This window comes from Xanthomonas sp. LMG 12460 (assembly GCF_009192895.1).
Classification (GTDB): Bacteria; Pseudomonadota; Gammaproteobacteria; order Xanthomonadales; family Xanthomonadaceae; genus Xanthomonas_A; species Xanthomonas_A sontii.
The window spans coordinates 56983-98783 of record NZ_NKUH01000024.1; the positions used below are offsets into that span (position 1 = coordinate 56983).

Genomic DNA, 41801 nt, shown 5'->3' on the forward strand with positions numbered 1-41801 from the left:
CGACTTGAAGATCGACAGGGACACGCTGGACGAACGACCAGCGGCCGGTGGAAGACCGGCTCAAATGATGGGGGATACGCATGCGAGTGTTCCCTCTGCATGCTTCCTGCTTTCCAAGCCACCCAAACCGATGATTTCAAATAAAAATCAACGAGTTAAGATCGATTGGCGGAGAGAGTGGGATTCGAACCCACGGAAGGTTTGACCCTTCGCCGGTTTTCAAGACCGGTGCCTTAAACCGCTCGGCCATCTCTCCGTTTGCGAACGCGGCGGTAACCAAGAACCGTCGGTAAGGGCTGGCATTTTCGCACGCCCGCGGCGGTTTTGCTCGACCGATGTGCTCGGCCGGCGTCGCGATCAACCCGCCTCGACCGCCATCGCGCCCAGGGTCGAGTGCCGGGCCTTGGTGCGTTCGGGGCAGTTGCCGCCGCAGTCCAGGCGCGAGGCTTCGATCTGGCGCGGCAGGTGTTCGGCGAGGAAGTCGATGAACACGCGCACCGCCGGCAGCAGGCCGCGGCGCGAGGCGAACACGGCGTGGCAGATGCCCTGCGGCAGCGACCATTCCGGCAGCACCACTTCCAGTTCGCCGTTGCGCACCGCTTCGGCGCAGACGGTCTCGGGCAGCAGGGTGATGCCGAAGCCGTCCTTGACCATGGACTGCAGCAGGGGGAAGTCGAAGCCGGCCACGCGCGGCTGCAGGTCGACGCGGCGCACTTCGCCGGCCGGGCCGTGCAGTTCCCAACGCTGCCGGGCTTCGTCCTCGCTGATGCTGAGGGTGACGTGCGAGGTCAGCTCCTCGGGATCCTTGGGGCGGCCGGCGCGGTCCAGGTACTTGGGGCTGGCGACCAGCAGTTCCTGCACCTGGCCGAAGCTGCGCATCACCAGGCTGCCGTCGTCGTCAAGGCGCGAACGCACGCGCAGGGCGACGTCGTAGCCTTCGTTGATGATGTCGACGCGGCGGTTGCTGATGTTCAGTTGCAGCCGCACCTTGGGGTACTGGTCCAGGAACATCGGCAGCAGCTTGGGCAACTGCATCTGCGCCAGCGACACCGGCACGCTCACCCGCACCAGCCCGCGCGGTTCGGCGCTGAGCCGGTCGACCACTTCGCGTGCGGCCTGCGCCTCGGCCAGCATGGTCTGGGCGTGGCGGTGCACGCTCATGCCCAGGTCGGTGACGGCGAAACGGCGCGTGGAGCGCTGCAGCAGGCGCACGCCCAGGTCGCTCTCCAACTGGCTGATGCGGCGGCTCAGGCGCGACTTGGGGATGCCCAGGGCGCGCTCGGCGGCGGCGAACCCGCCGTGGTCGACCACCATGGCGAAGTAGTACAGATCGTTGAGGTCGTGCATGTTCTTTCGATATTTAGAACGATGGGGACAATCGGATCCGGTTCATTCTACTCCTACAACGATTTGCGCTGCAGGGACGCCGGTCGCGCTCGCGCGGTGGCTCAGGCACGGATGGAGGCGGTCGCAGGGTAACCCCGGCCGGGCTAGCGCGAAGTGACGGGACGGGAGTTCGGCGCACGCGGAACGCCGCTGCGGCGAGTCCTGCAGTGAGCGATGCATGCGAACGCCCTGCCCCGTCCGGGTCGAAGCCCCAATTGGCGCAAGGCGGTGCACTGCCCGCATCAGGACACGTTGCCTGAACGCAGGGACGGACAGGAGGGCGTCGCCGCAGCAACGGCGACGCGAGGCGCGCCCGGGGCCGACGCCCCGGGCCCGAGCGATCAGCCGATCCGCTCGGCCCCGCCCATGTACGGGCGCAGCGCGTCGGGCACGGTGATCGAGCCGTCGGCGTTCTGGTAGTTCTCCATCACCGCGATCATGGCGCGGCCGACCGCGGTGCCGGAGCCGTTGAGCGTGTGCAGCAGCTCGGGCTTGCCGGTGGCGGGGTTGCGCCAGCGCGCCTGCATGCGCCGCGCCTGGAAGTCGCCGCAGTTGGAGCAGGAGGAGATCTCGCGATAGGTCTGCTGCGACGGCAGCCAGACTTCCAGGTCGTAGGTCTTGCTGGCCGAGAAGCCCATGTCGCCGGTGCACAGCAGCATCTTGCGGTACGGCAGGCCCAGCGTCTCCAGCACCACTTCGGCGCAGCGGGTCATGCGCTCGTGTTCGGCGGCGCTGTCTTCCGGGCGGCACACGCTGACGAGTTCCACTTTCTCGAACTGGTGCTGGCGGATCATGCCGCGGGTGTCGCGGCCGCCGCTGCCGGCCTCGGAGCGGAAGCACAGCGAGTGCGCGGTCATGCGCAGCGGCAGGCGCTCGGCCTCGACGATCTCGTCGCGCACCAGGTTGGTCAGCGAGATTTCCGAGGTGGAGATCAGGTAGCGCTTCTGTTCGCCCAGCGCGGTGGCGAACATGTCTTCCTCGAACTTCGGCAACTGGCCGGTGCCGTACAGGCTGTCGGCGTTGACGATCACCGGCACGTTGGTTTCCTGGTAGGCATGTGGGCCGGTGTGCAGGTCCAGCATGAACTGCGCCAGGGCGCGGTGCAGACGCGCGATTGGCCCGCGCAGCACGGTGAAGCGCGCGCCCGACAGCTTGGCCGCCGCCTCGCCGTCCAGCCAGCCGTGGCGCGCGCCGAGTTCGACGTGGTCCTTGACCTCGAAATCGAAGCTGCGCGGGCTGCCCCAGCGCTGCAGTTCGACGTTGTCGGCTTCGTCCTTGCCCACCGGCACGTCGGCCTGCGGCAGGTTGGGAATCTCCAGCGCCAGCGTCTCCAGCTGCGCGCGGATCTCGTCCAGGCGCTGCTCGGAGGCCTTTAGCTCGTCGCCGAAGCCGGCCACTTCGGCCATCAGCGCGCTCGCGTCCTCGCCCTTGGCCTTGGCCTGGCCGATCGCCTTGGAACGGCTGTTGCGCAAGCTCTGCAGTTCCTGGGTCCGCACCTGGATGCGCTTGCGGTCGGCCTCCAGGGCCTCCAGGGCGGCCACGTCCAGCGCATAGCCGCGACTGGTGCGCAGGCGCTCGGCGAGGTCGGCGGGCTGTTGGCGAAGCAGAGCGGGATCGAGCATGGGCGCGGGGTGCCAGGGGAACGAACCCGGGATTATCGCCTGTCCGTCGCGGTTTTGCCGACTCGCGCCCGCCGCGGCGCGCGATTCACCGCGGCTATGCCAGAATCGAACGGTTCCCTACGGTGAGTCCCATGTCCACGTCGCCCTCGTCCTCCAAGTCCGGCATCGTGCTGCATCTGCCGCGGCGCCTGCTCGCGATCGTCGGCATCGCCTTCGCCGCCGGCCTGCTGCTGTTCCTGGTGGTGTGGCTGGTCGGACGCAAGGACAACGATTTCTACAAGCCGCAGCCGGCGCAGGTGCAGCAGGAGACCGAACAGGTGAAGCCGCTGCCCGAACCGCTGCCCGCCGGCAGCGCCGCCAGCAGCATGCCGCAGGCCAAGCCCGCGCCCGCCGGCGACGCGCCGAAGCTGGTGGAGACCGCACCGGCGCCGCCGCCGACCACCGAAGCGCCGGCGCCGGCCGCAGGCGGCGATGTCGCCGGCAACACGGCCACCGCGCTGGCACCGGGCAACCGCCCTGTGCCGCTGGAAGGGCAGACCCCGCCGCCGCGCTATCCCCCGGCGGCGCTGCGCCGTGGCGATGCCGGCACGGTGGTGGTGCGGGTCGAGGTCGATGCCAGCGGTGCGCCCGCCGGCGTGGCCCTGCTCCGGCGCAGCGGCTCGCGCGATCTGGACCGCGCGGCGATGGAAACCGTGCGCCGCTGGAAGTTCCGCCCGGCGCAGCAGAACGGTCGTGCAGTGCCGGCCAGCATCGAGATTCCGTTCGACTTCAAGCCGGGGCCGTAACTGAACCGCCGCCCGGACGCGCGGGCGGCGTTCACATGGGGGTGACACCCCTGAGGCGGGTCCTGGGTGACACTGGATCCGTCCCACGGCACCGGAGTTGCCGCCATGCCCACCCCGTACAAGTCGACACAGCCGCTGGACGCGTGGAAGCGCCCCGCCCGCCCGTCGTCTGCGCGCGGGGAAGCGCATGCGCGGGCCGATCGCGGGTCGCCCTGGGCCTGGATGATCGTGATTGCACTGGCTCTGGCGGTGGCCGGCTGGTGGCTGGCGGTGGACCGCGACGACGACGGCAGCGGCTACCGCGCTACCCAGTCCACACCGTCGACACCGGCCAACGATCCGCCGCGTCCGCAGCCGACGCACTGACGTTTCGAAAACCCGAGTTGCCTCTTCCCCCGGCCGCGCTTGCACGCGGCCGGTGCTGCGCAGGCGGTCAGGCGGTGCGCAACGCGAAGCCGGCGCCGCGCGCCAGCGTGTCGAAACCCGGGAACGACGTCGCCACGTTCGCCACGTCCTGGATCCGCACCTCGCCCTGCGCCAACTGTCCGGCGATAGCGAAGGCCATGGCGATGCGATGGTCGCCGTGGCTTTCGATGGTCCCGGCACCCAGCGTGCCGCCGTGGATGGTGGCGCCGTCCGGGGTCTCATCGACGACGATGCCGAGGCTGCGCAGCCCGGTGGCCATCGCCGCCAGGCGATCCGATTCCTTGACCCGCAGCTCCGCCGCACCGCTGACCACGGTCTGGCCGTCGGCGGCGGCGGCGGCGACGAACAATGCCGGGAACTCGTCGATCATGTCCGGCACCACGTCCTCCGGAATCCGCGCACCGCGCAGCGGCGCGTAGCGCACGCGCAGGTCGGCGACCGGCTCGCCGCCGTGCTCGCTGTGGTTGTGCTCGACGATGTCCGCGCCCATCAAGCGCAGCGCGGCCAGCAGACCCGTTCGGCGCGGATTGAGCCCGACCGCCTTCAGGGTGATGTCCGAGCCGGGAATGATGCTGGCGGCGACGATGAAGAACGCCGCAGAGGAGAAGTCCGCCGGCACCGCGATATCGGTGGCGCGCAGACGCTGGCCGCCGCGCAGCCGCGCCTGGCCGGGCGCGAACGCGATGTCCACGCCGAACGCGGACAGCATGCGTTCGGTGTAGTCGCGGGTGGGATGCGGCTCCTGCACCGTGGTGACACCGTCGGCATACAGACCGGCCAGCAGCACCGCCGACTTGACCTGGGCGCTGGCCACCGGCGAGACGAAGTCGATGCCGCGCAGCGGCTGGCCACCATGGATGCGCAGCGGCGGCACGCCATTGGCCTCGGTGTCGATGCGCGCGCCCATCAGCGCCAGCGGCTCGGTGACCCGGCGCATCGGCCGCTTGGACAGCGATGCATCGCCGACCAGCACGCTGTCGAAGGGCTGCGCCGCGAGCAGCCCGGCGAGCAGACGCATGCCGGTGCCGGCGTTCCCGCAATCCAGCTCGCCCTGCGGAGCCTGCAACCCATCCACGCCCACGCCATGCACGATGCGCTGCGACGGTGACGGCGTCTCGATCCGTACCCCGAGCCGCGCGAAGATCGCCGCCGTCGAACGCGTGTCCTCGCCCTCGAGAAACCCCTCGATCCGCGACGTGCCATCGGCCAACGCCGCGAACATCACCGCCCGGTGCGACACCGACTTGTCCCCCGGCACCGTCAGCGTGCCCTGCAGCGCAGTGCCGCACGTTGCGATCCAGCCTTGCTCGTTGCTCATCATCGTTCCTGAAAGTCCAACCACCCGAAGATTCACCACCACCCGGCGACATCGGCGCCGCTACCGCGCGCTTGCGCTGCTGCCACGACGCCTACACCAAGTCAGCCACCGCCGTTGCCGTTGCTGTTGTTCCTGCTGTTGCCGTTGTTCTTGCTGTCGCTGTTGCTCTCAATCCCCCCGTGAGGGCTGGCGGACACGGCGGGTAAAACCCCGTGAGGGGCGACGCGCAGGATGCGCGTCGTTTTCGGCAGGCACATGGATGTGCCTTCCGAAAATTCCCGTCGTGTCCGCGGACCCCGCGCGCAGCGCGGGGCAGCCCGCCCGGGGGTGTGTTTCTTTTGGTTACTTTTCTTTGCACAAGCAAAGAAAAGTGACTCGCGCGTCAGCGCGAAAGCTGTTGCCGTTGCCGTACCGCTTTTCTGCAGCCAACCACTCAGAACACTTGACTGTTAATCAGAGGGTCTTTGATTTGCGACGTGATGTCGCAAAGGCCGACCGGCTCGATCAAGGCACCGCCACCGGATACGACCCCAACACCTTGATCTGCGCCGAATGCGCCTTCAACTCCGCCAACGCCAACTTCATCGCCTCATCCTCCACATGCCCCGCCAGATCGATGAAGAACCCGTACTCCCACTTCGCCTGATGCGACGGCCGCGACTCGATCCGATTCATGCTGATCCCATGCCGCGCGAACGGACTGAGCACATCGAACAACGCACCCGGCTTGTCGTGGATGAACACCAGCACCGACGTACGATCGTGCCCCGACGGCGGGAAGATCTGCCGCCCGATCACCAGGAAGCGCGTGGTGTTGTCCGCGTCGTCCTCGATCGACTTCATGATGACCTTCTTCAGCGCATACACATGCGCCGCACTCTCCCCGCCGATCGCCGCCGCATCGTCGGCATTGCGCGCCCGGCGCGCGCCTTCGGCGTTGCTGGAGACCGGAATCTTCTCCACCTTGGGCAGGTTCGCGCGCAGCCAACCGGCGGTCTGCGCGAACGACTGCGGATGCGCGTAGATCCTCTCGATCGCGTCCAGCCGCCCGCTGCGCGAGAGCAGGAACTGGTGCACGCGCAGCTCGGTCTCGCCGCAGATCTTCAGGTTGGAGGTCAGAAACATGTCCAGGGTGACCTGGATCGTGCCCTGCCCCGAGTTCTCCACCGGCACCACGCCAAAGTCGGCGTTGCCGCTTTCCACTTCCTGGAACACTTCCTCGATGGTGGCCATCGGCAGGCCCACCGCCGAGCGGCCGAAGTGCTTGAGCACCGCCTGCTGGCTGAAGGTGCCTTCCGGCCCCAGGTAGCCGATCTTCAGCGGCTCCTGCTGCGCCAGGCACGCGGACATGATCTCGCGGAACACGTGCACCAGCACTTCGTCGCTGAGCGGGCCCTGGTTGCGGTCCACCACCATGCGCAGCACCTGCGCCTCGCGCTCGGGCCGGTAATAGTCCACCGCCGCGGCAAGCTTGCCCTTGGCCTTGCCGACCTGGTGCGCGAACTGCGCGCGCTCGGCGATCAGCGCCTGGATGGTGCGGTCGATCTCGTCGATCTTGGCGCGCACGTCGGCCAGGGCCGGCGTGGCGGCGGGTTTCGCAGGCTTGGCCGGCTTGGCGTCGGCGGCGGGAGATTTCTTCGGCTTTGCGGCCATGGATCGGGGGTTCCTCGGTGGTCCGGATCGCCGGCGCGATCCGGTCGCGGCTGAAGCCGCTCCTACAAAAATCGGCGACTCAGCCGTGGCGCTGCTGGAAGTCGTGCATGAACGCGACCAGCGCCTGCGCGCCGGCCAGGGGCATGGCGTTGTACAGCGACGCGCGGATGCCGCCGACCGCCTTGTGGCCCTTCAGCGCCAGCAGGCCGGCCGCCTTGGATTCGGCGACGAAGCGCGTGGTGAGAGTCTCGTCCGGCAGGAAGAACGGGATGTTCATCCGCGAGCGCACCGCCGCCGCGACCTCGTTGCGGTAGAAGCCGCCGGAGGCGTCGATCGCCGCGTACACCAGCGCCGACTTGGCCTGGTTGCGCGCGGCGAACGCCTCCACGCCGCCCTCGGCCAGCATCCATTTGAACACCAGCCCGGCCAGGTACCAGTTCCAGGTCGGCGGCGTGTTGAGCATGGAGTCGCGCGCCACATGCGAGCGGTAATCGAAGATGTCCGCGCGCGGCTGGCCGGCGCGTTCGAGCAGGTCGCGGCGGATGATCACCACGGTGACGCCGACCGGGCCGAGGTTCTTCTGCGCGCCGGCGTAGATCAGCGCGTACCTGGAGACGTCGATCGGCTCGGAGGCGATGCTGGAGCTGAAGTCGGCGAACAGCGGCACGTCGCCAACGTCGGGCGTGTCGCGGAACTCCACGCCGTGGATGGTCTCGTTGGCGGTGATGTGCACGTAGGCGGCATCCTCGCGCAGCTGCCAGGCCGCGCGCGGCGGGATGTCGCGGAAGCCGTCGGCCTCGCTGCTGGCGGCCACGTGCACGTCGACGTACGGCCCGACCTGCTTGATCGCGGTCTTGCCCCAGTGCCCGGTCACCACGTAGTCCACGGTCTGCCCGGGCGCGGCGAAGTTCAGCGCCAGCAGCGCCTGCTGGGTGGTGGCGCCACCGGCCAGGAACAGCACGGCATAGTCGTCGGGAATGCCGATCAGCCGGCGCAGGTCGGCGTCGGCCTGCGCCGCGACCTCCATGAACTCGGCGCCGCGGTGGCTCAGCTCCACGATCGAGGCGCCCACGCCGTTCCACTCCAACATCTCCGCCTGCGCCTGGCGCAGGACCGATTCCGGCAAGGCAGCGGGGCCGGCACTGAAATTGAACGCGCGCGTCATGGGGCACCTATCGGACAGGACCCCTAGTATGCCGCAGCGCAACAGCTTGCGGCCCGGGCAATTTAGGTTGCATTTGCATCCATTCGCCCTGCGCATGCGTAGTCTGTGGTGAAGTCCCCGCCACCGCTCGCCCCCTTCGCTCCAGGAGTCCGCCATGTCGTTGCGCGATGCCCTCACCGTCCCCAGCCGCGAGATCACCGACGAGGCGGTCTACCGCGACCGGCGGCGCCTGCTGCAGGCCCTGGCGCTGACCCCGGTGGCCGGCCTGGTCGGCTGCGCCGACGCCGAGCCGCCGGCCCCGCCCAAGACCGTGGTGACGCCGGAGCAGGCGCGCAGCGGGTTCCGCACCAACGAGGAGCTGACCCGCTACGAGGACGTGACCAGCTACAACAACTTTTACGAATTCGGCACCGACAAGACCGATCCGTCGAAGGCGGCCAAGACCCTGCGCACCTCGCCATGGTCGGTGAAGGTGTCCGGCGAATGCGAGAAGCCCGGCACGCTGTCCCTGGACGACCTGCTCAAGGGCCATACGCCCGAGGAGCGGATCTACCGGCTGCGCTGCGTGGAAGGCTGGTCGATGGTGATCCCGTGGCTGGGCGTGCCGCTGGGCGACGTGCTCAAGCGCTTCGCGCCGACCTCCAAGGCCAAGTATGTCGCCTTCACCACCCTGGCCGATCCCAAGCAGATGCCCGGCATCCGCTACAGCTCGATCGACTGGCCGTACAAGGAAGGCCTGCGCATCGACGAGGCCATGCACCCGCTGACCCTGCTCGCCACCGGCCTGTACGGCAAGCCGCTGCCGCAGCAGAACGGCGCGCCGCTGCGGCTGGTGGTGCCGTGGAAGTACGGCTTCAAGAGCATCAAGTCGATCGTCGAGATCCGCTTCGTCGAGCGCATGCCGGAAACCGCCTGGCACGAGCTGCAACCCTCCGAGTACGGCTTCTTCTCCAACGTCAATCCGGCGGTGGACCATCCGCGCTGGAGCCAGAAGACCGAGCGCCGTATCGCCGGCAAGGCCAGCAAGCTGTTCGCCGAGCGCATTCCCACCCGCCCGTTCAACGGCTATGCCGATCAGGTGGCGTCGCTGTATGCGGGGATGGATCTGAAGAAATGGTATTGAGGAGAGGCTGGGAATGGGGAACTGGGAATCGGGAATGGGAAAAGCGCGGCGCCTGGTGGTTGCCTCGCGCGACGGCTGGAATCGCAGTCGGCGTGCCGCGTGGCACCTGTGCCGACACGGCGCGATGACGGCGCATGGCTAAGACCTCCGCTTCGTTGATCGCTGCCAAGGCGGTGGTGCATGCGCTGGCGCTGGCGCCGATGGCGTACCTGGGCTGGCAGTTCTGGCAGGTGTGGCAGACCGGCAGCGATGCGCTCGGTGCCGATCCGGTGGCCGAGGTCGAGCACCGCACCGGGTTGTGGGCGCTGCGGCTGCTGCTGTTGACCCTGGCCATCACCCCGCTGCGGCAGCTGACCGGGCAATCGGTGCTGCTGCGTTTCCGGCGCATGCTCGGGCTGTACGCGTTCTTCTACGCGACCGTGCATCTGGCGGCCTATCTGGGGTTGGACCTGCGCGGCTACTGGACGCAGATCTTCGAGGAGATCGTCAAACGCCCGTACATCACCGTCGGCTTCCTGGCCTGGTTGCTGCTGGTGCCGCTGGCGATCACCTCCACCCAGGGCTGGATGCGCCGGCTCAAGCGCAACTGGGGCAAGTTGCACAAGGCGATCTATGCGATCGGCGTACTCGCCGTGCTGCACTTCTGGTGGCTGGTGAAGTCGGACATCCGCGAACCGCTGCTGTACGCGGCGATCCTGGCGGTGCTGCTGGGCTGGCGCGGCTGGCGGGCGCTCAGCGCGCGCCGAACCACAGCAGGCCGCTGAGCGCGGCGGCCAGCAACAAGGCGCTGAGCAGCAGCCACGGCCAGCGCCGCGCGGTGGCCGGACGTGGCGCCACCGCCGGGGTCAGCGCGAGCGCGGCCAGGGCCGGGTCGTCGCGCAGCGGCTCGGCACCGACGACCTGCGGGACCTCCAGCACGAAGCGGTGCTGGGCATCGAACACCACTTGGTCGCCGGGCTGCAGCCAGCAGCTGCGCACGGCCACGCCGTTGACCTGGGTCTGCGCATCGCCGAAGCCGCGCAGCAGCACCCGCTCGCCATGCCGTTCCAGGCGCGCGTGCTGTTCGGCGCAGGCCGGATCGTCGATGCGGATGTCGCACTCGCGCAGGCGGCCGATGCTGCGCACCCGGTCCACGGTGAAACTGCGGCCATGGTGCGGACCGCCGACGCCGCGCAGCACCAGGCGCGGATCGTCGTACTCGGCCTCGCTGACCTCAGGCAGGCGCTGCAGCGGCTCGCACTTGCCCTGCACCACCATCTCCACGCCGTCGGCGTAGACCGCGTCGCCGGCGCGCAGCAGGGCCATGCGCCGCACCGGGCGGCCGTTGACGTGGATGCCGCGGCTGCCGTTGGCGACCTGCAGCCACAGGCCGCGCCGGTCCAGACAGAACTGCGCCAGCAGCAACGCGCCCTGGGTGTCGTCGACCACGCTGACCTGGCCGGAGGCCAGCCGCACGATGCGATGCACGCCCGCGCGCAGGGGCCGGTCGGGATGTTGGCGGTTGCTGAAATGGACTTGCAGATCGTGCACGGCAGGCAGCCTAGCAGGTTGCCTGCAAGTGCAGAAGCGCGCGCTGGACAATGCACCGCGCATACGCACAATGCCTGATCGTTCACGCGGGCACCCGCCCGCACAGGAGCCAGCATGTCCAGCATCGACATCCGCCACGACCACGACAAGACCCCCGCGCAGGCCCGCAAGGCCATCGAAACCGCCGCCAAGAAGCTGGCCGAGCGCTTCGACCTGGAATCGCACTGGGATGGCGATTCCCTGCTGTTCTCGCGCTCGGGCGTGGACGGACGCATCGAACTGCTGCCCAAGCAGGTGCACGTGACTGCCGAACTGGGCTTCCTGCTGTCGGCGATGAAGGGCACGGTGGAAAGCGAGATTCGTCGCGTGCTGGCGGAAAAGCTGGGCTGATCAGTGCATCGAGCCCCTCTCCCCTCGGGAGAGGGGTTGGGGTGAGGGTGCGGCGCGTGCAGCGACTGCGACGAACTGGCGATGCGAGGCTTCGCTCGCACCCTCATCCGCCCCTTCGGGGCACCTTCTCCCGAGGGGAGAAGGAACAGCTCAAAGCCCCTCTCCCGTCGGGAGAGGGGTTGGGGTGAGGGTCCGACCGCTGACTCACTCCAACGCAAACGGATCCGGATCGCCCGCGAACAATCGTTCCGACACGGCGCGCTCGGTGGTCTCGATATCGCCGATGAACCCCTCGGCATCGCCCAGCTTGGAGAACGCGTCGAAACCCCGCTCCAGGAATCCCTGCAGTTCCGACAGCCCCGCGGCCTTGGCCGGGCCGCGGGCGAAGCGCAGCAGCATGCGCACGCCCGGCGTATGCACCGCCTTGGCCAGGCCCAGGCCGACGCGGGCGATCAGGTCGATCTGGCGCTGGCGCAGCCGGGGTAGCCCGGTCTGCCGATAGGCTTCGGCATACAACGCTTCGTCCAGGCGCTTGCGCCGCGGCGCCAGGTCCTGCAGCGCCTCGGCCATGCGCAGGTCCAGGGCGTGGGTCAGCGCACCCAGCTCGATGCCGTCGGCGACCGTGTCCAGCAACGACGCCGGCATCAGCCGCTGCATCATCGGCAACACCTTGACGATGTCGGCGTCGCGACGGCTGAAGTCGCGATCGCCATAGACGTCGGTGAGAAAGAACATCGCCGCCGGACGCCGCTGCGGATCCTCCAGGAAATGCTCGAAGCTGTGCTCCAGCCGCTCCGATTGCCAGCGCCGCAGTTCCTGCAGCCAGCGTAGCGCGTTGCGCGGTTCGCGCACGGGGTCGTGCAGCGCCTGGTGCCATGCCAGGCGGCGGCCGAGTCGTTCCAGGACGGGAGTGCTGCGCGCCATGGGCGCCGATGATGGTCGCAGCCCGGCACGACCGCAAGCGTCACGGCGCTCGGCTACACTCGCGCCACTGCCTCCTGCGGACCGCGCATGCTTTCCCTCCACAGCGCCTCGCCCCGTCCCCATTCCAACGGCCGCATCGGCCTGGCCATCGCCGGCGGCGGGCCGATCGGCGGCATGTACGGCCTCGGTGCGCTGCGTGCCCTGGACGAGGCGCTGGACGGACTGGACCTGACCCGCCTGGATTGCTACGTGGGCGTCAGCTCCGGTGCATTCCTGACCGCCGGGCTGGCCAACCGCATCAGCAGTGCCGAGATCTGCCGGATCTTCGTCACCGGCAACAGCGACGATGCGCGGTTCCGCCCGGAAGACTTCCTGCGGCCCAACGTCTACGAGTATCTGCGCCGTGCCGCGACCCTGCCGGGGCTGGCCTACGGCTGGTGGCACGACCTGCTCACCGAACCGCGCAAGACCCGCTGGTCGGACCTGATCACCCGCTTCGGCGGACTGGTGCCCAGCGGCCTGTTCGACAACGCCGGGGTCGAGCGTTTCCTGCAGGACGTGTTCAGCCGCCGCGGCCGCAGCAACGATTTCCGCGACCTCGACGCCAATCTGTTCGTGGTCGCCGTGGACCTGGACAGCGGACGTGCGGTGCGCTTCGGCGAGCCGGGCATGGACCACGTGCCGATCTCGTTGGCGATCCAGGCCAGCGCGGCGCTGCCGGGGCTGTATCCGCCGGTGCAGATCGACGGCCACCATTACGTGGACGGCGCGCTGCGCCGCACCATGCATGCCTCCACCTTGCTGGAGCGCGGCATCGACCTGATGATCGGGATCAACCCGCTGGTGCCCTACGACGCCACCCACGCGCCGCGCCGCAATGGCCACATCGACCGCGCGCGGCTGCTCGCCGGCGGCCTGCCGGCGGTGCTGTCGCAGACCTTCCGCACCCTGCTGCAATCGCGCATGCAGGTGGGGCTGGAGAAGTACGCGCGACAGTACCCGCAGGTGGATCAGTTGGTCTTCGAACCCAACGCCGACAACGGCGAGCTGTTCTTCACCAATCTCTTCAGCTACGCCGCGCGCCATCGCGTGTGCCAGCTCGCCTACCGCAACACCCTGTCCGACCTGCGCCGCAACGCGCAGACGCTGGAGCCGCTGCTGGCCGCACACGGCATCGCGCTGCGCCACGATATCCTCAATGACCGCAAGCGCACCTTCCTCGATGGCGTGGACGTGCAGCCGCGGCGCATGACCGAGACCACCGCGCGCCTGCGGCGTGCGCTGGACGACGTCGACCAGGTCATCGCCGGCCGCCGTGCCACACGCCGCACCCGCCGTTCGCCGGAGGCGTAGCGCTGCCGCCCCGGCCGACGGCGCCATCGCTCCCCGCGCACTGCGCACGCTGGTGTGATTACTCTAGTCACAGTCCCGAGTCTCGAACCCCGCCACTCACCCGCCGAAGGAACCGCACCGTCATGGCCACTCTGAAGAAGTCCGCCCGCAAGAAGCGCAGCACCGCCGCTGCCGACGACACCCTGCAGGCGCAGGCGGAAAAGCTGTCCAAGCGCCTGGGCGAATCGGCGCAGCAGGTCTGGCTGGCCGGGGTCGGCGCGTTCGGCCGTGCGCAGGCCGAGGGCGGCAAGCTGTTCGAGACCCTGGTGAAGGAAGGCCTGAGCCTGGAGCAGAGCACGCGCAAGCTGGCCGGCGGCGGGGTCGATGCGGTGCGCGATGCGGTGGAGAACCGGGTCGGCCAGGCCCGCGAGCGCGCCGCCGACACCTGGGACCGCCTGGAGAAGGTATTCGAGGATCGCGTGCAGCGCGCGCTGCGCCGCCTGGAAGTGCCCAGTCGCGAGGACCTGGGTGCGCTGATCGAGCGCGTGGACGCGCTCAATGGCGAACTGCGCCATCTGCGCGGCGGCCGTGCCACGCAGGCGGCGGGCAAGGCGCCGGCGGCGAAGAAAGCCGCCAGGAAGACCGCCGCGCCGCACCCCGCCACGGCCAAGCGCGCGGCACCGGCGCGCCGACCTGCCGGCCCGGTGGTCGCCAAGGTCGCGCCAGCCAAGCGCGCGGCCGCGCCCAAGCGCGCCAGCCGCAAGCGCAGCGAGGCCCCGACCCCGGCCGAGTAACCGAATTGTTGCAAAGCAACACGTTTTTCCAGACAATCGAAACGGACCCGCCAGTCCATCAGAAGACCGTTTGCTCCCCTCCCCTCTCGGCTTCGGACTGGCGGGTCTTTTTTGTCCGCCGTCCACCGCTGTCGCCTTGCCGGCGCCGTGACACGCTGGCGATACACTGACTTCCTTACGGCGCGTGTGCGGGTGCGAGCATGTTTTCCTGGATAGCGGCAGCGATCTTGGCAGTCGCGGCATGGCTGGCGGCCAGCCTCTACCTGTGGCTGGTACGGCGCCGCGAGAATGAGGCCAGCGCCGGACTGCACGCGCTGGCCGGCCTGCACTGGCGCGATTTCTCCTACATGGTGCGGCGCGCGATGCGCGAACAGCGCGACCTGCAGGACGCCACCGTCGACGAGCACACGAGCCAGGAACCGCAAAGCGACTTCGTGATGACCCGAGGCGAGGCGCGCTGGCTGCTGTCGTGCAAGCACGGCCGGGCCTACCGGATCGGCTCGGCCGCGGTCAACGAACTGGGCGCGGCGGCACGGCTGATGGGCGCGCAGGGCGGCATCCTGATCACCGAGGGCAAGGTGCAGCGCGACGGCATCGCCGCGGCCGAGAAGCAGGCGGTGGAAATCCTCGACGGCCCGCGCATCTGGCCGATGCTCAAGCCCTACCTGCCCAGCGAACTGGAAGACGGCGTGATCGGCGCCAGCCGCCGCCGCGCGCAGCGCCACATCGCCATCGCCGGCCTGGCCTCGCTCGCCCTGGGCGTGGTGACCGGCGTCGGTGCGCTGGCGTTGCAGCAGCCCGCAGCGCCTCCGGCAGCCGTGACCGCAACGGCGTCATCGCCTACGCCCGCTGCCGCAGCCGCGCTTACGCCGGCCGCAACCACGCCAACGAGCACCACCGCTGCCGCGCCCCAGCCTGCGCTGGACGACGCCGGCGACCTGGCCGACCCCGATCCCGCCACCGAACAACGCAACCGCCAGGAACTCTCCAAGGCCCTGGCCGGCACCCCAGGCGTGATCCGCGGCATCTGGCAGACGCAGATGACCCTGGTGGTCGACCGCAGCGGCGACGACGCCCAGGTGTGGCCGCGCATCTGCCGCGAAGTGGAGCGTTACCCGTCCCTGCGCACCGTCCGCATCCAGCTCAACCCGCGCCCGGGCCACGAGGAACCGGTGCGGTGGCGGCAATGTAGGACGTTCTGAGCGGGGATTGGAGAATCGGGAATGGGGAATCGGTAGAGCGGGCTATCGGCATTCGACTAGCATGCACCCGTGACGTTCCTGCCTGACAGGACAGAACCCGCACCGCGTGCAGCCAGCGCTGTTCCGATTCCCTACTCCCCATTCCCGATTCCCGGCTCTTACCAATGCACCCCCCGCATCAACGCCGCAAACGCGATCTGCTCCTGGCTCGGCTTGGTCTCGCGTAGCGCCTTGCGGTCGCCCTTGGCCGCGGCCGAGTCGGGGAACAGTTCGAAGGCGGTGTTCATCACCACCTCGTAGGCCTTCGGCGCCACGGCGTTGACCAGGGCGGCGAAGATGCCCAGTCGCGTGGCCACGCGACTGGGGCGTTCGATGATCGCCTTGACCATCAGGTCGGCGGCCTCGTCCACGCTCAGCGTCGGCACGCTGTCGTACATCTTGGTGGGCGCGATCATCGGCGTCTTCACCAGCGGCATGTTGACCGTGGTGAAGCTGATGCCCTTGCCCGACAACTCGCCCTGCGCGCAGCGGCTCCAGGCGTCCAGCGCCGCCTTGGAGGCGACGTAGGCGGAGAAGCGCGGCGAGTTGGCCAGCACGCCGATCGAGCTGACGTTGATGATGTGGCCCTTGCGCCGCGCGGTCATGCCCGGCAGCACGCCCATGATCAGGCGCAGGCTGCCGAAATAGTTCAGCTGCATGGTCCGCTCGAAATCGTGGAAGCGGTCGTAGCTGAGTTCGATCGAGCGGCGGATCGAGCGGCCGGCATTGTTGATCAGCACGTCGACATGGCCATGCGCGTCCAGCACGGTCTTGAGCAGGCGGTCGCAGTCGGCCAGATCCGACAGGTCGGCGGTATAGGCGAAGACCTTGCCGCCCTTGGCGTTCATCGCATCGCGTGCGGCATGCAATTCCTGCTCGCCGCGGGCCACGATGACGGTGATGGCGCCGGCCTCGGCAACGCGCTGCGCGGTGGCCAGGCCGATGCCCGAGGAGCCGCCGGTGATCAACACCACCTTGCCGCGCACCTTGCCCTTGAGCGAACGGTCGACGAACAGGTCCGGGTCCAGGTGCCGTTCCCAGTGGTCCCACAGGCGCCAGGCGTAGTCTTCCAGCCGCGGCACGGCGATGCCGCTGCCCTTGAGCGCGCGCTCGGTCTCGCGGCTGTCGAAGCGCGTGGGATAGGTGATGAACTTCAGCACTTCGCGCGGGATGCGGAAGTCGCGCAACAGCATGCCGGTGAAGCGGCGGATCGGCGGCAGGCTGCCGACCGCGGCGCGGATGCTGGAGGGCACGAACGCGAACATGCGCGCGTCCACCCGCAGGGTCATCTCCGGGGCGTGGCCGGCGCGGCAGAACACGTTGAGCACCTCGCCCACGCGCAGCGGCTCGGGGTCGGTGAGGTGGAAGGTGTGGCCGTCGAGCTTCGGCTTGTGCGCGATGTGGTCCATCGCGTCGGCGACGAAGTCCACCGGCACCAGGTTGATCCGTCCGCCCTCGATGCCCAGCATCGGCGCCCACGGCGGCAGCAGCTGGCGCAGCTTCTTGATCAGCGGGAAGAAGTAGTACGGGCCGTCGATCTTGTCGATGGCGCCGGTGCGCGAATCGCCGACCACCATCGCCGGGCGGTAGATGCGCCACTTGATCCGGGTCTCGGCGCGCACCAGCGCCTCGGCATCGTGCTTGGTGCGCAGGTAGGGATCGTCCAGGCCCTCGGCTTCCTCGAACATGTCTTCGCGGAAGATGCCCGGGTACAGCCCGGCCACCGCGATCGAACTGGTGTGGTGGAAGATGCCGGCGCCGATCTGCGCGGCCAGTTCCAGTGCATTGCGGGTGCCGTCGAGGTTGGCGATGCGCTGGTCCTCGGCCTTGGCGGTGAGGTCGTACAGCGCAGCCAGATGGAAGAAATGCTTGACCTTGCCGTGCAGCGCCTTGCGTTGCGCCGCGGACAGCCCGCAGTACTCGGCGCCGACGTCGCCGTGCAGCACCACCAGGCGCTTGGGATCCCAGCCCTGCTCGCGCACCAGCGCATCGAACTTGCGCTGCGACTCCTTGCGCAGCAGGACATGCACGACGCCCTTGCGCCGCATCAGCTTGGCCATCAGGTAGCGGCCGATGAAACCGGTGGCGCCTGTCACGAAATACGTCATGCCGAACCATCCCTCGTTCCGCGGCCACGGCCCCTCGCCCGGCCCCGGCGCTAACTTGCCAGAGTGCGGCGGGCAGGACAAACGCACGCCGGCGTATGGCGAACGTGCGGCATCGCAGCATTGCGCATCGCCGAGGCGACTGCGCGTGCCTCATCATCCGTGCTCGTCGCGCGTCGTGTCGCGTCCTGGAAGAGCGGCGTCAGCCGCGACGGCCTTCCACGGACACCTTCGTCGCGCCGGCGTACGTGAGCTGCCTGCAGTCGCCGTGCGCGCCAGGCTCAGCGCGCGCCTGGCGAGAACCGCGCGACCAGGTCGTAGGTGTCGCCGAGGAACACCTGGCGCACGAAGGTCACCGCCTGCTCGCCGCGCCAGGTGCGGCGGTCGATCAGTAGACACGCGGTGCCGGCCGGCACCTGCAGGCGCGCCGCCTGCGCGGCGCTGGCCCCGACCGCGCTGATGCGGTGTTCGGCGCGGGTCCAGGGCACGTGCTGCAGCAGCCAACTGCCGGGCACGGTGACCGCGAAGTCCATCTGCAAGGCCTCCGGCACCGCCACCGGATTGATCACGCGCTCTTCCAGCGCGAACGGACGGCCGTCGGCGTAGTGCAGGCATTGCAGCGCCAGCAGGCTGCCCTCAGCGGCGACCTCGGCCTCCTGCGGCAACGCCGCGCGCGGCGCGCGCTGCTGCCGCTCCAGCAGTTCGAAACGGTAGACATGGCCGCGCGCGGCGACCTCGACCGGGATGTCCGGGATTTCCAGCGCGACCTGCTCCATGTGCGGATGCGGCCGCGCCACGAACGAACCGGCGCGGCGTCGGCGCTCGATCATGCCGGCGTCGGCGAGCAGCGCCAGCACCTTGTTGACGGTCATCCGCGAGCAGCCGTACTGCGCCATCAGTTCGTGCTCGAACGGAATGCGATGGCCGGGCGGCCACGCGCCGCTGCGGATGTGCGCTTCGATGTCGCGGCGGATGCGCTGGCTGAGCGGCAGCGTCGGCACGGCCGGCGTCATCGGCAATTCGTGCCGCGGCAGGCAGCGCACAGCGCGCGCGGGTCGCGACTCATGCGTCCAGCAACCGGGTCAGCGCACGCGCGTAGCGGGCGGCGACGCCCTCGCGCTGCAGGTGGCGGCCCTCGCGGACCAGCGCACGCCCGTGGCGCCAGACCGAACGCACCGCACCGCCGCGCGCGGCGAACAGCCAGCTGTCGAGCCAGGCGTCGCCGTCGCGCGCCTGCAAGGCCGGATGCGTGGCGTCCAGTTCGACCAGATCGGCCGGGGCGCCCACGCACAGACCGTGTTCGACACCGAGCGCCTGCGCCGCGCCCTGCGCGGCGGACTGGAACAGCAGGCGGCCGCTGGACAGCGCGGTGTCGCCGGTGAGCACATTGCGCCCGCGCAGGCTCAGGCGCTGGCCGTACTCGAGCAGGCGCAGTTCCTCGGCCGCATCGATCAGCACATTGGAGTCGGAGCCCACGCCGAAGCGGCCGCCGGCGCGCAGGAACTCCGGCATCGGGAACAGGCCGTCGCCGAGGTTGGCCTCGGTGATCGGGCACAGCCCAACCACCGCGCCACTGGCGGCGATGCCCTGCACTTCCGCGGCGTCGACATGGGTGGCGTGCACCAGGCACCAGCGCGCATCCACCGGCGCGTGCGCCAGCAGCCATTGCACCGGGCGCTGCCCGCTCCAGGCCAGGCAGGCGTCGACTTCGCGGGTCTGCTCGGCGATATGGATGTGCACCGGGCCGCCGCACAACGGCAGCAGCGCCGCCAGTTCGTCCGGGGTGACCGCGCGCAGGCTGTGCGGGGCCAGTCCCAGCACCGCGTCATCCAGCCCCTGCAGGGCACGGCGGCTGCCGTCCAGCAGTGCGGCGAACCCGTCGACGTCGTGCAGCAGGCGCTGCTGCGCCGGGTTCGGCGCGGCGCCGCCGAAATCGGCATGCGCATAGAACACCGGCAGCAGGGTCATGCCGATACCGCTGGTCTGCGCCGCGGCAGCCAGACGCTGCGCCATCTCGGCGCGGTCGGCGTAGGGGCGGCCGTCGGCGGCGTGATGCACATAATGGAACTCGCCGACCCGGGTGAAGCCGGCCTCGAGCATCTCCACGTAGGCCTGCTCGGCGATGGCCTGCAGATCGTCGGGGCTCAGCCGCTGCAGGAAGCGGTACATCAGTTCGCGCCAGCTCCAGAAGCTGTCGCCGCTGCGCCCGCCGATCTCGGTCAGGCCGGCCATGCCGCGCTGGAAGGCGTGGCTGTGCAGATTGCCCAACCCGGGCACCACGATGTCCAGGCGCTGATCGCCAAGGGCTGCGGCCACGTCGCGCTCCACCGTGGCGATGCGGCCGCCGCGCACGCCGATACGCACGTCGCGCGCCCAGCCCTGTGGCAGCAGCGCGTGCGCGCACCAGAATTCGCCCGATCCCGCGTTGCCGTTGGCCTGCTGCTGCGCCTGGGTCTGCACTGGACACCCTCCATCGACCACAATATTGTATATACAAAATAACCGACGAGCCTGCCCGTGACCATGCCCTGCGACACGCTCTGGCACAACGCGCACCTGATGACGCTGGACGCCGAGGACGGCGGCCTGGGGCTGGTCCACGACGGCGTGGTGGCCTGCCGCGACGGCCGCATCGTCTATGCCGGCGCCGCCGCGCAGTTGCCCGGCCCGCTGTCGGCGCAACGCAGCATCGACTGCGGCGGGCGCTGGATCAGCCCCGGCCTGATCGATTGCCACACCCACCTGGTCTATGCCGGCAACCGCGCCGGCGAGTTCGAGCAGCGCCTGCTCGGCGCCAGCTACGCCGACATCGCCCGCGCCGGCGGCGGCATCGTCTCCACGGTGCGCGCCACCCGCGCCGCCGACGAGGACGCCCTGCTCGCCGCCAGCCTGCCGCGGCTGGACGCGCTGCTGGCCGAGGGCGTGACCACGGTGGAGATCAAGTCCGGCTACGGCCTGACTCTGGACGACGAACTGCGCCTGCTGCGCGTGGCGCGGCGCCTGGGCGAGCTGCGCCCGGTGGCGGTGTCGCCGACCTTCCTCGGCGCGCACGCGGTGCCGCCCGGCGCCGAGGCCCAGGCCTATATCGACGAGGTCTGCGAGCGCATGATCCCGGCGGTCGCCGCGCAGGGCCTGGCCGAGGCGGTGGACGTGTTCTGCGAGCACCTGGCGTTCACCCCGGCGCAGACCGAGCAGGTGTTCCAGGCCGCGCAACGCCATGGCCTGGCGCTGAAGATCCACGCCGAACAGCTGTCCAACCAGGGCGGCGCGGCGCTGGCCGCGCGTTACGGCGCGCGCTCGGCCGACCATGTCGAATACCTGGACGACGCCGGCGTCGCCGCCATGGCCGCGGCCGGCACCGTCGCGGTGCTGCTGCCGGGCGCGTTCTATTTCACCCGCGACACCCAGCTGCCGCCGATCGCCGCAATGCGCGCCGCCGGCGTGCCGCGTGCGCTGGCCACCGACTGCAACCCCGGCACCTCGCCGCTGACCAGCCCGCTGCTGGCGATGAACCTGGCGGCGACGCTGTTCCGGCTGACCGTGGCCGAATGCATCGCCGGCTTCACCCGCGAGGCGGCGCACGCGCTCGGGCGCCAGGACCAGGTCGGCCGGCTGCGCGCCGGGCTGGCCTGCGACCTGGCGATCTGGGACATCGCCGAACCGGCCGAATTGGTCTATCGCATGGGCTTCAACCCGCTGCATGCGCGTATCTGGAGAGGACAATGAGCGACGATGAGATCCTGCTGCGCCCCGGCGCGGTGAGCCTGGCGCAGTGGCGCGCCGTGTACCGCGGCGCCAGCGTGCGCCTGGACCCGGCCTGCGCCGACGCGGTGCTGCGCAGCGCGCGCACCGTGGAGGCGATCGTCGCCACCGGCGCGCCGGTGTACGGCATCAACACCGGCTTCGGCAAGCTGGCCAGCGTGCGCATCGAGCGCGAGGACCTGGAGGCCCTGCAGCGCAACATCGTGCTGTCGCACGCGGCCGGGGTCGGCGCGCCGATGCCGGTGCCGGTGGTGCGACTGATGATGGCACTGAAGCTGGCCAGCCTGGCCCAGGGCGCCTCCGGCGTGCAGCCGCAGACGCTGGCGCTGCTGGAAGCGCTGCTGCGCCACGAGGTGATCCCGGTGGTGCCGTGCCAGGGCTCGGTCGGTGCCTCCGGCGATCTGGCGCCGCTGGCGCACCTGGCCACGGTGATGCTCGGGGTCGGCGAGGCCTTCGTCGGCGACGCGCGCCTGCCGGCGGCGCAGGCGCTGGCCCAGGCCGGGCTGCAGCCGCTGACGCTGGGCGCCAAGGAGGGCCTGGCCCTGCTCAACGGCACCCAGTTCTCCACCGCCTACGCGCTGGCCGGCCTGTTCGAGATCGAGCGCGTGTTCCATGCCGCGCTGGTCGCCGGCGCGCTGTCCACCGAGGCCGCGAAAGGCTCGGACACCCCATTCGATCCGCGCATCCACGCGCTGCGCGGCCAGCCCGGGCAGATCGCCACCGCCGCGGCGCTGCGCGATTTGATGCACGCCTCGGCGATCCGCGATTCGCACCGCGACAACGACGTGCGCGTGCAGGATCCGTACTGCCTGCGCTGCCAGCCGCAGGTGATGGGCGCGGCGCTGGACGTGATGCGCCAGGCCGCCACCACCCTGGCCACCGAAGCCAACGGCGTGTCGGACAACCCGCTGGTGTTCAGCGACACCGGCGAGGCGCTGTCCGGCGGCAACTTCCACGCCGAGCCGGTGGCCTTCGCCGCCGACATGCTGGCGCTGGCGGTGTGCGAGATCGGCTCGATCAGCGAGCGCCGCGTCGCCATGCTGGTGGATCCGGCGCTGTCCGGATTGCCGGCGTTCCTGACCCCCAAGCCCGGTCTCAACTCCGGCTTCATGATCCCGCAGGTCACCGCCGCGGCGCTGGTCTCGGAGAACAAGCAACGCGCCTACCCGGCCAGCGTCGATTCGATCCCGACCTCGGCCAACCAGGAAGACCACGTGTCGATGGCCGCGCACGGCGCGCGCCGCCTGCTGGCGATGGCCGAGAACGCGGCCAATGTGGTCGGCATCGAACTGCTGGCGGCCGCGCAGGGCTGCGACTTCCACGCGCCGCTGCGCTCCAGCGCCGTCCTGGAAGCGGCGCGCGCGCTGCTGCGCGTCCGCGTCCCGGCGCTGCAGGACGATCGCTATTTCCATCCGGACATGCTGGCCGCCACCGCGCTGGTGCGCGACGGCGCGCTGGCCGCGGCGGTGGGGATGCGGCTGCCCGAGGTTAGCGTCTGATCTGAAGACCCCGTCGCAGGAGCAGCTCTGCCCCTTTTTGAGATCAGCCGCAACCGGGCTTTACCGGGTAATGCCCCGTTCGCGGCTGAAGCCGCTTCCACAGAACAGCACAACGCGAGGCCGTATGACATCCCTGCCCGAGTGGCTCACTGTGCACCGCGGCGATGCGCCGCTGATCCTCAGCTTCCCGCACACCGGCACCGACCTGCCGGAAGCGCTGGCCGACCGTTTCGTCTCGCCATGGCTGGCGCAGCGCGATGCCGACTGGTGGGTGCACCTGCTGTACGACGTCGCCAACGCGCTGGGCGCGACCACCGTGCGCACCGCGATCTCGCGCTCGGTGATCGACGTCAACCGCGACCCGGCCGGGGTGTCGCTGTATCCCGGGCAGAACACCACCGGGCTGTGCCCACTGACCACCTTCGATGCGCAGCCGCTGTACCGGCCCGGGGCCGAGCCGGATGCGGCCGAGATCGACGCGCGCCGCGCGCAGTGGTTCGCGCCCTACCACGCCGCACTGGACGCGGAGATCGCGCGCCTGCGCGCCCTGCACCCGGCCATCGTGGTGTACGACGCGCATTCGATCCGCTCGCGCATTCCGCACCTGTTCGACGGCGAGCTGCCGCAGTTCAACATCGGCAGCGCCGGTGCCTTCGGCGCGGTGGACAGCAGTTGCGCGGCAGCGCTGACCGATGCGGTGGAGCGCGTCTGCGCCGGCAGCGGCTTCAGCCACGTCCGCAACGGCCGCTTCAAGGGCGGCTGGAGCACCCGCCACCACGGCGCGCCGGCCGACGGCGTGCACGCGATCCAGATGGAACTGGCCTGCCGCGGCTACATGCACGAGCCGGACACGGTCGACCCCAGCAACTGGCCCTCGCCGTGGCAACCCGAATACGCCGCGCCATTGCGCGCGGTGCTGCAGCAGGTGCTGCAGGCCTGCCTCGACTTCGCCCGCAGCCCCGCCGCATCCGCCCGCGCCGCCAACTGACGCGCGCGCAGCGCGTTCCGCCTTCCGCGCATCCACCTGAGGATTCCCGCATGACCCGCCTCGACGCCACCCGCACCATCCAAGCGCCCACCGGCAGCACCCTCACCTGCAAGAGCTGGCTGACCGAAGCGCCGCTGCGCATGCTGATGAACAACCTGCACCCGGACGTGGCCGAGCGGCCGCAGGAACTGGTGGTGTACGGCGGCATCGGCCGCGCCGCGCGCGATTGGGAGAGCTTCGACGCCATCGTCGAGACGCTCAAGCGCCTGGACGACGACCAGACCCTGCTGGTGCAGTCGGGCAAGCCGGTCGGCGTGTTCCGCACCCATGCCGACGCGCCGCGGGTGCTGATCGCCAATTCCAACCTGGTGCCGCGCTGGGCCAACTGGGACCACTTCAACGAACTCGATAAGAAAGGCCTGGCCATGTACGGCCAGATGACCGCCGGCAGCTGGATCTACATCGGCGCGCAGGGCATCGTGCAGGGCACCTACGAGACCTTCGTCGAAATGGGCCGGCAGCACTACGGTGGCGACCTGTCCGGCAAGTGGCTGTTCACCGGCGGTCTCGGCGGCATGGGCGGCGCGCAGCCGCTGGCCGCGGTGATGGCCGGCACCTCGTGCCTGGCGGTGGAATGCCGCAAGAGCAGCATCGACATGCGCCTGCGCACCGGCTACCTGGATACCTGGACCGATAATCTGGACGAGGCGCTGCGCCTGATCGCCGAATCGTGCACGGCGAAGACGCCGCGCTCGGTCGGCCTGCTCGGCAACGTCGCCGACGTGCTGGCCGAGCTGCTGGCGCGCGGGATCAAGCCGGACCTGCTGACCGACCAGACCTCCGCGCACGACCCGGTCAACGGCTACCTGCCGCAGGGCTGGACGGTCGAGCAGTGGGACGCCAAGCGCGTCTCCGCACCGAAGGAGGTGGAACAGGCCGCGCGCGCCTCGATGGCCAACCACATCCGCGCCATGCTCGGTTTCCACGCCCTGGGCGTGCCGACCGTGGACTACGGCAACAACCTGCGGCAGATGGCGCTGGAGGAAGGCGTGGCCAATGCCTTCGACTTCCCCGGCTTCGTCCCCGCCTACATCCGCCCGCTGTTCTGCCGCGGCGTCGGCCCGTTCCGCTGGGCCGCGCTGAGCGGCGACCCGGAGGACATCGCCAGGACCGACGCCAAGGTCAAGGAACTGATTCCCGACAACCCGCACCTGCACCGCTGGCTGGACATGGCCGCCGAGAAGATCCGGTTCCAGGGCCTGCCGGCGCGGATCTGCTGGGTCGGCCTGGGCGACCGCGACCGCCTGGGGCTGGCGTTCAACGAGATGGTCGCCAAGGGCGAACTGAAGGCGCCGGTGGTGATCGGCCGCGACCACCTGGACAGCGGCAGCGTCGCCTCGCCGAACCGCGAGACCGAGGCCATGGCCGACGGCTCCGACGCCGTCTCCGACTGGCCGCTGCTCAACGCCCTGCTCAACACCGCCAGCGGCGCCACCTGGGTCTCGCTGCATCACGGCGGCGGCGTCGGCATGGGTTTCTCGCAACACGCCGGCATGGTCATCGTCTGCGACGGCACCGAGGCGGCGGCCAAGCGCATCGCCCGGGTGCTGTGGAACGACCCCGCGACCGGCGTCATGCGTCATGCCGATGCGGGGTATGCCATCGCCCTCGACTGCGCCCGCGACAAGCACCTGGACCTGCCCGGCATCCTGCGCTGAGGCCGGCGCCCGTCCGCCGCCTGCGCGCGGCGGGCGGGCGCACGACGCGGCAAAGCGGAACTGCGTCACCCCTCGCACGATACAGCCTCAAGTTCGGCCGAGCTGCGCCGACAAGGGATGCATCGTTTCAAGGAGCCTGCATGGGCATCCTGATCTACCTCACTCCTGCCGTGGCGCTGTGGGCTGCCGTTGCCACAGCGTTCGCGCATGGCTTGTTCCAGCGTCTGGGGCATGCCTATCGGCGCGACGCGACTGCGAAGGAGACGATCGCGCGGTATCAGGCGGCGCTGAGCCAGCTGAAGGCGCAGGCCGCCGCCAGCGCGCAGGAACTGGAAACGCTGCGCCAGGACCACGAGCGCCTGCGCGCGACCTACGAATACGAGGCAGCGCCCGCAGCGGCGGCGTCCGCCAATGCCGCACCGGCCGCGGCGCCTTCGCCCGTTCCCCCGAAGCCAGGGCCGGCACCGGCGGCGCCCCCGGCCGCGCCGCCCTCGACCATCGCCCTGGCGCAGATCGACATCGCCGACGAAGTCGGCACCCTGCTCGCCCACGTCGCCCGCGTGGCGCGCAGCATCCGCCGCTACAGCGCCTACAGCCGCGGCCACAACGGCCCGGAGCCGGCCAGCGCGCGCTACGACCTGCACTGGCTCTCCGACTGCCTGCACAACCTGGACCAGGTCGGCCACGCCCTGGCGCGCAACAACATGGAAACCCTCACCGCCGCCTGCACCGAACTGCTGACCATGTACGAGCAGTACCTGCGCGACGGTTCCGGCTACAACAGCCGCGACACCTTCCAGCGGCTCAGTACGCAGGTGCCGCTGGCCGAAGTCACCGATGCGATCCGTTCCATCGCGGCCAAGGCCTCGCTGGCGCGACAGGCGCAGGCCGCCCACGAAGAGGCCGCGCATGCGCACGAACGCGTCGCCGACAGCCGCCAGGCCGACGCCCTGTCGATGCTGTAACCGCGGCGTCCGCGCCGGCCACCGGCCGCGGCCCGCGTTGACCCGGCCTCCCGCCCGTGCTGTGATGCCTGCCGGTCAGGGCGGAGCGGGATCATGGCAGACAGCAAGGCGGCCTTCGAGAAAGCGGTCCAGGACATCAAGCAGCGGGCCGAGCGCCCCGACAACGACACCCTGTTGCGGCTGTACGCGCTGTACAAGCAAGGCTCGGAGGGCGACGTCAGCGGCGCCAAGCCGGGCTTCTTCGACTTCGTCGGCACCGCCAAGTACGAGGCCTGGGCCAAGCTCAAGGGCGTGCCGCAGGCGGAAGCGCAGAAGAAATACGTGGACCTGGTGAAGAAGCTGCTGGCCTGATGGCCCGCGACACCCGGCGGCGCATCCTCGAGACCGCCCTGGCGATGTTCAACGCGCAGGGCGAGCCGCACGTCACCACCAACCACATCGCCGACGAGCTGGAGATCAGCCCCGGCAACCTGTACTACCACTTCCGCAACAAGGACGACATCATCGAGCACCTGTTCGCGCGCTACGAGGAGCGCATGGACACGGCGCTGGCGCTGCCGAGCGCGCGCCTGCCGGGGCTGGAGGATATCTGGCTGCAGTTGCACCTGGTGTTCGAGTGCATCTGGGACTACCGCTTCCTGTACCGCGACCTGGTCGAGATCCTCAGCCGCAGCCGGCGCCTGCGCCTGCGCTTCGCGCGCATCCTGCGCCGTGCCGACGCCAGCGTGCAGGCGGTGTTCGAGGGACTGGCGCAGACCGGCGCGATGCGCGCCAGCGCCCAGGAACGCGGCGGCGTGGCCACCAACGTGCTGGTGGTGGCCACGTTCTGGCTCAACTATGCGGCCGCGCGCGGCGAAAAGGACGAGCGAGTGGCGATCCGCCACGGCATCGTGCAGGTGATGCAACTGATCGCGCCGTTCCTGCGCGACGCCGAACGCGCGCACCTGGCCGCGTTGATGGACGCCTATCTGGATTGAAGCGCCCTGCCCTGCGCGCAAGCACAGGCGGGGCGGTGCCGCTCAGTCGGCGGCGGCCTGCGCGGCTGGCCCGTCGAGCCGGTAGACCTTGCAGACCAGGCCCGGCGGGGTGCGGTAGGTGCGAAAGCCGATGGCCTCGTAGTACGCCTGCCCGAGCGCATTGTCGGCGGCGATGCTGGCGTCAATCTGCGCCAGCCCGGCGCTGCGCGCGGCCGCACAGGTGGCCCGGAACAGCGCGCTGCCGACCCCACGGCGCGCCGCGCGCGGGTCGACGTGGGTGCCGATGATGCCCCAGCCATCGGCCACGTCGTAGGCATTGCCGGGACGCGCGATGCGCAGCGACTGGAAGCCGAGGACACGCCCGTCGGCGTCCTCGGCCAGCACGCACTGGAGACGATCGGGATGCTGCAGGTAGGTCGCGCGCACCGTCGCCAGATCGGTCGGCGCCTTGCGCAGGCCGGCGGCGAAGATCGCGTTCTGCACCGCGACCATCGCCTCGGCATCGTCAAGCGTGGCGGGCCGGATCTGCATGGTGCCGTCTCTCGTCAGGTCGTGGCCGGCGAGTATGCCCGAGCGTGGCCGGCCGCCATGCGTGCGGAGGCGCCGGGTCAGGCGCCAGCGCGACGACGACCAGTCACGCGCTTGGCCGGGCTGCGCTTGGCCGCCGCCGGCTTGGCGCCGCGCTTGCCCGTCGCGGCGCGCTTGCGCGACTGCGGACGCGCCTGCAACCCCAGCTTGACCAGCACCGGCTGCAGGCGCGCCTCGACCTCGGCGCTCAACGGCTGCACCTGACCACGCAGCGCCGCCGCGCCCTCGCGCACGCTGCTCTCGGCCTCGTCGGCCAGTTGCGTGGCCAGCGCCTTGAGCGTGGCAGCGCCCTGCGCGGCATCGGCGGCGGCGGCCAGCGCGCGCTTGCGGGTCAGCGCGACCACGCCCAGCCCGGCCAGCCACAGGTGCCGCGGGTTCAGCCGGTCCGGCCGCAGCGCGGAGGGGGAACGCTTCTTGGTCGCCATCGCAGGATCTCCAGAGGGGGCCGGCAGTGGCCCCGATGCGCACCATGCTGGCGCCGGCGGCTTGAGCAAACACACTATCGGCGCCCCACCCTTGCCACGTGCCGGCAGCGGCGCCATGCTCGGCGCGGACGCCGTGGCCCGGCGCCGCACAGGGAGATCCACATGGCAGCAAAATCGGGCGCGTGGGCGCCGTTTCCGTACGACGCCAAGGCCTACGCCTACGCCGGCGAGGCGCTGAAGAAAGCGTGGCCCAAGCTGCACGCTGGCGACCGCGAACCCTATCCGGACCCGGCACGCGCGCAGGCCCTGCTCGACGCAGCCGGCAAGGCCGGCAAGGGCCACGACGCGCAGACCCTGTCGGCCGCGCTGATCGAGGCCTGGCGGGCGTTCCACCATGGGCAGTTCCAGCAGGCCTACGAGGCCGGCAAGGCGCTGGGCGTGTTCGGCGCCTCCGTCGCGGTCAAGGCGATCGGCATCCACGCCGGCTATCTGGTCGAGGACGAAAAAGAGCAGTTGCAGCGGCTGCAGCAGGCCGCGACGCTGGCCGAGGCGGCGATCGCCGCGCTGCCGGACGAGGCCAACAGCCACTACCGCCACGCCTTCGCGCTGGGCCGCTACAGCCAGGGCCTGAGCATCGTCAAGGCGCTCAAGCAGGGCATCGCCAGCAAGGTGCGCGCCTCGCTGGAAGCGGCCCTGGAGCTGGAGCCCAAGCATGCCGAGGCGCACATGGCGCTGGCCCTGTACCACGCCGAGATCATCGGCAAGGTCGGCGCGATGATCGGCGGCCTGACCTACGGGGCGAAGGCGGCCACCGCCGAACAGCATATCCAGCAGGCGCTGAAGCTGGTGCCGGACGCGCCGATCGCCCACGTCGAACACGCCAACGTGCTGCTGTTGCTGTACGGCGACAAGCGCGAGGAAGACGCCGCCGCGGCGTTCGAGAAGGCCGCCAAGCTCAAGCCGCGCGATGCGATGGAAGCGCTGGACGCAGCGTTTGCTCGCGATCAGTTGGAGTAGACGCCGGCGCAAGTTGAGCGTATCGCGATGTTTTCTCGTAGGGGCGGCTTCAGCCGCTGCTACAACGCATCGCATACCCGTGATTGGACACACCGTGAGGCGACCAGCGTGATCGGCGGCGGGAGGCCAATCACCCTCTTCCCGCATCCACCCCGTCCCGCCGCCGCGAAGCCGCATCGCGACCTCGCAGCGACGGCCCGCATCAGCCTGCCGGCGGTAGCGCATAGGCGATCACGTAGTCGCCGCGCTTGGTCTCCATGAAGTGATGGCCGGCGGCGACGATGATCAGGTACTCGCGCCCGTCGACCGCGTACACCATCGGCGTGGCCTGGCCACCGGCCGGCAGCTTGGCCTGCCACAGGGTCTTGCCGCTGGCCAGGTCGATCGCGCGGATCAGGTCGTCGGTCGCCGCAGCGATGAAGATCAGCCCGCTGGCGCTGACCACGGCGCCGCCGTTGTTGGGCGTGCCGATCTCGATCGGCAAGCCGGAGTGGATGCCGAACGGGCCATTGCCGCGCGCGCTGCCGAACGGACGGTCCCACAGAGTCTTGCCACTGGCCAGGTCGATCGCACGGATGCCGCCGTACGGCGGCTGCTTGCACAGCAGCCCGGTGAACGGCAGGCGCCAGCCGGCGTTGACGTTGATCGCGTACGGCGTGCCGGCCTGCGGATCGCCGGCGCCCTCTGCGCCGCCGCTGTCGCCGCGCACCTGGTCGCGCGGCGCCCAGCCCAGCTTGTCGGCCTTGGCCCGCGGCACCAGCCGGTTGTAGTTGGGCATGTCGTTGTAGTTGGCGACGATCACCCCACGCTGCGGATCCACCGCCACGCTGCCCCAGTCCGAGCCGCCGTTGTAGCCGGGGTACTCGATCGAATGGCGGTCGGCTTCCGGCGGCGTGTAGATGCCCTTGTAGCTGGCACTGCGGAACTGGATGCGGCACACCAGTTGGTCGATCGGGGTCATGCCCCACATGTCGCGCTCGGTCAGGTCGCGCTTGCGCAGCGAGTGGTACAGCGAGAACGGCTGGGTCTTGGCGCGGCGCTGCGGCTCAACACCGCCACCCGGCACCGCGCGTTCCTCGACCCCGACCAGCGGCTTGCCGGTGCGCCGGTCGAGCACGTACAGCTCGCCCTGCTTGCTCGGCAGCAGCACCGCCGGCACGGTGGTGCCGTCGTGCGGGAAATCCAGCAACGTCGGTTGCGACCCCAGGTCGTAGTCCCACACGTCGATGTGGGTGTCTGGAAATTCCACACCGGCTTGCCGGTGGTGACGTCCCGCGCGACCAGCGAGGTCGCATAGCGGTCTTCCTGCGGGGTGCGCGAACTGCTCCAGTAGTCGGCCGAGGAATTGCCCATCGGCAGGTACACGTAGCCGAGTTGCTCGTCGCCGGCCGCGCTGGTCCACATGTTGGGCGTACCACGGGTCCAGGTCTGCCCCGGCGGCGGCGCGCCGGTCCAGTCCGGATGGGTCATGTCCCAGGCCCAGCGCAGCGCGCCGGTCACCGCATCGAAGCCCTGGATCACGCCCGACGGTTCGTAGCGCTTCTGTCCGTCCAGCACCTGGTGGCCGGTGACGACCACCCCGCGCACGATGGTCGGCGGCGAATTGATCGAGACGTAGCCCGGCGGCGTGGAGCCCATGCCGACGGTGATGTCGACCTGGCCGTGCTGGCCGAAGTCCTCGCAGGGCTTGCCGTCGGCCGCATCGACCGCGATCAGGCGTCCGTCCAGGGTGCCTTCGATGATGCGCTGGCGGCAGGCCGTCGACGCCGTAGCCTGAGCGTCGGGCACCGCGTAATAGCTGACGCCGCGGCAGGCGGCGGTATACGGGATCGCCTTGTCCGCCACCTTGGGATCGTAGCGCCAGCGTTCGCGGCCACTGCGCGCATCCAGCGCGATCAGCTGATTGCGTGCGCTGCACAGGTACAGGCTGTCGCCGATCTTCAGCGGCGTGGTTTCCGCGCCCCAGCGCTTGTCCGGCAGGTCGCCGGTGCGGAAGGTCCAGGCGGTGCGCAGCTGCGCCACGTTGCCCGGGGCGATCTGCCGCAGCGGCGTGTAGCGGCTGCCGGCGTTGTCGCGACCGTAGGCGGCCCAGTCGGCATCGGCGGGCGCGTCGGCCGGCTGCGCGCCGGTGCGCGGGGTCGCCAGCGCCGCGGCCATGCCGGCCGCATGCGCCAGCGTGCCATCGGCCTCGGTGACGCCATAGGGCAAGAACGCCAGCGCAAACGCGCCGACGAACACCAGCGCCAGCACCGCGGCGAGCGTGCGCGACAACCTGCGCGAGAACGGCCGGTCCAGCCGCGGCAGCAGCAACGCCAGCAGCAGCGCCAGGAACACCATCAGGCCCATGCGCGGCACCCAGCGCCAGTAGTCGGCGCCCGACTCCCATGCCGCCCACAACAGCGACAGCAGGAAGGTCGCCGCAAACCACAGCGCACCATTGCGCCGCGCGCGCCACAGTTGCACGCCGGAGATCGTCAGGCCGAGGCCGGCGACCAGGTAGTACCAGGAGCCGCCTATCGCCAGCAGCCAGGCGCCACCGATCGCCAGCACCACTCCGATCAGCGCGCAGGCCCCGCCGAGCAACTGCAGCGGCCAGCCGCCACGACGCTGCATTCATTCGAATTCGTTCATTGCCACTCCTCGCAGGACACGGCCACGCGGAACATCCGCCGTGGCAGCGGCGCACGCGCGCCGCGCGTCCTTATCCCAGGCAGCCGGTGAATGCCGTGCGTTTCCTGCTGACACACGCTGACACGCAACCTTGCCGTCCTCGTGATCCAGCATCGACCTGGGCATCACGCGGCCTGTGTCGTCAAGAGCGACGACGACCCGACGATATGTGCAGTCGGTATGGCGCAGCGGTCGTACAAATGGCTGCCTTGGCGCCGCGTGTATACGCTCGCAGCAGGTCGCCCGCATCGTCAATGGTCATTCCGAAAACGACGACGCCGGCACGAGGCCGGCGTCGTCGTTCGCTCAGGAGCGGATCACGCCTGCGGCGGTGCAGCCTCGCCAGCGCCTTCGGCGACGCCGTCCTCGCCCGGCAGCACGTCCTCCTCGACCAGCGAGCCGTCCAGGCGTTCCACCGCCTGCAGCTTCTCGCCCTTGGACAGGCGGATCAGGGTCACGCCCTGGGTGTTGCGGCCGACGCGGGAGATTTCCGAGGCGCGGGTCCGCACCAGGGTGCCGCCGTCGGAGATCAGCAGCACTTCGTCGCGGGTGCTCAGCAGCACCGCACCGACCAACTTGCCGTTGCGCTCGCTGGTCTGGATGCCGATGACGCCCTGGGTGCCGCGGCCCTTGCGCGGATACTCGCCCAGCGGGGTGCGCTTGCCGTAACCGTTCTCGGTCGCGGTGAGGATGTAAGCATCGGCCTCGTCGCCGTTGCGCGCCTCGGCATCGACCTCGGTGTCCGCTGCGGCGTCGACGTCGTCGGCGTCCTCGTCCTGGCCCACCGCCGGTTCGGCCACGATCAGGCTGACCACGTACTCGCTCTTGGCGAGGCGAATGCCGCGCACACCGCGGCTGCTGCGACCGGTCGGCTTGACCCCGCCGCGGCTCTTGCGCCGCGCGCCACGGGCGTCGTCGCCCTCCTCGCCCGCGGCCTCGTCGTCGGCCACGGCGCCGTCGTCGGCACCGACCTCGTCGACGGCCGCATCATCGGCCTCGTCGTCCTTGGGCCGTTCGGAGAAGCGCACGGTCTTGCCGTTGGAGGCGAACAGCAGCACGTCGCGCTCGCCGTCGGTGAGCGCCACGCCCACCAGGGCGTCGCCCTCGTCCAGGTTGATCGCGATCTTGCCGATCTTGCGCTGGAAGGCGAACTCGCTCAGCGGGGTCTTCTTGACCATGCCGTTGCGGGTGGCGAAGAACACGTAGCGGCCCTCGGCGTACTCGCGCACCGGCAGCACCGCCTGCACGCGCTCGCCGTTCTCCAGCGGAATCCAGTTGACGATCGGGCGGCCGCGCGCGTTCGGCCCGGCCTCCGGCAACTGGTGCACGGGCAGCCAGAACACCTTGCCGCTGCTGGTGAAGGTCAGCAGCGTGTCGTGGGTGTTGACCAGCCACAGCTGATCGATGAAATCCTCTTCCTTGGTCGCCGCCGCACTGCGGCCGCGACCGCCGCGGCGCTGCGCGCGGTAGGCGCTGACCGGCTGGCGCTTGGCGTAGCCGGCATGCGACAGGGTCACCACCACGTCTTCCGGCGCGATCAGGTCGAGGATGTCCAGATCCTCTTCGCTGTGGCGGATCTCGGTGCGGCGCGCATCGCCGTATTCCTCGCGGATGTTGACCAGCTCTTCGCGGATCACCTGCAGCAGCACGTCCGGGTTTTCCAGGATGCGGATCAGCCCGGCGATGGCGTCCAGCAGCTGCTTGTATTCCTCGGTCAGACGCTCCTGCTCCAGGCCGGTCAGGCGGTGCAGGCGCATTTCCAGGATCTGCGTGGCCTGCACCTCAGTCAGCTGGTAGCCGCCGCCGACCAGGCCAACGCCGCTGGGCAGATCTTCCGGGCGCGAGGCCTCGGCGCCGGCCGCGTTGAGCAGCGCGCCGACCAGGCCCGGTTGCCAGGTCTTGGCCAGCATGCGCTCGCGCGCTTCGTTCGGGTTCGCCGAGGTCTTGATCAGCTCGATCATCTCGTCGATGTTGGCGAGCGCGACGGTCAGACCTTCGAGGATATGCGCGCGGGCGCGCGCCTTGCGCAGTTCAAAGATGGTGCGGCGGGTGACCACTTCGCGGCGATGGCGGACGAAGGCCTCCAGCATCTGCTTGAGGTTCATCAGCTGCGGGCGGCCATCGACCAGCGCCACCATGTTGATGCCGAACACCGACTCCATCTGGGTCTGCTGGTACAGGTTGTTCAGCACCACGTCGGCGGCTTCGCCGCGCTTGACCTCGATGTAGATGCGCATGCCGTCCTTGTCGGACTCGTCGCGCAGCTCGCTGATGCCTTCGAGCTTCTTTTCCTTGACCAGCTCGGCGATCTTCTCGATCAGCCGCGCCTTGTTGACCTGGTACGGGATCTCGGTGACCACGATCGCTTCGCGGCCGTTGTCCTGGATCTCGATCTCGGCCTTGGCGCGCATGCGCACGCGGCCGCGGCCGGTGCGATAGCCAGCGACGATGCCGGTGGTGCCGTTGATGATGCCGGCAGTCGGGAAATCCGGGCCGGGGATGTGCTCCATCAACCCGTCGACGTCGATCTGCGGATTGTCGATCAGCGCCAGGCAGGCGTTGATCGACTCGGTCAGGTTGTGCGGCGGGATGTTGGTGGCCATGCCCACCGCGATGCCGGCCGAGCCGTTGACCAGCAGGCTCGGGAAGCGCGTCGGCATCACCGACGGTTCCTGTTCCTTCTCGTCGTAGTTGGGCTGGAAATCGACGGTTTCCTTGTCGATGTCGGCCATCATCTCGTGCGCGAGCCGCGACATGCGCGCCTCGGTGTAACGCATCGCCGCCGCGGAATCGCCGTCGACCGAACCGAAGTTGCCCTGTCCGTCCACCATCAGGTAGCGCAGCGAGAACGGCTGCGCCATGCGCACCAGGGTGTCGTACACCGACTGGTCGCCGTGCGGGTGGTACTTACCGATGACGTCGCCGACGATACGCGCCGACTTGTAGTAGGGCTTGTTGCTGTGCGCGCCCAACTCGTTCATCGCGAACAACACGCGGCGATGCACCGGCTTGAGGCCGTCGCGCGCATCCGGGAGGGCACGCCCCACGATCACGCTCATGGCGTAATCGAGGTAGCTCTTGCGCATCTCGTCTTCCAGGTTGACCTGGATGATTTCCTTGGCGGATTCTGCCATTCGGGTTCCGTAAGTCTGGTGGCGGATCGACCACCACGCCGGCCCGCGACAGGCGGGCCCGCCGCGGCCGCACGCCTAGGGCGCACGGCGGTCGATCGAACCGCCGGATTCTATCATGACAGGCGCCCGATTGCCCGGTTTTTGCCGGCGCGAACAAGCACTTGCGCGCCACCGGCCACCTCTGCCGGGCGCGGCGGCGCTCCCTGGAACTCAGCCGCCGAAGGCGGCGCGCATGCGCGCCGGGTCCGGCTGCTCGATCACCCCGCGCTCGGTGACGATGGCATCGATCAGGTCCGCCGGGGTCACGTCGAACACCGGGTTCCAGGCGGCGATGCCGTCGGCCACGGTGCGGGTGCCGCCGACGCCGAACAGCTCGCCCGGATCGCGTTGCTCGATCTCGATCTGCGCGCCATCGGCGGTGTCCATGTCCACGGTGGACGACGGCGCCACCACCATGAACCTGACGCCATGGTGGCGCGCGGCGATCGCCAGCTGGTAGGTGCCGATCTTGTTGGCGGTGTCGCCATTGGCGCAGATGCGGTCGGCGCCGACGATCACCCACTGCACCGCGCCGGTCTTCATCAGGTGCGAGGCCGCCGAATCGGCGATCAGGGTGGCGTCGATGCCGTCCTGCTGCAGTTCCCACACGGTCAGCCGCGCGCCCTGCAGCCACGGCCGGGTCTCGCCGGCGAACACCTTGGCGATGCGCTGCTGGGCGACGCCGGCGCGGATCACGCCCAGCGCGGTACCGAAGCCGGCGGTGGCCAGCGAGCCGGTGTTGCAATGGGTCAGCACGCCGCTACCCGGCACGATCAGGCCGGCACCAAGCGCGCCCATGTGCCGGTTGGCGGCCAGATCCTCTTCGGCGATCGCCTGCGCCTCGCGCTCCAGCACGGCCTGCCAGTCGCTGCCGGCCGCGCCCAGTGCGGTGCGCATGCGCGCCAGCGCCCAGGCCAGGTTCACCGCGGTCGGGCGCGCGGCATTGAGCCGCTGCAGGGCCGGCTCCAGCTTCAGCAACGCCTCGGCGCCGTTCTCGGCCTGCACCTCGCGCGCGGCCAGCACCGTGCCCCAGCCTGCAGCGATGCCGATCGCCGGCGCGCCGCGCACGGCCAGGGCGTGGATCGCCGCGGCGACCTGGTCGCTGTCGGTGCAGCGCACGTGTTCGACCGCGAACGGCAGCTTGCGCTGGTCCAGCAGCTCCAGCGCGTCGCCGGTCCACAGGATCGGGCGGATATGGTCGTAGCGGGCGTAATCGATATCGAGTGCGGCGTTCATCGCGCCATTGTAAACGCCGGCGATTGCGGATTGAGGACGCCGCGCGGTGTCGCAACGCCGCCAGCGCTCAATTGACGCTGAACTCGGCGCGGCAGCCCTTGTCCACCCAGATGCCGTCGCGGTCCCAGCCCCAGCTGTCGTCCTGCACGCAGGGCGCGCCGGACAATTGCCGGCGCAGTTCGACACGATCCTGCACGCTGACGCCGCAGCGGCGCCGCGCCTTGCCCTTGGATTCGCACAGCACCGGCCGCGGGCCGGCGGGGAAGCCGGAGCCGTCGGCGGCGCCGATCTCGAACTCGCCGCGGCAGCCGCGCGCGACCCAGATCTCGTTGCGGCGCACGCCCCAGCTGCGCTCCTCGCGGCACGGCACCGACGACAACTGCCGCATCAATCGCACCGGGGCGCCGCGCAGCATCACCGGGCAGCTCTCCAGGCGCCCGTCGGACTCGCAGCGCAACACGCGGCGCATCGCGCTGCGCGGCGCCTCCACCGGATTGGGACGGAATTCGGCGCGACAACCCAGGGTCACCCACACGCCGGTGGCGTCGGAGCCCCACTCGCTGCCGCGGATGCAGTCGTTGTCGGAGAGTTGCCGCACCAGTTGCACGCCCTGGTCGGTGGACATCGGACAGTGCACCCAGGTCATGTCGCGCGACTCGCAGCGCACCACCGCGGCATCGTACGCATCGGTGTCCTGCGCCGGCGACGGCATCGGCCACACGCTTGCCGCCAACCCCAGCCAACACCAGCCACCGAGCCCGTACGCCCACTTCATGCTTGGCTCTGCCCCTATGCCTAGAACCTGAACAACGAAGACCTGCTGGCGCGCAGCGTGCGCTTGCCGTGCCCGATCAAACCATCATCGGTGTGGACAACGCAACAACGCGCCGCGAAAACACGTGACGGCCGGTTCAGGCATGCGCGAAATCGTAGGCGAGCACCTCGCCGATCTGCGCGGTGCCGCGCATCGCCATCAGCAGCCGGTCCACGCCGACCGCGACGCCGGCGCAGTCGGGCAAGGCCGGCAGCGCCTGCAGCAGCCGCTCGTCCAGCGGCGGCAGCACCGCGCCGCGCGCCTGACGCAGCGCATGGTCGCGCAGGAAGCGCCGGCGCTGCTCGGCGGCATCGTTGAGCTCGTGGTAGCCGTTGGCCAGTTCGTAGCTGCCCAGGTACAGCTCGAAGCGCTCGGCCACCGGCGGGTCGCCGTCGCGCACGCGCGCCAGCGCGCACTGGCTGGCCGGCCAGTCGTGGACCACGGTGAGGCGGTCGGCCGGGAACGCCGGCTGCAGGCAGTGGGTCATCAGCAGGTCCAGCCAGTCGTCGCGGCCCAGGCCGTCGGCATCGATGTGGATCTCGCGTAGCGGCTGCTGCAGCGCCTCCAACGGCGCAGTGAATGGATCCAGCTGCAGCCCCTGCACGAACAGCTCGCGGTAGCTGAGCACCTGCAGCGTGGCGCTGCGTCCGACCAAGGCCAGCGCGGTGCGCACCAGCTCCACGGTCTCCTCGATCAACTGCCGGTGATCCCAGCCGACCCGGTACCACTCGAGCATGGTGAACTCGGGATTGTGGCGGCCGCCGGCCTCGCCGTTGCGGAACACCCGCCCCAGTTCGTAGCAGTCGCCGATGCCGGCGGCGAGCAGCCGCTTCAGCGGGTACTCGGGCGAGGTCCGCAGCCAGCGCAGCGCCGGACCTGCGTCGACGTGGCCGCTGAAGCGGGTCTGGAAGCTGTCGATGTTCGGCTCGGTGTTGCCGGCCGCCGACAGCATCGGCGTCTCCACTTCCAGCAAGCCGCGCGCGGCGAAGAAGCCGCGGATGGCGGCATTGAGCCGGGCGCGCAATTGCAGGGTGGACAGCAGGTCCATCACGGCGCCGTGTCGAGCCGGCGGCTCAGTTGGTCACGCGCGTCGTCGCGGTAGCCCAGGCCCAGGTACAGGCGCTTGGCGGCGGCGTTGTGGTGATTGACCTCCATCCGCAGCACGCCCCCCCCCAGCGCGCGGGCGCGCGCCTCGACCAGCGCCACCGCCCGCCGCCCCCAGCCGCGGCCGCGTGCGGCCGGGCCCAAATACAGCTCGTCGAGCAGCAGATAGCGCCCGCCCAGTTCGACGCTGAAACAAGCGGTGATCAGCGCATAGCCCACCACCGCGCCGTCCGGCGCCAGCCACAGCAGCGCCTCGCCCAGCGCCGGCTGCGCCAGCAGCGCCTGCAGGCCGCGCGTCACCCGCTCGGCGTCGAAGGCGATGCCGTCTTCGGCGTAGAACGCCTGCAGCATCGCCAGCAGGGCCGGCTGATCGGCCGCGCCGGCAGTGCGCCAGCGCAACTCTTCCTGCTTCATGCCGAGCGCGCTCATGCGCCCTGCCCCTGCCCCTGCGCCTGCAGGAACGCCAGCAACTGCGCCTCGTCCCACACCGCCACGCCCAGCTCCTGCGCCTTGTCGAGCTTGGAACCGGCAGCCTCGCCGGCGACCACGAACGCGGTCTTCTTCGAGACGCTGCCGGCGACCTTGGCGCCCAGCGCCTCCAGTTGCGCCTTGGCTTCGTCGCGGGTCAGCGCGATCAGGGTGCCGGTCAGCACCACGGTCTGCCCATCCAGCGGGCCGGCGCGACGCTGCGTCTGCGCCGGCGCGGCATCGAGCAGGCGTTGCATCGCTGCCTCGGCATCCAACAGCGCCTGCTTCTGTGCCGGATCGGCCAGGTACTCAGCCAGGTTGGCGGCGCCGGCCGTGGACAGCCCCGCCCCGGTCCAGCCGCTTTCGTTGGCGCGCAGCAAGGCGTGCAACGTGCCGTAGGTGGCGGCCAGGCGCTGCGCGCTCTTCCCGCCGAGCTTGTCCACCGGCAGCGTGCCCAGCAGATGCGCCAGATCCAGGCGCTCGCGCAATTCCGCCGGCGGTGCGCCCTCGTCGGAAAAGCGAATGCCGGCGGCGATCAGCGCATCGACCACCGCGGCATTGCCGGGTTGCTCGAAGAACGTGGCGATCGAGCGCGCCACCTCGCCGCCGATGTCCGGCAAGGCCTGCAGCAGCACCGCCGGGGTGCTGCGCACGAACGCCAGCGAGCCCAGCCAGTAGGCCAGCGCCTTGGCCGTGGTCTCGCCCAGGTGCGGAATGCCCAGCGCGAACAGGAAACGCGGCAGCGTGGTGGCGCGGCTGGCGTCGATGCCGGCGACCAGGTTCTCGGCCCACTTGGTCGCGAGCTTGCCACCCAGGTCCACTGCCAGGTATGCGCGCAGGAAGTCGGCGCGCCGCCACTGGGCGGCCTCGTCCTCCAACGCGGCGCGGCCGCCCGCGTCCAGCGCCAGCGCGCCCTTGCTGTCCTCCACCGCCTGCAGCAGGTCGACGGCGGTGGCCGCGTCCAGCGCGGCCTTCATCCGTACCAGGTCCTCCACGCTCAAGGCGTACAGGTCGGCCAGCGACTGCACGAAGCCGAACTCGACCAGGGCATCGGCCTGGCGCTCGCCCAGACCTTCGATGTCCATGGCGCGGCGCGAGGCGAAGTGACGCACGGCCTCCTTGCGCTGCGCGGCGCAGGCCAGGCCGCCGCTGCAACGCCAGGCCACCGCGTCTTCTTCCTTGACCAGCTCGGAGCCACACACCGGGCAGGTCGCCGGCATCGTCCACGGCGCGGTGCCCGGCGGACGCCGTTCCTCAATCACCCGCACCACTTCCGGGATCACGTCGCCGGCGCGGCGCACGATCACGGTGTCGCCTTCGCGCACGTCCAGCCGCGCGATCTGGTCGGCGTTGTGCAACGTCGCGTTGGTAACCGTGACGCCAGCGACCTGCACCGGCTCCAGCCGCGCCACCGGGGTGACCGCGCCGGTGCGGCCGATCTGCACCTCGATCGCGCGCAGTACGGTGGATTGTTCCTGCGCCGGGAACTTGTGCGCCAGCGCCCAGCGCGGCGCGCGCGAGACGAAGCCCATCGCCTCCTGCTGGTCGTAATCGTCGAGCTTGTAGACCACGCCGTCGATGTCGTAAGGCAAGCTGTCGCGAGCGGCGCCGATGCGGCGGAAATAGGCGATCAGACCGTCGAAGCCGGTGGCGGTGTCCGCCTCCGGCGCCACCGGGAAGCCGTAGTCGCGCAGCAGCTGCAGCGTCTGCGAATGGGTTTCGGGCAGTTCCAGGCCGCGGACCTCGCCCACCGAATAGGCGAAGAACGCCAGCGGCCGGCGCCGGGTGACCGCCGGATCGAGCTGGCGCAGCGAGCCGGCGGCGCCGTTGCGCGGGTTGGCCAGCAGCTTTTCGTTGCGCTCCAGCGCCTGCGCGTTCCACGCGGCGAAGGCGGCGCGCGGCATGTAGATCTCGCCGCGCACCTCCAGCACCGCCGGCGGCGGCACGCCGAGGTCGCGCAGCTTCAGCGGCACCGAACGCACCTGGCGCAGATTGGCGGTGACGTCCTCGCCGGTGCTGCCGTCGCCGCGGGTGGCGCCCTGCACGAACACGCCGTCCTCGTAGCGCAGGCTGATCGCCAGGCCGTCCAGCTTCGGCTCCACCGAGAACACCGGCGCGGCCAGGTCCAGTTCGCGCTCGATGCGGCGCTCGAAATCGGCGACCTCGGCGAAGCGCGTGCGATCGTCGGCGTCCTCGGCCACGCCCGGCGTTTCGAAGGCATTGGCCAGCGACAGCATCGGGATCGCGTGGCGCACTTCCGGGAAGCCGCCGTCCGGCCGCGCACCGACCTTGCGCGTCGGCGAGTCCGCGCTGGCCAGTTCCGGGTGCGCGCCTTCCAGCGCCTCCAGCTCGCGCATCAGCGCGTCGTACTCGGCATCGGGAATCGCGTTGTCGTCGAGCACGTAGTAGCGGTGATTGGCGTCGTCGATGCGCTGGCGCAACTCGGCGGCACGCTGCTGGGGATCGGGAGTTGCGGTCATGCGCAGCGGAAATGGGGGTAACGGAGAGGGGGCGATAGTAGCTTGAAGGCTGGGATTGGGGAGTCGGGATTGGCTCGATGGCTGGGACTGGCGATTTGGGATTGGGGATTCGCTTGATGGCCG

35 protein-coding genes, 1 tRNA gene and 1 pseudogene (1 of these 37 running past the window's edge) are annotated in these 41801 nt (G+C 70.0%); 16 read left to right on the plus strand and 21 right to left on the minus strand.

Annotated elements, in window-relative coordinates; all coding sequences use genetic code 11:
- The 4 genes from CEK66_RS06025 to serS all read right to left on the minus strand — a co-directional run.
- Positions 1-82, minus strand: partial view of a site-specific integrase gene (locus CEK66_RS06025; protein ID WP_193312582.1) — the start only. 1394 nt of this gene lie to the left of the window's left edge; only the first 82 of its 1476 coding nucleotides appear in the window; it begins with the start codon at positions 80-82; its stop codon lies off the left edge, out of view.
- An 84-nt stretch (positions 83-166) separates the two neighbouring features.
- Positions 167-256, minus strand: a tRNA-Ser gene (locus CEK66_RS06030).
- Between the two features lie 101 nt (positions 257-357).
- On the minus strand, positions 358-1347 hold the full coding sequence (locus CEK66_RS06035) for a LysR family transcriptional regulator (RefSeq protein ID WP_010342573.1): 990 nt from the start codon (positions 1345-1347) through the stop codon (positions 358-360).
- Positions 1348-1727: 380 nt separating this feature from the next.
- Positions 1728-3008, minus strand: a complete 1281-nt coding sequence (gene serS / locus CEK66_RS06040) for a serine--tRNA ligase (protein ID WP_017914468.1) — start codon at positions 3006-3008, stop codon at positions 1728-1730.
- A gap of 131 nt (positions 3009-3139) precedes the next feature.
- Here serS and CEK66_RS06045 point away from each other — a divergent pair, with 131 nt between their 5' ends.
- Positions 3140-3793 (plus strand): energy transducer TonB, encoded by a 654-nt coding sequence (locus tag CEK66_RS06045; RefSeq protein WP_152236275.1) that lies wholly within the window; start codon positions 3140-3142, stop codon positions 3791-3793.
- A 105-nt stretch (positions 3794-3898) separates the two neighbouring features.
- Positions 3899-4159, plus strand: coding sequence for a hypothetical protein (locus tag CEK66_RS06050; protein WP_148829457.1), 261 nt, complete (start codon positions 3899-3901; stop codon positions 4157-4159).
- A gap of 67 nt (positions 4160-4226) precedes the next feature.
- On the opposite strand, the gene aroA is transcribed toward CEK66_RS06050, so the two are convergent.
- The 3 genes from aroA to serC form a co-directional block, all read right to left on the minus strand.
- Entirely contained in the window at positions 4227-5540 is a 1314-nt protein-coding gene (gene aroA, locus CEK66_RS06055; protein WP_152236276.1) for a 3-phosphoshikimate 1-carboxyvinyltransferase, read from the minus strand.
- Positions 5541-6041: 501 nt separating this feature from the next.
- Positions 6042-7190, minus strand: coding sequence for a prephenate dehydratase (gene pheA / locus CEK66_RS06060; RefSeq protein WP_017910781.1), 1149 nt, complete (start codon positions 7188-7190; stop codon positions 6042-6044).
- 79 nt (positions 7191-7269) lie between these two features.
- Complete coding sequence (gene serC / locus CEK66_RS06065) at positions 7270-8355, minus strand: 3-phosphoserine/phosphohydroxythreonine transaminase (RefSeq protein ID WP_152236277.1); 1086 nt, start codon at positions 8353-8355, stop codon at positions 7270-7272.
- A gap of 154 nt (positions 8356-8509) precedes the next feature.
- On the opposite strand from serC, the gene msrP reads away from it, so the two are divergent.
- Together msrP and msrQ are read left to right on the plus strand one after the other, a co-directional pair.
- Positions 8510-9478: a protein-methionine-sulfoxide reductase catalytic subunit MsrP gene (msrP, locus tag CEK66_RS06070; protein WP_152181387.1), complete on the plus strand. Its 969-nt coding sequence runs from the start codon at positions 8510-8512 to the stop codon at positions 9476-9478.
- 134 nt (positions 9479-9612) lie between these two features.
- On the plus strand, positions 9613-10242 hold the full coding sequence (msrQ, locus tag CEK66_RS06075; protein WP_043092131.1) for a protein-methionine-sulfoxide reductase heme-binding subunit MsrQ: 630 nt from the start codon (positions 9613-9615) through the stop codon (positions 10240-10242).
- On the opposite strand, the gene CEK66_RS06080 is transcribed toward msrQ, so the two are convergent.
- Entirely contained in the window at positions 10211-11008 is a 798-nt protein-coding gene (locus CEK66_RS06080; protein ID WP_152236278.1) for an FHA domain-containing protein, read from the minus strand. The genes msrQ and CEK66_RS06080 overlap by 32 nt on opposite strands.
- Positions 11009-11122: 114 nt before the next feature.
- On the opposite strand from CEK66_RS06080, the gene CEK66_RS06085 reads away from it, so the two are divergent.
- A complete protein-coding gene (locus CEK66_RS06085) occupies positions 11123-11398 on the plus strand; it encodes a polyhydroxyalkanoic acid system family protein (RefSeq protein ID WP_152236279.1) in 276 nt (91 codons plus the stop codon).
- Between the two features lie 204 nt (positions 11399-11602).
- Here CEK66_RS06085 and CEK66_RS06090 read toward each other — a convergent pair whose 3' ends face one another.
- Positions 11603-12322 carry a hypothetical protein gene (locus CEK66_RS06090; RefSeq protein WP_017907798.1) on the minus strand — a complete coding sequence of 240 codons (720 nt, stop codon included), beginning with the start codon at positions 12320-12322 and terminating at the stop codon, positions 11603-11605.
- Positions 12323-12409: 87 nt separating this feature from the next.
- On the opposite strand from CEK66_RS06090, the gene CEK66_RS06095 reads away from it, so the two are divergent.
- The 3 genes from CEK66_RS06095 to CEK66_RS06105 all read left to right on the plus strand — a co-directional run bounded on the left by CEK66_RS06095 (position 12410) and on the right by CEK66_RS06105 (position 15650).
- Positions 12410-13675, plus strand: coding sequence for a patatin-like phospholipase family protein (locus CEK66_RS06095; RefSeq protein ID WP_017916054.1), 1266 nt, complete (start codon positions 12410-12412; stop codon positions 13673-13675).
- A gap of 122 nt (positions 13676-13797) precedes the next feature.
- Positions 13798-14448, plus strand: a complete 651-nt coding sequence (locus tag CEK66_RS06100; RefSeq protein WP_152236280.1) for a phasin family protein — start codon at positions 13798-13800, stop codon at positions 14446-14448.
- Positions 14449-14648: 200 nt separating this feature from the next.
- Positions 14649-15650 carry a restriction endonuclease gene (locus tag CEK66_RS06105; protein ID WP_193312583.1) on the plus strand — a complete coding sequence of 334 codons (1002 nt, stop codon included), beginning with the start codon at positions 14649-14651 and terminating at the stop codon, positions 15648-15650.
- Between the two features lie 158 nt (positions 15651-15808).
- On the opposite strand, the gene CEK66_RS06110 is transcribed toward CEK66_RS06105, so the two are convergent.
- The 3 genes from CEK66_RS06110 to CEK66_RS06120 all read right to left on the minus strand — a co-directional run bounded on the left by CEK66_RS06110 (position 15809) and on the right by CEK66_RS06120 (position 20254).
- Positions 15809-17797 carry an SDR family oxidoreductase gene (locus CEK66_RS06110; protein ID WP_152236282.1) on the minus strand — a complete coding sequence of 663 codons (1989 nt, stop codon included), beginning with the start codon at positions 17795-17797 and terminating at the stop codon, positions 15809-15811.
- Between the two features lie 278 nt (positions 17798-18075).
- Positions 18076-18807, minus strand: a complete 732-nt coding sequence (gene hutC / locus CEK66_RS06115) for a histidine utilization repressor (RefSeq protein ID WP_152236283.1) — start codon at positions 18805-18807, stop codon at positions 18076-18078.
- Positions 18808-18856: 49 nt separating this feature from the next.
- Positions 18857-20254 carry a formimidoylglutamate deiminase gene (locus tag CEK66_RS06120; protein WP_152236284.1) on the minus strand — a complete coding sequence of 466 codons (1398 nt, stop codon included), beginning with the start codon at positions 20252-20254 and terminating at the stop codon, positions 18857-18859.
- A 63-nt stretch (positions 20255-20317) separates the two neighbouring features.
- Between CEK66_RS06120 and hutI the strand changes: the two genes are divergently transcribed.
- The 7 genes from hutI to CEK66_RS06155 all read left to right on the plus strand — a co-directional run bounded on the left by hutI (position 20318) and on the right by CEK66_RS06155 (position 27703).
- Positions 20318-21520, plus strand: coding sequence for an imidazolonepropionase (gene hutI, locus CEK66_RS06125; RefSeq protein WP_152236305.1), 1203 nt, complete (start codon positions 20318-20320; stop codon positions 21518-21520).
- Positions 21517-23055, plus strand: coding sequence for a histidine ammonia-lyase (gene hutH / locus CEK66_RS06130; protein WP_152236285.1), 1539 nt, complete (start codon positions 21517-21519; stop codon positions 23053-23055). Before hutI ends, hutH begins: the two co-directional genes overlap by 4 nt.
- Before the next feature lie 124 nt (positions 23056-23179).
- The gene (gene hutG, locus CEK66_RS06135) at positions 23180-24043 is read left to right on the plus strand and encodes an N-formylglutamate deformylase (RefSeq protein ID WP_152236286.1); all 864 of its coding nucleotides are present in this window, start codon (positions 23180-23182) and stop codon (positions 24041-24043) included.
- A 50-nt stretch (positions 24044-24093) separates the two neighbouring features.
- Positions 24094-25761, plus strand: coding sequence for a urocanate hydratase (gene hutU, locus CEK66_RS06140; RefSeq protein WP_152236287.1), 1668 nt, complete (start codon positions 24094-24096; stop codon positions 25759-25761).
- A 140-nt stretch (positions 25762-25901) separates the two neighbouring features.
- Positions 25902-26726 carry a hypothetical protein gene (locus tag CEK66_RS06145; RefSeq protein WP_152236288.1) on the plus strand — a complete coding sequence of 275 codons (825 nt, stop codon included), beginning with the start codon at positions 25902-25904 and terminating at the stop codon, positions 26724-26726.
- A gap of 93 nt (positions 26727-26819) precedes the next feature.
- Positions 26820-27077 carry an acyl-CoA-binding protein gene (locus tag CEK66_RS06150; RefSeq protein ID WP_017909407.1) on the plus strand — a complete coding sequence of 86 codons (258 nt, stop codon included), beginning with the start codon at positions 26820-26822 and terminating at the stop codon, positions 27075-27077.
- Complete coding sequence (locus CEK66_RS06155; RefSeq protein WP_152236289.1) at positions 27077-27703, plus strand: TetR/AcrR family transcriptional regulator; 627 nt, start codon at positions 27077-27079, stop codon at positions 27701-27703. Before CEK66_RS06150 ends, CEK66_RS06155 begins: the two co-directional genes overlap by 1 nt.
- Before the next feature lie 42 nt (positions 27704-27745).
- Here the strand turns inward: CEK66_RS06155 and CEK66_RS06160 are convergent, their stop codons facing one another.
- Both CEK66_RS06160 and CEK66_RS06165 read right to left on the minus strand, forming a co-directional pair.
- Positions 27746-28234, minus strand: a complete 489-nt coding sequence (locus CEK66_RS06160; protein ID WP_226978510.1) for a GNAT family N-acetyltransferase — start codon at positions 28232-28234, stop codon at positions 27746-27748.
- Positions 28235-28311: 77 nt separating this feature from the next.
- Positions 28312-28716, minus strand: a complete 405-nt coding sequence (locus tag CEK66_RS06165; protein WP_043092140.1) for a hypothetical protein — start codon at positions 28714-28716, stop codon at positions 28312-28314.
- Between the two features lie 162 nt (positions 28717-28878).
- Here CEK66_RS06165 and CEK66_RS06170 point away from each other — a divergent pair, with 162 nt between their 5' ends.
- Positions 28879-29733, plus strand: coding sequence for a hypothetical protein (locus CEK66_RS06170; RefSeq protein WP_152236290.1), 855 nt, complete (start codon positions 28879-28881; stop codon positions 29731-29733).
- 202 nt (positions 29734-29935) lie between these two features.
- Here CEK66_RS06170 and CEK66_RS06175 read toward each other — a convergent pair.
- From CEK66_RS06175 to ligA, 7 genes and pseudogenes are all read right to left on the minus strand, one after another.
- Positions 29936-32346 (minus strand): annotated as a pseudogene (locus CEK66_RS06175) (membrane-bound PQQ-dependent dehydrogenase, glucose/quinate/shikimate family).
- Between the two features lie 374 nt (positions 32347-32720).
- Complete coding sequence (gene gyrA / locus CEK66_RS06180) at positions 32721-35537, minus strand: DNA gyrase subunit A (RefSeq protein WP_152236291.1); 2817 nt, start codon at positions 35535-35537, stop codon at positions 32721-32723.
- A gap of 210 nt (positions 35538-35747) precedes the next feature.
- Entirely contained in the window at positions 35748-36812 is a 1065-nt protein-coding gene (mtnA, locus tag CEK66_RS06185; RefSeq protein ID WP_152236292.1) for an S-methyl-5-thioribose-1-phosphate isomerase, read from the minus strand.
- Between the two features lie 67 nt (positions 36813-36879).
- The gene (locus CEK66_RS06190; protein WP_017913558.1) at positions 36880-37524 is read right to left on the minus strand and encodes a DUF3011 domain-containing protein; all 645 of its coding nucleotides are present in this window, start codon (positions 37522-37524) and stop codon (positions 36880-36882) included.
- Positions 37525-37723: 199 nt separating this feature from the next.
- Positions 37724-38674 (minus strand): EF-P lysine aminoacylase EpmA, encoded by a 951-nt coding sequence (epmA, locus tag CEK66_RS06195; RefSeq protein ID WP_152236293.1) that lies wholly within the window; start codon positions 38672-38674, stop codon positions 37724-37726.
- Entirely contained in the window at positions 38674-39159 is a 486-nt protein-coding gene (locus CEK66_RS06200) for a GNAT family N-acetyltransferase (protein ID WP_152236294.1), read from the minus strand. The genes epmA and CEK66_RS06200 overlap by 1 nt, the downstream gene beginning before the upstream one ends.
- Positions 39156-41678 carry an NAD-dependent DNA ligase LigA gene (gene ligA, locus CEK66_RS06205; protein ID WP_152236295.1) on the minus strand — a complete coding sequence of 841 codons (2523 nt, stop codon included), beginning with the start codon at positions 41676-41678 and terminating at the stop codon, positions 39156-39158. The genes CEK66_RS06200 and ligA overlap by 4 nt, the downstream gene beginning before the upstream one ends.
- Between the last annotated feature and the right edge of the window lie 123 nt (positions 41679-41801).

Coding starts and splice junctions, on each gene's coding strand:
- CEK66_RS06035 (WP_010342573.1), bottom strand. CDS start 1,347: ATGCACGACCTCAACGATCTGTACTACTTCGCCATGGTGGTCGACCAC.
- serS (WP_017914468.1), bottom strand. CDS start 3,008: ATGCTCGATCCCGCTCTGCTTCGCCAACAGCCCGCCGACCTCGCCGAG.
- CEK66_RS06045 (WP_152236275.1), top strand. CDS start 3,140: ATGTCCACGTCGCCCTCGTCCTCCAAGTCCGGCATCGTGCTGCATCTG.
- CEK66_RS06050 (WP_148829457.1), top strand. CDS start 3,899: ATGCCCACCCCGTACAAGTCGACACAGCCGCTGGACGCGTGGAAGCGC.
- aroA (WP_152236276.1), bottom strand. CDS start 5,540: ATGATGAGCAACGAGCAAGGCTGGATCGCAACGTGCGGCACTGCGCTG.
- pheA (WP_017910781.1), bottom strand. CDS start 7,190: ATGGCCGCAAAGCCGAAGAAATCTCCCGCCGCCGACGCCAAGCCGGCC.
- serC (WP_152236277.1), bottom strand. CDS start 8,355: ATGACGCGCGCGTTCAATTTCAGTGCCGGCCCCGCTGCCTTGCCGGAA.
- msrP (WP_152181387.1), top strand. CDS start 8,510: ATGTCGTTGCGCGATGCCCTCACCGTCCCCAGCCGCGAGATCACCGAC.
- msrQ (WP_043092131.1), top strand. CDS start 9,613: ATGGCTAAGACCTCCGCTTCGTTGATCGCTGCCAAGGCGGTGGTGCAT.
- CEK66_RS06085 (WP_152236279.1), top strand. CDS start 11,123: ATGTCCAGCATCGACATCCGCCACGACCACGACAAGACCCCCGCGCAG.
- CEK66_RS06090 (WP_017907798.1), bottom strand. CDS start 12,322: ATGGCGCGCAGCACTCCCGTCCTGGAACGACTCGGCCGCCGCCTGGCA.
- CEK66_RS06095 (WP_017916054.1), top strand. CDS start 12,410: ATGCTTTCCCTCCACAGCGCCTCGCCCCGTCCCCATTCCAACGGCCGC.
- CEK66_RS06100 (WP_152236280.1), top strand. CDS start 13,798: ATGGCCACTCTGAAGAAGTCCGCCCGCAAGAAGCGCAGCACCGCCGCT.
- CEK66_RS06105 (WP_193312583.1), top strand. CDS start 14,649: ATGTTTTCCTGGATAGCGGCAGCGATCTTGGCAGTCGCGGCATGGCTG.
- CEK66_RS06110 (WP_152236282.1), bottom strand. CDS start 17,797: ATGACGTATTTCGTGACAGGCGCCACCGGTTTCATCGGCCGCTACCTG.
- hutC (WP_152236283.1), bottom strand. CDS start 18,807: ATGACGCCGGCCGTGCCGACGCTGCCGCTCAGCCAGCGCATCCGCCGC.
- hutI (WP_152236305.1), top strand. CDS start 20,318: ATGCCCTGCGACACGCTCTGGCACAACGCGCACCTGATGACGCTGGAC.
- hutH (WP_152236285.1), top strand. CDS start 21,517: ATGAGCGACGATGAGATCCTGCTGCGCCCCGGCGCGGTGAGCCTGGCG.
- hutG (WP_152236286.1), top strand. CDS start 23,180: ATGACATCCCTGCCCGAGTGGCTCACTGTGCACCGCGGCGATGCGCCG.
- hutU (WP_152236287.1), top strand. CDS start 24,094: ATGACCCGCCTCGACGCCACCCGCACCATCCAAGCGCCCACCGGCAGC.
- CEK66_RS06145 (WP_152236288.1), top strand. CDS start 25,902: ATGGGCATCCTGATCTACCTCACTCCTGCCGTGGCGCTGTGGGCTGCC.
- CEK66_RS06150 (WP_017909407.1), top strand. CDS start 26,820: ATGGCAGACAGCAAGGCGGCCTTCGAGAAAGCGGTCCAGGACATCAAG.
- CEK66_RS06155 (WP_152236289.1), top strand. CDS start 27,077: ATGGCCCGCGACACCCGGCGGCGCATCCTCGAGACCGCCCTGGCGATG.
- CEK66_RS06160 (WP_226978510.1), bottom strand. CDS start 28,234: ATGCAGATCCGGCCCGCCACGCTTGACGATGCCGAGGCGATGGTCGCG.
- CEK66_RS06165 (WP_043092140.1), bottom strand. CDS start 28,716: ATGGCGACCAAGAAGCGTTCCCCCTCCGCGCTGCGGCCGGACCGGCTG.
- CEK66_RS06170 (WP_152236290.1), top strand. CDS start 28,879: ATGGCAGCAAAATCGGGCGCGTGGGCGCCGTTTCCGTACGACGCCAAG.
- gyrA (WP_152236291.1), bottom strand. CDS start 35,537: ATGGCAGAATCCGCCAAGGAAATCATCCAGGTCAACCTGGAAGACGAG.
- mtnA (WP_152236292.1), bottom strand. CDS start 36,812: ATGAACGCCGCACTCGATATCGATTACGCCCGCTACGACCATATCCGC.
- CEK66_RS06190 (WP_017913558.1), bottom strand. CDS start 37,524: ATGCCGTCGCCGGCGCAGGACACCGATGCGTACGATGCCGCGGTGGTG.
- epmA (WP_152236293.1), bottom strand. CDS start 38,674: ATGGACCTGCTGTCCACCCTGCAATTGCGCGCCCGGCTCAATGCCGCC.
- CEK66_RS06200 (WP_152236294.1), bottom strand. CDS start 39,159: ATGAGCGCGCTCGGCATGAAGCAGGAAGAGTTGCGCTGGCGCACTGCC.
- ligA (WP_152236295.1), bottom strand. CDS start 41,678: ATGACCGCAACTCCCGATCCCCAGCAGCGTGCCGCCGAGTTGCGCCAG.